This window comes from Gillisia lutea (genome assembly GCF_021568705.1).
Classification (GTDB): domain Bacteria; phylum Bacteroidota; class Bacteroidia; order Flavobacteriales; family Flavobacteriaceae; genus Gillisia; species Gillisia lutea.
Genome location: NZ_JAKGTH010000011.1, coordinates 230685 through 288355, shown reverse-complemented (window position 1 = coordinate 288355; position 57671 = coordinate 230685). Strand labels below are relative to the sequence as shown.

Below are 57671 nucleotides of genomic sequence, written 5' to 3'. Positions count from 1 at the left end.
GTATCAGCATTTCAAAATTTATAAACCCTATGGGTATCTCAGTCAATTTATAAATAATCAGACCACAAGGAAAAATAAGAAGCTACTTGGGGACTTATATAATTTCCCTGATGATACCATGGCAATTGGGAGATTAGATGAAGATTCTGAAGGTTTATTGCTTTTAACCACCAGTGGAATGATGAGTGAAGACGTAAGAAGCAAGGAGGTTGAAAAGGAATATTATGTACAGGTAGATGGCATCATAAATGAGCAAGCCATAGCACTCTTAAATAATGGTGTAGAAATAGGTATTAATGGTAAAAAATATCTTACCAAACCTTGTAAAGCCTTTAAATTAGATAAGGCTCCGGGATTTCCTCAGCGTTCAAAAAAGATTAGAGATGAAAGACATGGTCCTACGTGTTGGGTTTCCATTACTTTAACTGAGGGTAAATTCCGGCAGGTTAAAAAAATGACTGCTGCAGTTGGCTACCCTACGTTAAGATTGGTAAGAATTCGAATAGGAAACGAATTTTTAAATAACCTGCAATCGGGAGACGTATTAGAAGTAGGTTCTTTTAAGCTCATTTAAATCTCCCGGAAAACTTTTCCAAAGAAATTAAAAGTGTCCATAGCCTTTTGTATGGCTTCCTTTTCCTGAGCAGCTGTAAAATCTATTTTCTTTAGATCTTTACAGTATTTATTCCAACTCATTACCCCATCCCTGTCTCCATTAAAAAAGTTGTGCTTTGTCAAATCCTGCAAATTGGCACAATCCTTTAAATGCGTTGCGATCATTATTCCCCCTAATGAAGATCCTTCAATAACATATCTGGCTCCTATAGCCTGAGCCACCGAAGTACACTTAAATTTCAAGGTGTATTCCTCCAAATATGGATTCTCAAGTTCTAATAAATCAAGGTCTTTTTGAAGATGAACAGTTTTTTCCGAGGTATATTCGGGAATATATTTAGTGATTTCGGCTTCAACGATTCTATAAGCGGTATGATTTTGTAGCAACAGCTTTTTATACTGGTCTAAGGTTATTTCATGGGAAATAATTAAATCTGCCAAATTATCTTTTTCAATCTCCTTATGCAACTGATGTGTGGCCTCCCTTAATTTACTCAGCATCATCCTGTTCTTTATCTTTTTTAATCTTTTCCCGAATCTCTTTAATATTCACTTTCTGTTCAGAATTATCGGAATTAATACTATCTAAAAAATCATAGATCTCATTAACCGCTATTTTATTCTCTCTAATTTTTAATCGTACCTCTTCTCGCTCGCTCATATTAAAAACGATCTTCTTTAACAGGGGTCGAAGTTTTTCATCTAACGTATTCATATGTTTTTTCAATACAAATCCTGAAACTCCAGAAAGTATTGTATTTGCAGCAACCTCTTCATCGTTGATCGTCCCTGTAAGGAATATAAATTCCATGGTACTATCTTTAGACTTCACCAATTCTAGGACCTCTAGGCCGGAACAGGTAGGGAGATTATAGTCGGAGATCACCACATCTGGAACGAAAGACCGCAAAGCATCTGCACAGGCAGATAGATTATCAACCACCTTCACCTCTGCTTTCAAGGCAATTTTATTAATCATTCTTATGGTTAACTCGGCATCAGTGACTTTATCTTCTACCAGTAATATTCGTAAAGCTGTTGTTATCATGTACTATCTTTTACACTCCCTGAAGAGATCTTCTGAATTAATTGGTTTAGGTGATTATTCTATATTAGAATCTAGTGTGAAATAAAAAGTAGCTCCTTTCCCTTCTGCACTCTCAAACCAAATTTCTCCATTATGTTTTTCTACCACTTTCTTAGCAATAGCCAGGCCAATTCCTGAACCTCCAAATTCTTCATCTACTAACCGCGTAAAAACTTCAAAGATTTTAGAGCCCATTTTGGGGTTAAAACCTACCCCATTATCCTTTACAAAATATACGATTTTATTTTTATCAGATAAAAAACCAACCTCTATAATAGGTGTATCTACTTTATCAGAATATTTGAAAGCATTACTTATCAGGTTACTTAAAAGCTGATAAAGCATTCTTTTATCGGCATGCAGGTTAGGAATATTCTTGTCGATTTTAAATGTGCTCTTAGGATAATGCTTGTCAACGTTTAGAAAATCTACTATTTGTAAACTTAGTTCCTGAACACCGATACTTGATCTCTTAATTTTTCCCTGTCCTACACCTGAATAAGAAAGAATATCCTCTATAAGAATTTCCATTTCTTCAGCAGATTTTATAATTGTTTGGACAGCTTTCTTAGCCGTTTCATTTAGCTGGCCTAAATAATCCTCTTTCAAAATCCTTGCATACCCATGAATTCCTCTTAGCGGTACTCGTAAATCATGGGAAACACTGTAACTAAAGGTCTCCAACTCCTTATTTGCCTCTAGTAAATCTCTATTAAGTTGCTTGATCTCTTCTTGTTGTTGCTGTAGAATGAAATGAAGTAAATTTTCACGGAAGTAGTTGATCCCTTGTAGATCATATTTTTCCCAGGCCTTTGAAACTCCTGAAACTTCTTGCGACCATCTTTCAAATGATTTCCTCGGACTCAAATATTGAACTCCATCCTTAATTTCGGCTTTCTTTTCAGGGTTCCCCCCCCAATGTACAGTTTTTAAGATCTCAGGTCTAAACCACATGAGGTAGTCTTTATTGGTATTACCAAGTTTAATGCTCAGTAATCCGGAAGCAACATCTTTATAGGCAAATGCCTCAGACAACTCTTTAGATAGATGTTTGGTAGAAAAGAGGACGTCATCTTTTTTATTAAGTACCTCTTCAACGATTTGTTTTACCTCTGTTTTAGTAGGAGTTTCTCCGTAAAGGTAAACAACACCATCCCGCACCAAGGCTCCTCCGTCACATTCCAAAAGATCTGTAAACTTGGTTTCAGATTTTATAAGTGAAACACATAGATTTTTCTTTGTGTTCATTTGATGCACCAATCGTTTTCTAATCTTTGAACTCTCTTCCTTTTTTTCTAAAAAAGTATTGGCAGTCTTTAATGCCAATTGATTGGATACTACCTGTGTTAAAAATTTACAGGACTGCCGCTGGTGATAGCTTATAAATTTTGGAGTATTATGGTGACATGCCATTAACCCCCATAATTGACCGTTAAGAATAATAGCAGCAGTAAGGGATGCTCCTACCTCCATATTTTTTAAATACTCGATATGAATAGGAGAAACAGCTCTTAATTCCGATTTCGAAAGGTCGACGGGTAAATTTGTGAAAGGATTAATCTGCGGCACTAAAGGAGCTGCCTCATAATACACATCACTTATAATTCGTATTCCCTGTTTTAAAAAAGATTCTCTGGCAGGTTTTGGAATATCGGTAGCCGGATAATGTAATCCTAACCAACTATTCATATCCTTATTTTTAACCTCAGCAACTACTTCCCCATTCCAATCTTCATCGAACTGATATAACATTACCCTATCGTAATCATAAAGGTATTTTACAAGGGCTACTGCTTGTTGCCCTATATCTTTTACGGTTTGTGAAGCATTGATCTCATTGAGAATTTTTGACAGTTGCTGTTGATATAGAATGGGGTTGATATGGTCTCCTGCTGGTTCAATGTCTAGCAATAAACTGGAACCGGAAATATGCGGAATAACAATAAATTTCTTTCCATTAAATAAAACTTCATGAGATTGAAAAGCTGCTCCTTCAGCCTGTTCTGCCTCAATTGCCGCGACTATTTCTTTTGGCAACAGGCTGTTCAACTCATTATTTAAAAGCTGGTCTAAAGGAAAGCCTAGTAGTTGCTGAATATTATTCGTACACTGGACAATTTTTAACGAACTAGCTTCACAAACTACTATTACCCCGTGTGCGAGAGATTTTCCTATTATATGAATAGGTTCTCTGTCGCAATTGGTAACATCAATCTTTTGTGGGTATACTCGGGGTTGTAATCCCATTCTCTATCTGGTTTTTATTTTAAAGTAGAAGGTACTTCCTACTCCAACTTGAGAGTCTACCCAAATTGTACCGTTATGTAATTGCACTATTTTTTCAACATGTGCCAAGCCTACTCCCGTTCCTTCATATTTTTCCTGAGTTCTCACCCTATTAAATATAGTAAAGATATTCTTTTGATCCTCTTCCGAAATACCAATTCCGTTATCCATAATAGAAAACACCCAAAATTCCCCTTCCTTAAACGCCGAGATTCTAATTTCTGGCACTCTGTCTTTAGAAGTGTATTTTAAAGCATTGCTTAATAAGTTCTGGAATAATAATCTTAATTCTATTTCGTATGCTTTTATTTTAGGAAGTGCTCCAACATGCACCTTGGCCTTTGTATCACGTATCCTCTTACCAAGATCATATTTAACAACCTCAACAAGCTCTTTGGTATCTACCAGTGTTTTTTTGGTGTCACGTCCGATACGGGAATGTTCCAGCAATGCCTTAATTTGATTCGCTAAACGTGTTGAAGCCTCATCTATATATGAAATATATTCCTTCGCCTTATCATCTAACTGATTGGCATAGATCTTACCAAGAATATCACTACCAAATTTTATCGTGGCCAAAGGTTCCTGCAAGTCGTGGGAACAAATAGAAACAAATTGCTCCAGGTCTTTATTTACTCTTTCAAGATCAGCTTTTTGTCTTTTTAGTTTCTCCTGAGCTACTTTTAATTCTGAAATATCTACGCAGGTAAGTCGGTTGGAAACAATATTTCCATTTTCATCTAGCTCTACGGTAGAGTTCAAGATTATAGGAATTATTTTCCCTGTATTGGTAACCATTTCCTGCTCTACATTACTAAGCTCTCCTTTTTCCTGAAAAAGTTTATTTAACCGCAGTGCTTTAAGTTGTGCTTCATCTTCATAAAGATCGAAAATAGGTCTGCCTATAATCTCTTCTTTTGAAGTATATTCTAATTTCTCTACTGCCTTTTCATTACAATGCACTATTAGTGAGGTTTGTGGATCGACACTAAAATGCATTACAGGATCGTCTTCATAAAAAGATTTGAACCTACGCTCACTTTCCACCAATCTTTCTTTAGCTAAATGAAGAGATTCAATATCTATAAATGAAATTACAACTCCATCAATATCCCTAGCCGAGTTATTAAATGGAGATATACGTTGTAAATAATTTCGGCCTTCTTTTGACACGATATTACGCTCAATAGTTTTCCCGGTTTTTAAGGCTTTCTTACACCTTGCAACCAAACCGCGACCTCTATTAACTCCGAAATTGGTAGTAAAATTATCTATAGGTCGTCCCACATCAGAGCTTATAAGACTGAAGTGTTTCTTTATTGCAGGCGTAAATTTTCTAATTCGAAGATTATCATCCAGAAAGATGGTACCAATATCTGTACTTTCCAGTAGGTTATTCATATCGGCATTCAAGGCTGCAAGATCTTCCATCTTTTGGATATTCTCTGCATTCACTGTATTAATCTCCTCATTTACACTCTGCAATTCCTCATTGGTACTTTGCAGTTCCTCATTAGATGCCAGTAACTCCTCATTTGCTGCCTGCAACTCTTCATTACTGGTTTCTATATCTTCTAAAGAGGTTTGCAATTCCTCTTTGGTTTTTTTCAATTCTTCTTCCAGTTCCTGAATATATTCCTTGGTACGACTGGATAAGGTAACTGGCTCTATTGCTATTGAATTATTAACTTTGATATCCTTTTCAATAAAGGTGATTACAAAGGTTATTTCATTATCAAGATTATGCTGTCTGAATGGTTTTACAAGCAAATCTAAACTATGAGTGGTACCCTTATGGTTATAAATAGCATCTTTATAACTGGCAGGCTTATTTTCCTTTTGAGATTTTCTAACTGCCGACTGGACTATATGTTTTAAATCGGTATCCAGCATGTCTGTGAGATTCGTAGAAAAACCCTGATCAGGTAAATTGGCATACTTCTTAAAATCGCCAATAGCATCAAGAATATCAAATTCTGAATCTATAACAACGCTAGCTCCACCAAATTGCTCGAGAATAGCCATACTTAGCTCTCTGGCAAATTTTTGTTTTGTGTTGTTAATTTGTGGAGGTAAATCCCTTTTTAGAGTAGATGGGTTGCTAGCAGGCATTCTGTTAGTTGACGAGTGCAAAGTTTCTGATTTTAATCGTTTAGTGGGATGCACATTCTGGTAGATTTTCCACTTACGACTAATTTCTTCAAAATTCTCTCTATGCGAATTAACACTCTCACTGGTTCCTAAAACTAAAATTCCATTCAACTTCAATCCATAGTGAAGTACCGAAAGAGCTTTCTTTTGAATAGAAGGTTGAAAATAAATAAGTAGATTTCTACAGAAGATCATATCCATCCTACTAAAAGGTGGATTCTTAAGAACATTGTGTTGAGAGAAAATAACCATTCCTCGCAATTTGTCTACAATTTGATATCCCTCACTTTTCCTGACAAAATATTTATTTAATAATAAAGGTTCTATATCAGCAATAATACTTTCAGCGTAAACTCCCTCGCTTCCAATATTCAAATGCTTATCAGAAATATCGGTGGCAAAAATTTTAACACTTACTTTCTTATTCTGGCGTTCCATCTCTTCGTTCAAGAGCATTGCCAGAGAATATGCCTCCTCTCCAGAGCTACAGGCCACATCCCAAATCTTTAATGTCTCTTCAGGCTGTGCCTCGGTAATAAGTTTCGGAATAATGGTATCCTCTAATATCTCCCAAACACGAGTATCTCTAAAAAATTTAGTGACCCCTATCAGGAATTCTCTACAAAGTATTGGAATTTCGGTTCTATGTGATTTTAAAAAATTGAGATACTCCTCCAGAGATTTGCAGTTACAAACATTTATTCTTCTAGCAATTCGTCTAACTAAAGTAGAAAATTTATACTCTCTAAAATCATGTCCTGTGCTATCATCAACAAGATCTAATATTTTAATTAAGGTTTTCTCATTATATTCTAGATCTTCCTCTTTCAAAGGTAAAATAACCGGAGCATTGATGTATTTGGTAAGTTCTTTTCCCATTTCTTCAACAGGAATCACATAATCAACCAAGCCGGTATTAATGGCACTTTGTGGCATACCATCAAATTTTGCTTGCTCCGGTTCCTGCACCATTACCAATCCGTCGTGCTCCTTTATGGCTCTAATACCACGAGTACCATCACTTCCGGTCCCACTAAGTATTATAGCTATAGCCTTTTCACCTATATATTCCGCCAAAGATTCCATGAACATATCTATGGGCAGGTTTAGCTTTTGATTTTTAGGCTTCTCGAGTAAATGTAGTCTGCCATTTTCAATCACCAAATTATTTACCGGAGGGATCAAATAAATTCTCCCCGGCAGTATTTCCATTTCATCTACAATTTTCTCTATTGGAAGTGGTGTGGATTTTTCCAGTAATTCTCCCATCATGCTTCTATAATCCGGTGAAAGATGTTGTATAACAACGTAAGTGTTATTATCATCCTCAGGAATATTTTGAAAAAATGACTTTAAAGCTTCTAATCCACCGGCACTAGCTCCCACGGCAATTATTCTGGAAGAGTTAGTAAGCTTTTCAGAACCTGCGGCTAGTTCCTCTTGTTGGGAATCGATCATATCTAAATAATGTAACAAAAATGAAAAATGCTTAAACAAATTTCATATTCAAAATAACCGTAAAAATAATAATTTTATCGGTTGAAGTAAAGATTAGCAGGATGCATTTTAACATAATCCCTCTTTATTTTAACACAAAGAGCTCTAAAAATTTCACTTCGGAAGAAAGATACATTTTGTACCTTTCATTTTTTGATGTTTATCAAGTAAAATAAAACATAATTTAATAAATTCTCATAAATGAATTACAAAAAGCAAACATTAAGCTTCGCTGTAATACTCTCTCTTGGAGTCACACCATACAGCAATTTAAACGCCCAAAGTACCTCACAATCGCAAACCGCAATGACAGATATTAAGCAAACCGACAATTCTTTATTGTCTAAATGGACCGGTCCCTACGGAGGAGTTCCTGCTTTTGATAAAATGACTCTTGAAGAATTACAACCGGCAATAGAAAAAGGTATGTCTATGCATTTGATGGAGATAGATAAGATTGCCAATAATACGAAACCTGCAACATTCGAGAATACAATAGTAGCGATGGAAAAAGCTGGAAAGCCGCTGGATCGTGCATTTACTTATTATGGTATATGGAGTAGCAATATGTCTTCTCCCGAATTTAGAGATATTCAAAATGAACTCTCCCCTAAAATATCTGAATATTCTTCTAAAATTTCTCAAAATGAAAAGCTGTTCAAACGCATCAAAACAATTTATGATGCTTCCTTAAAAAAGCCATTGCCGGCAGATCAGCAAAGAGTAATTCAGCTTATCTATGAAAATTTTGCGATGGAAGGTGCTAATCTGGATGCGGAAGCAAAAAAGCGATATGCTGAAATAAACAAAGAACTGGCGCAACTTTATACTTCTTTCTCTAATAATGTTCTTGCCGATGAAGAGAACTATGTTACTTATTTAGAGAAAGGTCAACTTGGCGGACTACCGGAATCTTTTGTGAAAGCTGCGGCAAAAGCTGCTACCGATAGAGGGGAACCGGGAAAATATGCCATTACCAATACCAGATCTTCTATGGATCCTTTCCTTACCTACTCGAATGAACGTGAATTACGGGAGAAAGTTTGGAAAACCTATTATTCCAGAGGAGATAATAATGATGAATTCGATAATAACGAGAATATCACTAAGATTCTAAAACTCCGTGATGAGCGGGTAGAACTTCTAGGATATGAGAATTATGCGGAATGGAGACTGCAAAATAGAATGGCTAAAAATCCGGAGAATGCTATGGCTTTAATGAATGCGGTGTGGCCTGCAGCCCTTGCACGTGTTGAAGAAGAAGTAGAAGATATGCAGAACCTAGCAGATGCTGAAGGTGCAGATATTACTATTAAACCTTGGGATTATAGATATTATGCTGAAAAAGTTAGAAAAGAGAAATATGATCTTGACTCTGATGAAGTAAAACAATATTTGCAACTGGATAATCTTACTCAGGCATTATTTTTTACTGCCGGAGAATTATTCAATTATAACTTCAACCCGGTAAAAGAGGGAAGCGTTCCTGTTTTTCATGAAGATGTAAAAGTGTGGGAAGTTACCGATAAAACTTCGGGAGAACATATTGGTTTATGGTATCTTGATCCTTATGCCAGAAAAGGAAAACGTTCTGGTGCCTGGGCCACAACTTATAGAAGTCATACTACCTTCGATGGTAAAGAGACCGTATTAGCTTCCAATAATTCCAATTTTGTAAAGCCTGCTCCGGGAGAACCTGCGCTAATTTCCTGGGATGATGCTAATACCTTCTTCCATGAGTTTGGGCATGCTCTTCACTTCTTATCATCCAACGTTAAATATCCAACCTTGAATGGTGGGGTAAGAGATTATACCGAATTCCAATCACAACTATTAGAACGTTGGTTGTCTACAGATAAAGTGATTAACCAGTTCTTACTACACCATGAAACAGGAGCACCAATTCCGGCAGATCTAGTAGCCAAGATCAAAAAAGCTTCAACTTTCAATCAGGGTTTTGCTACTACCGAGTTCCTGGCTTCTGCATTAATGGATATGAAATATCATACTACAGATCCTAAGGATATTGAACCTAGAGAATTTGAAAAAGAATCTTTGAAGGAGTTAAATATGCCGGAAGAAATAGTAATGCGTCACCGCTCTCCACAATTTGGACATGTGTTCTCAGGAGAAGGTTATGCAACCGGATATTACGGATATTTATGGGCTGATGTGTTAACCTCTGATGCTGCGGAAGCCTTTGCAGAATCTCCGGGCGGGTTTTATGATAAAGAGGTAGCTGCCAAATTAGTGAAATATTTATTCGCACCAAGAAATTCTATGGATCCGGCAGAGGCATACAAAAAATTTAGAGGCCGCGATGCTACCATTGATGCTTTAATGCGTGACCGTGGATTTCCAGTTCCCGAAACTCAACAAACAGAAAAGACAGAAGAATAAAATCAAAATATAAATCTCATTTTAACGGTCTATTTAAAGTGCATTTCGCAATTTTAAATAGACCGTTTTCTTTTTAAATTGCCGATTTTGTTTCGCTTAAATTTAACATTATTAGAAAGCTAACATATTATCTTTGAAACTAAAAGTTAGCATTTGAAACACATCTTTAAAAAATCCTTAAAAATCATATTATGGATATTAGGAGGCCTAATAGCGCTCCTTTTGCTAATTATTCTTCTCCTTCAATTCCCCGCTGTTCAAAATGTGGTAAAGAAAAAGGCCATTTCTTTTATTGAAGGTAAAATCCAAACTCCTGTAAAAATTGAAAGCTTAGAAATTGGTCTTCCCAAGAAGATCGTTCTAAAAGGATTTTATTTTGAAGATCAGAATAAAGACACTCTAGTAGCCGGGGATCGTTTGGCAATAGATATCAGTCTTTTTAAACTTATACGCAGCAACGTAGAGATCAATTCTATTGAATTAGAAGGAGCGGTTGCAAATATTAGCAGAGATAAGGATTCAGTTTTCAATTTCGATTATATTGTAAAAGCCTTCGCTTCTCCCCCTCCTCAAGATACTACTGCTACTACAACTATTTCAATTAACACCATTGATCTTGACAAGATCAAATTCAGGTTCAAGGACGAGATCTCTAAAAACTATATCGACCTTAAACTACATCATTTCGATACACATATTAATAGATTCGATCTTGATAATATGTCCTTTGGAATTCCGGACATTAATATCGATGGATTGTATCTTGAAATGGAACAAAGAAAGTTAACTGAAATATTAAATAACTCAGTCAATACCAGTCAGACTTCATCCTCAGAAAAGCCATTAGAATTAGATCTTGGTGATATTACGCTGTCAAATATTGGCATTTATTTTAAAAGTGAACAGGCAAAAATGAATGCTGATCTGTTTCTTAATAAGTTAGATCTGAAATTTAACGAACTCGACTTAACCAAAGAATTCATCAATCTTGAAAAAGTAAACCTTAAGGGCTTTCGTGGAGATATAAGTATTCTAAAAGATGAAGTTAAAAGTGTTGGAAAAGATACCATAACTAATTCCTCCACTCCTAATTGGAAAGTGAACCTTGGAACTATCAATTCGAAGGATATGGCGTTTTCGTACGTTGATGAAAATAGCAAACCTATAGCGACAGGCTTAGATTATGGAAATCTGGATTTTAGTAATTTAAACATCGATGCAAAAAACATTTATTATAGTTTAGATTCCATTTCAGGAAATGTCAAAACCCTTAGCTTTCAGGAGAAAAGCGGTTTACAACTCAAGGAATTTAGAACCGACTTTTTATACTCGGATAAATCGGCTTATTTAAAGAATCTTTATCTGGAAACTCCACAAACTGTTATAAAGGATCGTATCCAAATTGAATATCCATCTTTAGCGAGTCTTCAGAAAAATCTAGAAGATCTGTATGTTGATGCAAACTTAGAAAATAGTAAGGTGGCCTTTAGCGATATATTATTGCTGTCACCAGATCTTTCCAAAATTCCGCCTTTTGTAAGCCATCCTCATGCTATTTTGCAAATAGACGGTAAAGTTGAGGGAAAACTCAGTGCACTAAATATTTCCAAGTTTGAAGCTTCAGGAATTGGGAATACCAAAATAGCATTAGCGGGAACGATACAAGGGCTCCCGGATGTTGAAAGTGCTGTTTATAATTTGCATATTAGAAACTTCAGTTCAGGCGCTCAAGACCTTAATAGCTTTGTTCCAAAAGGCAGTATTCCTTCAAATATCCAGCTTCCAAAAGCGCTATCGTTAACTGGTAATTTTAAAGGTACTACCAAAAATTTCGATACAAAACTTCAGTTAAAAAGCAGCTCTGGAAATGCTAATATTGATGCCGGTATAGACTTGAGAAAAGTTGATGCCGAAAAATATAGGGGAGGTGTAAGCATGCAAGAATTAGATCTTGGAAAATTTATCAGTAACGACTCGATAGGTAAAGTGAGTTTATCGGCTAAGTTCAATGGCATCGGTTTTAATCCTAAATCGGCTACAGCATCTGCATCAGGTACTCTCACAAAAGCGGTGTATAATAGTTATACCTATAAAGACCTGAATTTTAATGGGACAATTACTCAAGGTGATTTCGATCTCTCTGCCAAGATGCAGGATCCAAATATCGATTTCGATGTAAGCGCCGCAGGAAGTTTCAAAGAGAAATATCCTAAAGCCATAGTTACAGCCAGCTTGAATAATATAGCCCTTGATTCGCTAAAACTTTACAACCACCCCCTAAGGTTTAGTGGAGAATTAAAAGCTGATTTAACTACAGCAGATCCGGATTTTCTAAATGGAAAAGTTATCCTAAGTAAATTCATTGTGACCAACGGTTCAAAAATATATCCATTAGATTCTATTAATCTGACGGCAACTGCTACTGCTGATAGCAGCACTATTAATTTAAGATCTCAGTTCCTAAAAGCTCATTTAAAAGGAAAATATCAGTTAACCAAAGTGGGGGCTGCACTTACTTCATCTTTTTCTAAGTATTACAGTATAAATCCACCAGCTACTTCAATAGACACTATTTCTCCCCAAAGCTTTTCATTTGATCTTGTATTAACGAATGACCCCATTTTACAAAAACTTGTTCCCGAATTGATGGTTCAGGAGCCTCTTTCAATGAATGGTAGATTTAACAGTGTTGGAGATAGTATAGTGATAAATGCAGAACTGCCACGCTTCAAGTATCTCGATTATCAGGTAACAAACACTGCATTTAGCATGATCCCGAAAGATGAAGCTTTGACCTATGATCTAAATATTGCCGATGTAGATAGTCCGCAACTTAAAATATTCAATACAGCACTTTCAGGAGCTATTCAAAATAACACTATTTCTTATCATCTTGAAATAGATGATAGTAAAGATCAACCTCATTACCGCTTAGCAGGGAATATGCAGGCCACCAAAGAGAATTCAACTCAATTCTCATTAGATCCTGAAAGTTTATTGTTGAATTATAAGAGTTGGAATATCCCAGCCGATAATACAATTGCAATAGCTCCCACAGGAGTTTGGGCAAATAATTTTGAGCTAAGTAACAATCAGAACACCATTCGAATAAATTCTCCCGAAAAATCTGGGAGTGCTCCTTTAAATATCGATTTTGAGAATTTCGACATAGAGACCATAAGTGCAATGGTTTCAAAAGACACCTTGCTTGCAGGTGGAAAAATAAACGGACAGGTTGTAGTTCACGATCTTACCAGCGCTGTTAAATTCACTTCTAATCTGACTGTTAACGATTTTAATTTCAAAAAAGATACTATTGGAAATATAAGTCTAAAAGTGAATAATGAGGTTATTGATAGATTGAATGCCGATGTGAGTATTACCGGAAAAGGAAACCAGGTAAACCTATCGGGAGTTTATAATATCGCTGACACCGGACTGAATATGGATCTGGCTATAGAAAAATTAAATCTTAAAAGTATCCAGGGGTTTAGTTTTGGAGGGATTTCTGAAAGCAGTGGGTATCTCTCCGGCAGTCTAAAACTCCAGGGAACAACCTCTAAACCCGCCATTTTAGGAGAGCTGAAATTCAATGAAATAGGATTTAGGGTCAATCAGCTTAATGCCTATTTTCAGAATATAAATGACGCCTTGCTATTTGATGAAAAGGGAATTACACTTAATAATTTTAAAGTTTTTGATGAAGACACTAATAAGCTGAACATTAACGGTGCTGTGCTTACTTCCGATTATTTAAGTTATGGTTTCGATCTTAAGGTGAATTCAACCAATTTCAAGGCGATGAATTCTACAGCAAAGGATAATGAACTGTACTACGGGGACCTTTTTCTCGACACCGATCTTAAAATTACAGGAGCACTGGAAGCTCCCGTAATTACTGGAAATATCGCTGTAGATAAAGACACTAAGCTCACGGTGGTTCTTCCACAACAAGATCCTTCTATTGCTGATAGAGAAGGAATTGTTGAATTCATTGATGAGCAAAGTAAACTGGAAGCCGATATAAAGCGCCTGCAAGAAGACCTAAATTCTTCAGAACTGCAAGGAATGGATATATCGGTAAATATTAAAGTGAATAAAGAAGCAGAACTTACCCTTATTATAGATGAAGGAAACGGAGATTTTTTAAATGTAAAAGGAGATGCTGAACTAAATGCAGGAATCGACTTATCAGGAAAGACAAGTTTGACAGGAAGATACGAACTTGATGAAGGAGCCTATGAAATGTCATTTAACTTTATCCGTAGGAAATTCGAGATCGAAAAAGGAAGTTATTTACTGTTTCTTGGAGAACCGACTTCTGCAGAAGTGAATATTACTGCTTTTTATACTACGCAAACGGCCCCCATTGACCTCTTAGATAATCAACTAGGAAGTGTTTCTCCTCAGGTTAGAAATACCTATAAACAAAAATTACCATTTCAAACCCTTCTCAAAATGAAGGGTGAATTACTGCAACCTGAAATAAGTTTCGATATAAAATTACCTGATGGAAACTACAACGTTTCTACCGAGATCATAAATAATACAAATATCAAGCTGGCTCAACTCAGAGAGCAACCTTCTGAGCTGAACAAGCAGGTATTTGCACTTTTATTATTGAATCGATTTATAGGAGAAGATCCTTTTTCGAGTGAAGCAGGGGGAGGTGGTGCAGGTGCAATTGCAAGACAAAGTGTGAGTAAGATTTTATCCCAACAATTAAATGATCTGGCTTCTGATCTTATTAATGGGGTTGAATTGAACTTTGACCTGGAATCTACAGAAGATTACACGACAGGACAATTAGAAAATAAGACCGATCTTAATGTTGGACTTTCAAAACAATTACTCAATGATAGATTAAAAGTTACTATTGGTAGCAGTTTTGGCCTAGAAGGTCCGCAGCAAACGAATCAGCAGGCTAATAACATCGCAGGAGATATTGCTGTAGATTATCAACTTTCAAAAGATGGAAGATATATGCTTCGCGCATACCGCAAGAATCAATATGAAGTAGCATTACAAGGACAAATAATTGAAACCGGTGTAGCTTTTATAATTACTATGGATTATAACAAATTCAAAGAACTGTTCACTAAAAAGAAGAAATAAAAAAATCAATAAATGACGATATCACTTAGTAAATCTGGCATTTTTATGATAATGCTTGCATTCTTGATACAAGGATGCAGTAATCTAAAATACCTTCCAGAGGGGGAATTTCTTTATACTGGAGGAAAAGTGAATATTGAAAGTGATAGCATCTCAAAGAACAAAGAAAAAGCGCTTCGTATAAAATTAGAAACTTTGTTAAGACCAAGGCCAAATTCTACGTTTTTAGGTTTACGTCCCAAGCTTTATTTCTACAATATTGCTGGTACTCCGAAGAAAGAAAAAGGCTTCAAATATTGGCTGAAGAATAAAATGGGAGAACCGCCCGTATTATTTAGTCAGGTAGATTTAGAATATAATGCTTCATTACTTCAAAATTATTCAGAGAATAAAGGCTACTTTAATGCTAAAACTACAGCCGATTCTACAGAAAGAAACCGCAAGGTAACTGCTGAATATAACATAGATCTGGGAATACAATATTTGATAAAAGAAATTACTTTTCCGAAAGACTCCAGCAATCTCACTGCGGCTATCAACAATACCCGCACTGCAAGCTTTCTTAAACAGGGAGAAGCATATGATCTGGACATAATTAAAGCCGAAAGAGAACGTATTGATGCTAACTTAAAAGAAGAAGGTTATTACTATTTTAATCCTGATTATGTATTGATTCAGGTAGATAGTACGGTGGGGACACATCAAGTTAACCTGAATGTAAAACTGAAAGAAGAAACTCCTCAAAAAGCCCGGCAAACCTATACTATTAATAATATTTACATCTATGCCGATTATTCCATTACAGAAGACACGCTCTCTACTACTTCTGCTGCTGCAACTATATATAAAGATTTCACCATAGTAGATCCCGAAAATAAATATAAACCTCAGGTATTTGAACGCTCCCTTCGATTTAAGAAAGGGGATCTTTATAACAGAACCGATCATAATAAATCTCTGAACAGGCTTGTTAACTTAGGTACCTTCAAATTTGTAAAAAATCAGTTTCGGACTTCCGATTCCTTGGAAAACACCTTAGATGCTTATTACTATCTCACTCCTCTTCCTAAAAAATCCATCCGTTTAGAACTTCTTGGCAAAACAAATTCTGCTAATTATGCGGGATCTGAAATAAATTTAAGCTGGAGTAACAGGAATGCCCTACGAGGTGCAGAACTGCTAACTATAAAAGGTTTCGGAGGTTTCGAAATACAAGCATCAGGACAAAATCAAGGATATAATATCTTTAAAATTGGTGCTGAAGCGGCACTTACCTGGCCCAAACTCTTAACGCCCTTCAACATAAATTCTCCCAGTGCATTTGTACCAAGAACCAAGGCTACGCTTAGTTATGAATATCAGACAAGGTCTCAGTTATATGGATTAAATTCCTTTAAGTCTTCCTTTGGTTATCTATGGAAAGAGAATATTAGAAAAGAGCATCAACTTAATGTTTTTGATGTTACTTATGTGAGTCCGTTTAGCATTACCGATCTTTATAAAGAACAAATTGCTGAAAATCCTTCGTTAGGAGAGGTCACACAAAAACAACTCATCTTTGGCCCCACCTACTCTTACACGTATACCAATACAATGGAAACGGCTAAGAAATCAACTTTTTATTATCAAGGAAAGGCCGACTTGGCAGGAAATATCACAGGACTCGTTACGGGTGCAGACATTGAATCCGGAAACCCATCAGAAATATTAGGGGTAGCTTTTAGCCAATATGTAAAACTAGAAAGTGACTTCCGGCATTACTTCAAATTAAGTAATAAATCTCAGCTTGCCAGCAGAATTATGATTGGTGCGGGACTTCCTTATGGCAACTCTACCAAACTACCCTTCATAAAACAGTTTTCTTCAGGAGGAACTAACAGCATAAGAGCTTTTAGAGCAAGGTCTATTGGTCCCGGAAGTTATAATCCAGAGGTGGAATCAGCGACTTTTTTACCAGATCAAACAGGGGACCTCAAATTAGAATTGAATACTGAACTAAGGACAGATCTTTTTAGTATTGTTGAAGGAGCCCTATTTATTGATGCAGGAAATGTGTGGTTATTGAACGAAGACCCGGAAAAACCCGGCGCGAAACTGAGTAAAGATTTTTTAAAAGAACTGGCTGTAGGTACAGGTGCAGGGCTAAGGTTTGATCTTTCTTTTCTTATACTAAGAACAGACCTGGCATTTCCAATCAGGAAACCTTATTTACCTGATGGCAACAGATGGGTGTTAGATAAAATAGATTTTGGTAACCGTGCCTGGAGAAAGGAGAACCTGGTATTTAATCTAGCCATAGGATATCCCTTCTAACATTACTCAAACTTGTTAAAAAGAGAATGGGCCTGATCTTCAAGAACAGGCCCATTTAAATATTTAAGAAATTCTGTATTAGTTTACAGCAGTTTCATTCATATTTTCTTCTACTTTCAAAGTATCTTGGCTAGTAGAATCAACTTCTTCTACAACTGGAGTTTCAATAACTTCAGCAGGAGTTTCAGTTTCCATGATTTCCACTTCTTCAGTTTCTGAAGCGTTTTCTTTACAAGAAGTAAAGCTTAATACCAATGCGATTGCAGCAAAAGCGAAAAATGATTTTTTCATTTTAAATAAAGAATTATGTTATTTGAAGCAACAAATGTATGTGATTTTTTGACATAAAAAACAACTTTAAAAAATATTTTTTTGAATACAACGATTTCGTTGTTAATTATTTTTCAGTTTCTATGAAAACCCTGTAATTCCTCTCTTAAAAATTTGATTATAAGCAGGGTATATAAATTCAAAAACACCTAAATTTACTTATACCCCACCACTATTCTCTCTAAAACTGATGTACATCATTTTTTTAGGTCTGCATCTAAATTAATTTTAGTCACTTACTAAACTGTTTATATGCTAAAGTCATCTCGATTTACTAAAGGCATGATTTCTTTTTTCACAGAAGTGGGAGAAGTGACCAAATTTGCCGGAAGGTTTTTTAGAGAAGTTTTTTCGCTCCCATTTGAATTTAAAGAGTTATTAAGGCAATGTTATAATATGGGAAACAGGTCCCTACTACTTGTGGGAGTAACGGGATTTATTTTAGGACTGGTATTCACGCTGCAGTCCAGACCAACCCTACTGGAATTTGGTGCCGCAGCATGGATGCCTTCTATGGTAAGTATATCTATAGTGCGGGAAATTGGCCCCGTAATTATAGCTCTTATTTGTGCCGGCCGTATAGGTTCGGGAATTGGAGCTGAACTAGGATCTATGCGAGTGACCGAACAAATAGATGCCATGGAGGTTTCCGGCACCAATCCCTTTAAATTTTTAGTGGTTACCCGAATACTTGCCACTACTTTAATGTTACCCATATTGGTAATATTTGGTGATTTTATTGCTTTATTAGGTTCAGCCCTTGTAGAATATATAAAGGGAAGCGTTTCATTTCAGCTTTATTTTAATCAGGTTTTTGACTCACTTAATTTCAGTGATATTGTTCCCGCCACTATAAAAACATTCTTTTTTGGTTTTGCAATTGGTCTAATAGGCTGCTACAAAGGTTATAATAGTAAAAAAGGTACCGCCGGGGTTGGGCAGGCTTCCAATGCTGCAGTAGTTTATACTTCTATGCTTTTATTTGTTATTGATTTCATTGCTGTTTTTATATCTGACATTTTTTACGAGTAGTTATGAATAATACAAAGGAACATATTAGCCAAAACCCCGATCCCAGACCGGTGATTGAGATAAAAGATCTTTATAAGAGTTTTGGAAATCTCAAGGTGCTGAATGGCTTCAATTTAAAATTGATGGAAGGAGAAAATCTTGTACTTATGGGCAAATCCGGTTCAGGGAAATCGGTTATGATAAAATGCCTTATAGGATTGATGGAACCTGATAGCGGAAGTATAGAGGTGTTAGGAAATGATATTTTGAAGTTGAAACAACAAGAACTGGATGAATTGCGAACCGAGATAGGGTTTCTTTTTCAGGGCAGTGCCCTATACGATTCAATGACAGTAAGAGAAAATCTTGAGTTTCCTATGCGTAGGCATACCAATAAAGTTGATCTTAAAAATACAGATGAATTGGTTTTGGAAGCACTAGAAAGTGTAGGACTCGCAAGTGCCATTGACCTTATGCCGGCCGAACTTTCCGGAGGAATGCAACGCAGGGTTGCTCTGGCACGAGCGCTAATCTTGAAACCAAAAATAATATTGTACGATGAACCTACAACCGGCTTAGACCCAATTACCGCAAAGGAAATAATCTTGTTAATGATGAGTATACAGAAAAAATATAAAACCTCATCTCTCATAATTACTCACGATGTAGATTGTGCCAGGGTAATCTCTAACCGAATGATATTACTGCTCAACGGGATTAATTATGCTGAAGGCACCTTTAAAGAACTATCCAGTTCTAAGGATCCTAAAGTGCAGGCATTCTTTAAATAAAATAGACCATGAAAAAAAGATCTTCAAACAACCTTTGGTTAGGAATATTCGTAGTTGTTGGACTCATTATTTTTGTGCTGGCTATCTACTTTATTGGTAATAAACAGAATTTATTTGGCAACACCACAAAAATCAGTTCGGTGTTTAAGAATGTAAATGGCTTACAGCTGGGAAATAACGTTCGCTACTCCGGTGTAAATGTAGGAACGGTAAAAGCAATAACCATTGTAAGCGATACCAGTATTTGTGTAGACATGATTATCGATAATAAAGCTGTTCAACTAATAAAAAAGAATTCTCTTGTAACTATAAACACCGATGGTTTGGTAGGAAGTATGATCTTAAATATACTTCCCGAGGAAAACGGAGGTTCTGCGACCGTAGAAGAAGGTGACACTTTACGTTCTATAAGCAAGATCGCCACAGCAGATATGCTTACCACACTAAATACTACCAACGAGAACGCTGCTTTATTAACGGCCGATCTGCTTAAAATAACCAACTCCTTAAACAATGGGGAAGGTACGTTAGGCGCGCTGTTAAAAGACGAAACCATGGCAGGAGATATAAAACAAAGCATTTCTAATCTTCAGGTTATGAGTAGAAATGCCCTGTCGACCATTAATAAATTAAACGAAATTGTTTCCTCTTTAAACTATAAAGAAAGTGCCGTAAATGTATTGCTGAATGATTCTTTATCGGCTAGAAAAATAACCAATATCATTGAAAGCTTAGATCAGTCGGCTACAGAGATAAAAGATATCTCTGCTAATATCACTCAATTTTCTAATTCGCTAAACACCAGTGATGGCACTCTAAATCTCATTTTAAACGATACCTCCTTCTCTAATCATTTAAATAACACCGTTAGGAATATTGACGAATCAAGTATAAAGTTCAACGAGAATATGGAAGCCTTAAAACATAATTTTTTATTCAGAGGTTACTTTAGAAAACTGGAACGACAATAAAAAAAAGAACAAAAACAACAATAGCCAGCTTTTAAATTTTGCAGAAATCTAAGCTTAAGATGATGAATATCATTCTTTCTCCGCCTATGTGGTGGTACTTTTAAGAAGTCAATTATAAAAATTGAGAATTATGAAAAAGATAGTTCATACCACAGATTATTCAGAGAATTCCATAGCAGCACTAAAGTATGCTTATAAGGTTAGTAAGATCTTGGGCTACGATCTTATTGTGCTTCACATTCATAATCATAAAAATGAAACCGCATCTAATTTAAAGCTGGATGTGAAAGAGGTAATAATAAATGAAAACAAGCGACTTAAAAATTTTTGCAGTCTACATCTAAAAAAAGATTTTGACGAATTACAAATAACGGCAGCAGTGCGTAAAGGCACCAATGTTCCCAGTGCAATTATGAAATTTATTAGAGATATGAATATCCATATGCTAATTATGGGAGCCAGAGGTGCCGGAAATTTAAAAGAGCTTCTTCTTGGTAATAACACCACCGAAATGTTGGACCTCTCTCCGTTCCCTGTACTTACGGTTCCTGCCGACTTCGAGTTCAGTGGGATACAAAAAATACTTTATACTACCGATTTTGAAAAGAAAGATGCTTGCAATATTCTTGAATTAACCAAGATTCTTGCACCTATGGATATATCAATTCTTCTGGTACATATCTCTACAGAAGACGAGGCTGCTACCAAACAAAAATTAGAGAAGTTCCAGGAAGTATTAGAAGAAAAGATTCCCGGTAATAAAATCCAGTCAAAACTTATCTATTCTAATACAGTATTCGAGTCACTAGTAACTTTTATAAATGAATACCAACCGGAAATGCTGGTTATGTACAATCGTAAGAGAAAGAATAATTTAACCGGACTATTACATCGGGATTTCGTAAAACGCATGTATGCCAATATTAAAACTCCTTTATTGAGTTTCAAAGAAACCTGTTATTAACCTTATGATCCTTTTCAATATTAGAAGCTATGAAAATTGAATATTTAGAAGAAAGAATCAATGAGTACAAGGCTTCAATACAAATAGTAATTGAAAAGAGAATTCTTTGGAATTTAGAAAAGAAACCACTCATTCTTAAAGTATTAAAAGATGCCGAAGAAAGTTATAAAATTGGCTGGCGTGTGCAGGAACTGAAATGGGTACATATTAACGAAGCTGTTAATATTACCTTCGATACATTCCCACCAGACTTAATTGAAAAGACCAATCAAATACCTACCTATCAATTTATACAAGGAGGATCCCTTATTTTTACACAAATGCATAACGGAGATATTAATGTATTTGTAATATTTCCGTTTGTAGAGAATCTTGCTCATGAGGAAGACGACGTAGTAGATCTTGGTACCTACCCTCCACATTCAATTACCGAAAAATTAGTGGTCGAGATGATAGACGAATTCTTAAAGGAAATTATTAAATGGGAAGTCCCAATCATTAAAAGAAAATTAGGGTTTAACCCCCAGCAGTTCTAAGAGGTTTTTCGTTCGCCCAACCACCATTTTTCTCGAGCCCTTTTAGTTATCAATCCGAATTTTTCTATAGAAAATTTTTCTAAATAGGTGCTCATTTCCTCCACCGAATCGGTGACTAAAAGATTTTCAAGGTCTGATTCATGAATGGTCTTTCCAGCTTTCATTAACTCGATATACTCCAACAATTCTTTATGATATTCTTTTCCGAATAAAATTACAGGAAACTTTTCAATGATCTTGGTTTGAATAAGTACCAGGGATTCAAAAAGTTCGTCCAGTGTCCCGAAGCCACCGGGTAAGACTATGAAAGCATAGGAATACTTTACCAACAACACTTTTCGAATAAAGAAGTAAGGAATATTGATCCATTTGTGCAGATAAGGATTAGGACGTTGTTCGAACGGTAAAACAATATTACAGCCCACTGAATATCCCCCGGCCTCATAAGCCCCTTTATTAGCTGCTTCCATAATTCCCGGTCCGCCACCGGTCATTACCGTAAAACCGAGTTTGGCAAGCGCTGCTCCTATTTTTTCAGCATGTTGGTAATGGATGCTGGTTTCCTTAAATCTTGCAGATCCAAATACAGTAACACATGGCCCTAAAAAATGCATCTTTCTAAATGCCTTGATAAAATTCCATCCTACTTTTATAATAAATAAAAATTCTTTTAATCTCCCACATGGACCAGAGAAAAAACTATATTCTTCTGACAGAACGGGAAGCTTTTTACTATTTTTATTTCCTTTCAAGACTTGAGAAATTACTGAATTTGGTGTGTTTGCTTATGATGTATTATAAGCTCCTTTAAACTCTCCAGATAATCCTTCAGTAATTTTTTATTCAGGTATGGATGCTCAAAGGCAGGAATGGTAATGGGTTCTTCCTCCAAGAATTTATATATCTCTGGATAGTTTGTTTCCAAATCGGTAGTTAGCTCCGTAATTTGGGTAAGGATATTTGCTATACTAGTCATTTTGAAATAAGTTAAGGTTCATTATTGCAACCTAAATTTATTTCTTTAGTACCGGGTATGAAATGATATTTATCATACCCTTTCTTTATTTCAAGCCCTCTTGTTTCTCAATAACCATTTATAAACTTCAAACCAGGTCACACTTATAAATGCAATACAAAAAGCGAAGATTAGTTCAAAGCCACTTACTTTTTCAAGCTTAAAGAATTTTGAGAAATGAGGTTCATAAATCATTAATATTAATAATAATACACTAATGCCTATTATTCCCCATATCCAGGGATTTTTATATTTAAAGGTGCTTATAATTGATAAGTAAAATGATCTGTTTACTAAGGTTAATAGAACATTTGAAAAAATAAGAGTGCTAAACACCAGCGTTCTGGTCCCTTCTTCCGTATACCCCTTAGTTACGGTAAACTGATATATAAATAAACATCCTAAGGTAATTGCAAGGCCTTGAAAAATGCTTATTGAGAGTTCCTTCCATCTCAAAAACGTTTCTCCCATAGCTCTTGGCGCCCGCTGCATACTGTATTTTTCAAGCGGTTCGTTCTCGTATATTATAGAACAGGTTGGCCCCATAATTAGCTCTAAAAAAATAACATGAACGGGTGTAAAAATTACCGGATATACCCAGCCTAAAATTAAGGGAACTGCTACAGTAAGAATTATAGGAATATGAATAGAGATAATATACTGAATGGCTTTTTTTAAATTCAGATATATTTTGCGCCCCATGGCAATCGCATCTACCATTTTTCCAAAATCGTCATCGGTAAGAATTAAAGAAGATGCCTCTTTAGCGATATCAGAACCTCGTAAGCCCATAGCTATTCCAATATGTGCTGCTTTGAGTGCCGGTGCATCGTTCACACCATCTCCGGTCATTCCTACAATTTGATGTTGCTTTTTCAAACTATTTACGATCTTAACCTTTACCTCAGGAAACACCCTTGTGAAAATGGAGCCATTCAAAACACGTTCATCAAAATGTTGTTCATCTAACTCCATTAATTCTCTGCCAGTCACCGGGGGAGTATTATTTTTAAACTCTATCTGATTAGCAATTGATACCGCTGTTAAGGTATTATCCCCAGTAATCATCTTAATATCAATACCCGCCTCATATAACTGCTTTAACGTATGTACTATATTATCTTTTGGAGGATCATAAAAACCAAGCAATCCAAGAAACTCAAATTCAAATTCTTGCTGGTGTGCTGGAAATTCATCTTTTAACCAATCTACCTTTCCAACTGCCAATACTCTTAAACCTTCAGAGGCCAGTTTATCAACTTTGTCCAGTATCTCCTGCTTTTCTAAATCGCTAATTTTGGAATGTTTAACTATCCCTTCCGGAGCACCTTTCACAGCAATAACCCTATCCCCTTCCTTGTTTTTAAAGATATGCGTCATCATAGGAGGGTGTCCCCCCAACGGATATTCATGAATCATCTGGTATGCAGGGCGTTCATCTTTAATAATAAGTTTTTGATATACCTCATGCAATGCTATTTCCATGGGATTAAAGGGAACAATTTCACTGGCCCACATTGCAAAGCTTATAATTTCGAAGAGATCTTCTGTATTCCAGTTATCTTGGGTGGTAATACTTTTTTTCTTGTAAGAATATATCTTGTGCAATTCCATTTTATTCTGAGTGATGGTTCCGGTCTTATCGGTACATAAAGCGGTGGCAGCGCCCAGAGTTTCTACGGTTCCCATTTGCTTAACCACAATGCCCAGTTTCATTAACCTGTAGGCACCCAAAGCCATAAAAGTTGTAAATGCCACAGGAATCTCTTCTGGTAAGACTGACATAGCAATTGTTAGACCTTTTAAAAGACTCCCCATTAAGTTCTGCGAGTTGTAAAAACTTAATCCCCAAATAAGCAGGAAAATAGCAAAGCCAAGAATTGCCATTTTCTTAACAAATGATGTGATTTGGATTTGAAGAGGTGATTTCTGATTTTTTAAATTGCTAAGCGAGGTATCTATTTTTCCGAGTTTAGTAAAATTTCCTATATGCGTAACCCTGTATACACATTGGCCGGATACTACAGCAGAACCTTGATAGACCTTATTATTCGTCGGGTTTTCTATTTCTTTTGCAACACTAAAAGCTTCACCGGTTAAAATAGCTTCATTTACTGAAAAATCATTAAGCTGTAATATAACGCCATCGGCTGTTATTAACTCTCCTTCTTCAGAAACTACGATATCTCCTATTACTATTTCTTCCGATTTAATTTTTACAGTAGTATTATTTCTTATAACGCTAGTGAGCTTTTGAGTATATTCTTTTAAAGATTTCAAAGCTTTATTACTCCTGGCTGTTTGAAGAACCGAAATAGTAGAAATAATTACAATCGCTCCCAGAAGAAAGAAACCTTCAGAAGTTTCATTCAAGAAAAAATAAATGAGGGAGGTAGCAAGTAGTAGAAGAAACATAGGTTCCTGTACTATTTCCTTTAACATATGCCAAAAAAAATAGTTTTCAGTTGTATCCCGGCTGTTTGTACCATATTTTCGACGAGCTGCAAGTACCTCATCATCTGTAAGACCTGTAAAAGCGAATGGATTTTCCTTCATACTTTTCAGTATAAGTATAAAGAACTAAGGTTAAGAAAATAAATAGGAAGGCTTCGCATAGTTATTTTACTCAGGTTATAAATTACTCATTTGCCAACGTTTTAAGGTAGGTAAGATTTTAATTACCTGGCGTGCTTCCTCGAGAGTGAGATCATTATGTACCTCAGCCATTTCCAGTATTTTCACTTCCAGCTTATGCATGGTTAAATGATGATCGGTAAATTCACCATTTTGAAAGCAATGCATGCAGTATTCGTTATTGGTTGACTTATCCCTATTCGTACCCTTAATAGCATCTACTAAAGGCATTCCGCAACTTTGACATAAAGCATATTTCATAACATGATTTTTTAAAGAATAGACTTTAATTTTGACAGTACAATTAATTCCGATTTATTTTTCCCCGAAAATGCTGACGCAATACTATCGGCCGTTTTCCATATCAATTTTTTAATTGGTGGCTCAAAAAAGCTTTCGTGATTCTTTTTGTATTCCTGGAATTCCAAAAAAGCCTCATTGGCATTTTGCTCATCATCTTCCAGCCAATCGAAAATGATCTCTATTTGATAGGCAGTATCGGTACCAAATTCATCAAGAGTATCATGCACAGGCACCCACTCCTTTTTAATAATTTCCTTGAGTTTCCCTACCTCATCTTTTCTAACCTTTTTATCGATTGCTGCAACAGCATAAAAAAGTTTTCCTATACTTTGATAGAATTCTTTAGAGGCCCAGGTATTTAATGGCTTATTCATTTCTATATAATTAAAAATTACCTCTCCAAAGTAGTAGAAAGATACAAGTTTTAAAATGATTTTTATCAGCTTTTATTTTATAAACTTAGATAAAGCAGCCACTTTAAAACTACATTAAAATAATTTTAAGTAACTGACATTTATCATTTTAGACAACAGGGTTATAACATAATTTAGGGACACAATAAAAGGAAACTATTAACCTTTAAAACTTAAAATTATGTCATTAATTAAATTTAGGGGACCAACAGTTCCTGCGCGTTTTGATTCTTTTTTTCCTGAAGATGATTTCTTTTCAGACATTTTAGATACCAGAAGAGGTATTTTTAATTTGAATCGTATTTTTAATGGTGATCCATTGAAAAGTTATGCATTTAGCCCTGCTGTAAACATAAAGGATAGTGATGCAAATTTTGAAATTGAACTTGCTGCACCAGGATTGGCGAAAGATGATTTTAAAGTGACCATTGAAAATGGAATGCTAAATATTTCAGCCGAAAAAGAAACAAAGAAAGAAGAAGAAAAAGAAGGCTTTCTTCGAAAAGAATTCAGCTATAATTCTTTTTCCAGATCTATGAGCTTACCAGAAAGTGTAGACGAATCTAAGGATGTAAAAGCAAATTATAAAGATGGTATTCTACACCTGGATCTTCCTAAAAAGAAAGAGTTAAAAGCAAAAGCTAAACAAATTAAAATAGCTTAGAGAATTTAAAATTAAATCTAAAGAAATTAGAGAGCTAGGTATCTAAAAATACTTAGCTCTCTAACTGTTTTTGTGCTATTTTAAAGTATGTATATCCCACTTACCATTTGGATTTTTAACTGAAATGGTATTAGAAGATATTCGTTTTGCCACTATTTTGGGAGCATCCCTTAATTTCTCTCTTGAAATTGTAACCGGGAATGGGCCGGCCAGGTATTTTTTAACTTTGCCTTCTTTATCTAATAACACAACATCGTACTGATATGACACTATTTTTTTATCTAAAATATCATTTCGGCCTAATTCCTCTTCATCTATTTTTAATGCCAGTGCCAGTTCGTTATTGAAGTTTGAAACATTCAAATAAATAGGCTCGATAACGGTTTCCCCTTTTCCATTAATAAACCCGTAGTAATTAACACCATTTTTCATCTGTTTAATTATACATCTGTTATCCTGAAAAGAAGGATATCTGTGAGTGGCTACCCCAAGATCTAAAGCTTTTGATGTTTTCTTGTTTACAATAAGGTCGTCCCTAAAATCTATAACCAGGGTTCCTTCAGCATTCATGAAGCCCCATTTACCATCCTTCATAACCGCTGTGTAACCCTCGTTTGACGGCCCTACTTTATCTAAGTCTTTAATTACCTGCGCATATTCGAACATGGGTATAAGCAGGAATGCTAGTGTTATAACTATCTGTTTCATTTTAGTGCATTTTTACGTTAAAACTGAAAGGTAACTGAGAAAACGGGGATAAAAAATGACTACAATCATATTTAAAAAAGATGTGCCAAAAAATATAGAGAATACTAGCCGCTTGTTATAAAACCTGATATCTGTCATAGTTTTTAGAAACTTGATCCTATAATTTTATGAGATAAAATTTAAAGTGATGAGAAAAATTATAATTCCTACAGACTTTTCAGAGAATGCATTTAATGCATTGAAATACGCCGTGGATCTCTTTAAATATGAGATAAGTGAAATTATAATTTTACATGCTTTTGCAGATGAGGTTTATAACACCCAGAGATTACCAGATAAAGATGCCTTGGAAATCTTAAAACAAGAAGTTCTAAAAAAATCGAACGCATCCCTTTCCCATATAGAAAAACAATTAAAAGACTATTCACCAAATCCTAGACATCGCGTTAAAAGTTTATCGGCCTTTGGGATCCTGGTAGATGAGGTTAATGACCTTATAAATAGTGAGAATGCCGATATTGTGGTAATGGGAACTCAGGGTGAGACAGATGATAAGAATATCACCTTTGGAACCAATACCCTGCAGGTAATTAAGCATGTGCAGTGCCCTGTATTATGCATCCCGGCAGATTGCAAATACAAAACCCCGAAGAATATCCTGTTCCCCACTAATTATATGATTCCTTATCAAAGAAGGGAACTAAAATTAATTGTGGACATGGCCCGCTCCTTTCGAACTACCATTCATATGCTCTACGTTTCTAATTTTCCTGTGGAATCTTTTCGACAAAAGGACAATCAATTATTTTTAAAAGAGCAATTCTATGAAATAAGATTCAAATTTCACCTGGTAGAAGAAACAGATCGTGTAGAAGCCATTAAGACCGCTATAGATGAAATGGACATTGATATGCTTATCATGGTAAACTCTCACCATACATTTTTGGAGGAAATGTTGCATAAACATACCATCGATAAAATTGGCTTGCATCCAAAAATCCCTTTTATGATCCTGCAAAACTATCATAGAGATGTTGTAACGGGACTTGCAAACAATCAATAAAATAACAATTAAAATTATCTGGCCATGAAAAGGATCTTACTTCCAACCGATTTTTCAGAAAATGCTTATAACGCTATTAAATATGCGGTACAACTTTTAAAAAATGAAGAATGTCTCTTCTATCTTTTAAATACTTATACTCCTGTTCTTTACGATACCGAGTATATTTTATACGCCCCATCACATTTAAGCTTGAACGAGGTTTATAAAAACAACTCTCAAGTAGGATTGGCAAGAGTGCAAGAAAAGATCACGAAAGCATTCCCTAATCCAAAACATACATTCCATCATATTTCCTCCTTCAGCTTATTAAATGAGGAAATAAGAGCACAGGTAGATGAAAAAAAGATTGACCTTATTATAATGGGAACACAGGGTGCTACAGGAGCCGATGAGATTTTATTTGGTACACAAACCGTGCATGCAATTAAAAGAGCCAAATGCCCGCTATTGGCCATCCCTTCAAATTTTGAATATGTAAACCCTGATGACGTTCTATTTCCTACCGATTATGATATAGATTATACTCAACTTCAGTTAACCTTCCTAAAATGGTTCATAGAGATGCATGCTTCCGAATTACATATTATGAATGTTTTCTTCGGAAAACCTTTAGCACCTGAACAAGAAAAATCTAAGAAGGTTCTCGCTACGTATTTTAAAGAGAATAAGCATGTTTTCTATAGCATAGAGAACAAAAGCGTACCACTGGCTATTTACGATTTTCAAACCGATAAACCTATAGACCTTTTAGTAATGATTAACAACAAACATTCCTTCTTCGAGAATTTACTTTTCCGTCCGGTTATTAACGAGCTTGGATTTCATGTGAAAATTCCTTTTTTAGTGATTCCTCCAGCAAAGTAATCCAGTTGTAATGAAAACCGTACTACTGCCTACAGACTTTTCGCAAAATGCATGGAATGCGCTCCTGTACGCTGTTAATTTGTATAAAAAAGAAGACTGTAGATTTATAGTGTTAAACGCTTACACACAGATATCAAGATTTAGCGTAGATAAAAATTTTAATGACCCCACTAAGCTAAAACTCAAATCTGAACATGACCTGGAAAAACTAATTGAAGTTATAACTTCCAGCTATGCCTTTCCCGGCCATCGTTTTATTCCTGTCTCTAATGAAAATACTTTGCTAGAAGCACTACAATTACAGTTGCAGGGAAATGAGATTGAAACTATTATTATTGGCGCAAAAGGGACGACAGGAGCTAAAGAGGTGCTTTATGGAAGTAATGCACTAAAGATTGTAGATACAGTCCAGCATGCGCCCATACTTATAGTTCCCTCTGACATAGCTTTTACCGGGATTAAGGAAATTGTACTGGCTAACGATTATAACAGTGCACATACCAAAAAGAACTTCGAATTTCTTATAAACCTTAGTTTAAAATATAATGCTCCCGTACGGATAATACATATAGATAAATCTTTATCACTAAGTATCGAGCATAAAAAGAATAAACACCAAATAGCCAATTTATTAGCTTTTATCCCTCATTCCTTTCACTCCCTTAAGATTCCCGATGTAGCTTTAGGTATCTATTGTTTTACTGCCAGTAGGGAAAGTGATCTTATTGCCTTTGTAAACAAAAAACATTCGGTCTTAGAAAAAATGCTTAACAAACCATTACAGGAAAATCTTGGAATTTATTCGGAAGTTCCGGTGCTTATCTTACCACTTTCCTAAAAATTTCAACTTAAAATACAGATATGAAGCTTGATGACGGTCGTCATATTTTCAGCTTGGTAAAGAAATTAATTTTACCCTGTAAATAATTAAAGAAATGAAAAAGAAGATACTAATACCTACCGACTTCTCCAAGAATGCTTGGAACGCACTGACCTATGCATTGAACTTATACAAGAACGAAACCTGTACGTTTTACTTATTAAATGCATTCCAGCTTTATCACTTTACAACAGATACACTTATTGTCCCTCAACCGGGGGAACCGGCATACGAAAAGGCTAAAGAATATTCTGAAATGGGATTAGAAAAACTGATTGACGGTATTGCCTTCAGGTCTGATAACCCCCATCATAAATTTGAAATGATCTCTACCTATAGCCCGGTTCTGGAAGCGGTAAAACAAACGGTAAAAGAAAAAGATATCGATTTGATAATTATGGGTACAAAAGGGGAAACTAACCCTGTAAACATCTTGTACGGTAGTAATGCTGTTAACGTGATGGAAAAGGTTAAGCAATGTCCTGTTATAGTGGTGCCCGAAGAAGCTGTTTTTTTAGAGGAAACAAAAAAAGAGATCGTGTTTGCCACTAATTTCAAGACTTACTATAGGCATAATGAACTTGCACCACTTATTGAGCTTGCTAAACATTACGGAGCAGCGATACGTGTGCTCTATATACAGCAAAGCGATAAACTCACTCCTGAACAAGAAAGTAATAAAGAGGTGCTGGAAGATTATTTAAGTAATGTAGTTCATACCTTTCACACACTTACAAATATCAAGGTTGCGGCAGGAATTCATTCATTTATTGAAAGTAGAGGTAGTAATTTACTGGGCATCATTCACAAAAAGCACGGATTCTTTGCAAGTATTTTTGCGAAATCTCTTATTGAAGAGATAGGCTACAAGCCTCAGGTTCCAATACTGGTAATGCACAGTATTAAAGCGTAAATTGGTTTAAGTTATTCCTTATTAACCCTTTTAACCAAGCTTTTATGCAATTCAAGAATTTACATATAATAAAAGCTTCCGGGGAAAAGGTACTTTTCTCTATGGATAAGGTAGCTTCTTCCTTAAGAAGAGCGGGAGCTAATGAAGCGGTAATACAGGAGATCATTCAAATTCTGGGAGATGAACTATATGAAGGTATCTCCACAAAACAAATCTATAACCGTGCTTTTAATCTTTTAAAGAAAAAGCACGGTTTGGTAGCATCGAAATACAAATTGAAAAAAGCCATTTACGAATTAGGCCCTACCGGATTTCCTTTTGAACGGTTTATAGCAGCCTTGCTAAAATATAGTGGATATCATACTAAAGTAGGAAAGATTCTTCAAGGGAAATGTGTTAAACATGAAGTAGATGTAGTAGTATTAAAAGATACTGAACAATTTCTAGTAGAATGTAAATTTCATGGCGAACAAGGTAGGAATTGCGATGTAAAGATACCTCTGTATATAGATGCACGCTTTAAGGATATTGCAAATTTCAATCAGACCAAAATTCAATTTAAAAAAGGATGGGTGGTTACTAACACAAGGTTTACGGCAGATGCTATTGCCTATGGAAAATGCGTAAACCTATACTTATTAAGTTGGGATTACCCGGCAAACAATAGTTTAAAACAACGTATCGATACTGCAGGTCTTTACCCAATAACGGTTTCAACCCTTCTTACTAATAGAGAAAAACAGTTTTTATTAAGCAGGGATGTAGTTCTATGCAAGGAACTTATAAACGATAATTTTTATCTGGACCACCTTGGGGTTTCTGCAGTAAGGAAAGAGAAAATTTTAAAGGAAATGAATATGCTTTGCATAGGATCACATCATTAAAATGAGTACAACTGTTAAAATACATTTTTTAGGAGCTGCAGGAACCGTTACAGGTTCAAAATTTCTGATTGAAACCCCCAACTATAACATCCTTATAGATTGTGGGATGTTTCAGGGACTTAAAAAGTTGCGCAAGTTAAACTGGGAACCTTTTCCTTTTCCACCAGAAAATATTGATCTGGTACTTCTCACTCATGGGCATTTAGACCATACCGCCTACCTGCCAAAACTCGTTCTTCAAGGTTATAACAACCCGGTTCGTGCTACCGCTCCTACCCTGGCAATTGCTACAATAATTATAATGGATAGTGCCAAGATCCAGGAAGAGTATGCCGAAAATGCAAATGAAGAAGGTTATACTATTCATGATCCGGCATTGCCAATTTACAATGTTGAAGATGCTAAAAGAACTATAGGTTATTTCGAATCTGCTGAAATAGACACCTGGTATACCGCTACTAAAGACATTCGATATAGGTTTATAATGAATGGCCATATAATAGGTTCTACCTTTATTGAACTGGATATCTTCGGAAAGCGGTTTGTTTTCTCTGGAGATATAGGCAGGAAAAACGATGCTTTACTGGAAGCCCCTAAAAAACCTGAAAGCGCCGATTTTATTTTTATGGAAAGTACGTATGGTAATAAGTTACATGCTGAAGATGATGCCGATAATATTTTAATTGATGCTATTAAGAATACTATTCAAAAAAGGGGAAATTTAATAATCCCAAGTTTTGCCGTAGAAAGGCTTCAAACCTTGATGTATAAACTGTGGCAACTTTATAAGAAAAACCTGATACCCAATATTCCAATTTTTGTAGATAGCCCTATGGGAAACGAGGTGCTTGAAGTATTTGAGGCCTTCAGCTCCTGGCACAAACTAAGTCTTTCCGAATACAAAGCCATGAAACATCATTTCAACATAATTACCTCCTATAGAGACACCTGGAACACTATAGATGATCCCCGCCCAAAAGTTGTGATTGCAGGAAGTGGGATGGTAACTGGCGGTAGAGTGTTAACCTATTTACGCTACGCATTAGAAGAACCTGAAAATACCGTACTTCTGGTGGGTTACCAGGCAGAGGGTACTAGAGGAAGGCAGCTGCAGGAAGGCCAGCATGAAATTAAAATTGCCGGGAAATATTATAAGGTAAAAGCTATAGTTCGCCAGATAGAAAGTTTATCGGCACATGCCGATCAGCAGGAACTGCTTTCCTGGTTAAGCAACATACAAAATACACCTCAAAAGATATTTTTAATACATGGAGAAGAAATGGCAAGGGATACGCTTCGAGTAAAAATAAAGGATACCTACAATTGGCCCGTTTATCTCCCACATCTTAATGAGGTTGTTAACCTGAAGTTCTAAACCGGGTTGCGATTTCATTTTAACAAGCTGATAATTGTCATTTTAATTGCTGTATCGAATCTTTAATTTAGAAAAATTAAAGTAGGACTATTATGGGAACTTCAGCTTCAAACAGCACTTCCTCCAATAATGGTGTAAGTACTAAATATTTAAATGATGTAGCTAAATGGAAAAGTGAACTCCATTTGGCCACAGAAGAAATAGACTTTCTTGAAAGTTTCTTGTCATCAGATATCTTTGAGCCAAGCCTTCCCAATCTATTCGAAAAATTACAGCTCTTTCTTAATAAGCTGGAGAGTTTCAGAAATTCAAAAGAAAAACTAGATGTGGCAATAGAAGAACTTGCCCAGTTTAATAATAAAGATTCTATCTCCCTTTATAGGGCACATCATATTAAACTTAGAAAACAGCAGCGGTATTTTGTGGAAAGGTTCTCCGATTTTAAAATAGACATTTATAACAGTACCATAGATCTTCTCAAGAAATCTTAAAACAGGCTATTCAAAATAAGTATCAATTATATTAAAACTTTGATCATGAAAAAGAACACCAGTAAATTTCGTTATGTGGAATGGAAAAGTGCAGATGAAATGGACCACACCACCAATCAATGGATCTCAGAAATGAAATTCATTAAGGATGAGCATCTTTTTTTTAAAGACATGCTGAAAGAATATACACTTCCAATTATAGAATCTAATTTATTCCCACAGGTTAAAGTACTCATCGACCAGCTTACCACTTCAGAAAAGAAAGTAGACACGCTTTTAAAGGATGTTCAGAACCATAAAAATGGTATTGAAGTGCTGGTAGATTTAAAAGATGAACCGGCAAAGGAGAGGGCTTATAAGGAAGAACATCGTAACTTACTACAGGAAGTAAATAGTTTCACCGAAGTTTATAATAAAATGAAGAAAGAGATCTTTGCCACGGTATCCCAGGCACTTAAACATTTAAAACAAAAAAGGTTATTAAAATAGTATGCTAAAGCACTTAAATAAAATACTGATCATTATAATTTTAGGGGTACTGGGTGTTGTTGTGTGGTATTATTTTTCCCATACCAAGACGCAAAGTGTTCCTTATTATGTTAATAGCCCGAAACTGGAAACTAAACTTCTTATTGCTACACAAGGCAGTGAGCTAAAAACGGCTGTGGTAAATGGCGTGGTAGACCATTATAAAGATGAGGATATTTATATAAAGGTGATCGATGTGTATAGTTTGTTTTCTGTTAATCTGGAAAAATGGGATGCAGTAGTTATTTTAAATTCCTGGCAATACTGGACTCCCTCTAAAAATGTTATGGAATTTTTGAAAGAATCTAAAGGAAAACAAGACAAATTAGTAGTGTTATCAACTTCTGGCGATCCCGATGTTGAAGGAATAGACGCAATTTCCGGAGAATCCATTAAAGAAAAGATACCTGAATATACAGAAGAGATCATTTTAAGGGTTGATAAGATTTTAAATAGAACCAAATGAAATATGCATTGCTCCTAGTTTTATTCATCGCTGCAGGATGTAGTTCCTCTCGCATGATAGATTCTTATAAACCCACACTAAATGAAACACCCGAGTTAAAAAAAATACTTGTAATTGGTATTACCTCCAATCATGAAGCCAGAAAATCTTTTGAAGATAAATTACAGCAGGCATTTAAGAAAAAGAATATAATGGCCGTGCAAAGTTATGAGTTCTTCGATCCGCTATTTACCATTTATCAGAAATCGGAATGGGAACTGGAACAACTAAAACTTATACTCAAGGAAAATAACTATGATGCGGTACTTATAAGTAAGATCAATCGCGTAGAAAACAGGATTACGGCGAAACATGCCTATAAAAATTTTAACAGGGAATTTCATAGTTTCAAAGATGACTATTTGAGTAACCAGGATATCTTTTATGGTGATAACAGTGAACAGTCATACAAGGTATTTCATACCGAAACCGGCCTGTATCATCTTACTACTAAAGGGAACGGGGAATTAGTATGGAGAGGTGCCATTAATTTACACAACCCTAAAAATTTACAGAGCACCGTACATAGCTATGTAAAACTTTTGCTTTCTCAATTAAAAAAAGAAGATCTTATACCTTAATTTCCACCGCGTATTTTATGAAATTGACTGAAAAAATAGTATCTTAAACATAGTCAATTCTTCAAGCAAACTGATGTATAATTAAACAATTAATTGCCATGTCAGATTCTAAACTTCTTAACAAATCTTACAATGAGCAAAGCATTGAAGATCTTCAAAAAGATGTTCTTCTTTGGGATGAAGTATTGCAGGCCAGTTTGGAAGAACTTCTATTTTACAAGAACTTATTAAGTGCTAATATTTTTGAACAGGATATTCCAAATATGTTCGAAAAACTACAAATGTTTCAAAGTAAGCTTGAAGAGCTTCATACCGATAAGATAGATCTCACTTTAGCGGTTCGCCATCATAAAAATGACCTAAGTGGAATGATGGAATGTGAAGACATAGGTTGTGATACCTTTTACAGGAGTTGGCATAAAAAATTGTCAAATTGGATGATAGAAGACTCCGAGAAATTTGAAGAATTAAAATTTAGAATTATTCGGTACAGCACTCCCCTACTAAAACAACTTAATTAATGAAATTATAGTAGACTGGTTGACAGAATCCACACTAAAACTGCCATAATTGCAGAATTCCGCCATATAGACAATTTGCGATGTTAAAATAATTAAAAATAAAAATCATTACAATTCGGGCGGCTTGTAGCATTTTATATCTTAACTATTCTTACCTATAAACCTAACATTACCTATCTCTCGTAGCTCCTATGAGTCCTACTCTAAGGGAACATCATGTTTTTCGATATACTTACAGTATAGAGCACCCATCCTTTTCTATATGAAGACAAAGAAATAAATTAGAAATACTCTGCATTTTTAAATCTTTTGGAATAAAACCTGGCCTCGCATAGTCTTTGCGCCTATATAGACAAATAATGATCAGAACAGCTGATCGACGTTTATATTAATTTTAAAAGAATAGAATGAGAGTATTAGTAATTGGAGCAGGAAATATGGGATTAACCTATGCAGAAGGCATGGCGAAATCTGACCTCTTGAGCAGACACAAATTAATGATCTATGATAAATCTCCAGATTTAGTAGTGTCTTTGAGCAAACTTTCCCACTTCGATGTATACGATAATATTGAAGATTGTCTACCCAATGCCGATATAGTATTTATAGGTGTAAAACCTTATCACTGCGATTCCTTATTTGAAGAGATCAAACCTTTGGTTCATCAGGATCAAATTTTCGTTTCAATAATGGCGGGAGTTACCATTAACAAGATCCAAAATTCTCTTGGGGTTAAAAAAGTAGTACGATCTATGCCTAACCTCCCTGCACAGGTAGGAAAAGGAGTTACTTCATATACCGAATCTAAAGAGGTATCCCGTATAGAATTGCTCACAGTGCGTAATTTACTAGATACCACTGGAGAATCTATTAGAGTGGAAAATGAGAATTATATAGATGCCTCTACAGGAATATCTGGAAGCGGACCGGCGTATGTGTTCTATTTCATGCAGTCTATGTTAGAAGCGGCGCTTAAAATGGGATTTTCAGCAAACGATTCAAAAGTCCTGGTTTCACAAACTTTTGAAGGTGCGGTTGAGCTCTTTAATCAGTCTGATCTTTCTCCAAACACCTGGATGGACAGAGTGGCTTCAAAAGGTGGAACGACCAGAGCTGCCTTAGATTCAATGGAAGATAACAATGTAAAGGAACTTATTAAAGAAGCCGCCTATGCAGCATTCGACAGAGCTGTAGAATTAGGAAAGGAAAACAAATAAAATGATACCTGAAAATATCAATAAAATGGAAAAGAAAAGAATAGTTGTTAAAGTTGGAACGAATGTAATGACCAACAAAGACAACCGTATTTTAGGCCCAGTATTGAAAAATCTGGTAGAGCAAATATCGATTCTGTATGAGCAGGATATTTTAGTAGTACTGGTTTCTTCAGGTTCGGCTATTGCAGGAAAAGAAATATTAGGTGACATCAGTATTAAAGACGAATCTATGCGAAGACAGGTGTTCTCCTCTGTTGGTCAGCCTAGAATGATGAGACATTACTATAGCATATTCCATGATTTTGGAATGCGTTGCGCACAGGTGCTTGCCACTAAACGTGATTTTGCTCCTGGCGTACATCGGGAAAATATGATTAATTGCTACGAATCATTATTATCGGAAGGAATTATTCCAATTGCCAATGAAGATGACGCAGTTTCGGTAACCATGTCTATGTTCTCTGATAATGATGAGCTGGCAAGTTTAGTTGCTGAACTAATAAATGCCGATTCTCTAATCATTCTTAGTGATACAGATGGCCTGTACACAGGTCACCCCGATGATGACGATTCAGAAAAACTGAATAAAGTTCAGATAGATCAAAATGTAGAGAAATATGTTCAGGAATCTACTAAAGGTGAAGGTCAAGGCCGCGGAGGAATGGAATCCAAAATTAAAATTGCCAAGAGTACGGCACGTAAAAATATTCCTACCTATATAGCTAATGGTAAAAAACCTAATATCATTCTTGATATTATGGAAGGAAAACCTGTAGGAACAAAATTTACCTCGTAGCCAAAAAATTAAGTAAGGGAAATAAGAAAAACTAAAAATCTTAAAATGAAGTTGATAAAAACAGATATAAAAAATAACGTGTTACAATCTATGATCAATATCTTAGATGAAAAACGTGCACAAATAATTGAAGCTAATAAGCAGGACTTAGAAGCCTTTGGAGAAAATGAAGGCGCCATGTACGATAGATTGATCGTAAACGATAAGAAAGTAGATGACATGATACAATCGGTAAAGGAAGTTATGCAGCAGGAAGATCCTGTGGGACAAACCATTTCTCATAGAGTTCTGGACAGCGGATTGGATATTACCAATAAAACCGCTCCTTTTGGAACTATCATGATTATCTATGAATCCAGACCGGATGTAACTATTGAAGCAGCGGTTCTTGCCTTTAAAGCAAATAATAAGATTCTTCTGAAAGGTGGAAAAGAAGCCTTTAATAGTAATAAGATATTAGAAGCTTGCTGGCATGAGGCCTTGAAAGATAATGGTTTGGAGACCGATTGGATTCGACTTATGAATATGAACAGAGCCGACACCAGAGAATTTTTAAAGAATCCGCCTGAAAAACTGGATCTTATTGTACCTCGTGGTGGTGAAAAACTGATTGGCTTTGTGAAAGAGAATGCTACCTGTGCAGTATTAATAAGTGGAAGAGGAAACAATTTCTTATATGTATCTAAGGATGCAGATTTTGACACGGCCAAAAAAGTGATATTAAATGCTAAGACCGATAAGATCTCCGGCTGTAATGCGTTAGACAAAGTATTGATTGATACTCAACTTCCGGATTATGAAAATAAGCTGAAGGAATTACAAGAAATGCTGAAGAAGCATAAGGTTGATATTTTGGTAAATGATGAAGCTCAAAAGGTATTAAAAGAGGAAACATTAATCCCTAATGAAGATACATGGTACGAAGAATTTCTGGCGATGAAGATCGTTCTGGGAACTACTTCCGGTCTTGAAAAAGCTATAGATAAGATCAATAAATATTCTGGAGGGCACTCTGCCGTAATTATCACAAAAGATAAAGAGGAAGCCGCCGAATTTATGCAACAAGTAGACAGTGCAGCTGTATATCATAACGCCTCTACTCGCTTTACCGATGGCGGACAAATGGGCGTTGGTGCAGAACTTGCAATTAGTACCGATAAACTCCACCACCGTGGTCCACTTGGATTAAAACAATTGGTAACCAATAAATATTATGTGCTTGGTGATGGGCATATTAGGGAATAATAAACTCTAGATATTATAGAATAAAAAAAGGGTGTCTCATGTAAGACACCCTTTTTAGTTTATTAGAATGGTTTTTTAATATTTCAATACTTTCAATACTTCACTTTCAAAGTTATCACCTTTAACCTTTACAAAGTAAAGACCGGTACGGTATCTTCCTAGATTTATACGAGCATCAGTAACACCATTTTTAAGGTGTACTCTTTGATGCAGCACCACATTTCCTCTGAAATCGTATACTAAAAGATTGGCTTGCGTATTCACACTTCCTGTTATTCTAACTGTGGTATGCCCTCTGGTTGGATTAGGAAATGCCACTACTCTTTCTATTACAACATCAGCACCACTATCATCGCATGAACCCAATTTACCTCCATGTCTTAAAAGTGCTGGTACGGCATATTTAGAAACACAAAGTGATTTTCCTTTGTAACAAACTTGTACTTTTTGGTTCCATCGCCCTTCTCCACAAGAAACATCTTCTACATTTACTATTACAACACCTTCAATACTACATCCATTTGTATCGGTTACTATAATAGTATATTCTGTAGTCTCTGTTGGACAAACATTGATATTCTGAGTTGTTTCACCTGTGCTCCATTCATAAGTGTACTCTCCACTTCCACCACTAACCTCAAGAATACTTAAGTCGGTGCAATTAGAATCGTAACCCTGATACACTGTTTGATCTTCAGATACACTTAACTGTAAGGCCTCTGTTTCAGAAATCACAACCTCAGCGGCAATAGTGTTTTCTACAGCATCGGTTACTACTACGCTATAAGTTCCTCCACTAAGGTTGGAAGCAGTTTGAGTATCCTGTCCATCACTCCATACATAGGTATAAGGAGCAATTCCTCCTTCTACATTCACAGTTGCACTTCCGTTACCCGCTTCACTACAGCTAACATCTGTACCTACTATAGAAATCAACTCTATTCCTTTCATCTGCATTCTCACAGATACAGGGAAATGGTCTGATGCGGTTCTTATATATTCTGTACTATAAAATTCATAATGAACCCTTGCGGTACCGCTAATAAAATTAGGACTTAGCTCATTTGAAACGGTAATATGATCGATCATGTTCTCTCTTAGCACATAAGATCTATATCCTTGCTCACTTAAAATTGAAGTCAGAATATCATAATTCTCGGTATCGTCTACATATTTCTGAAAAGTTGAAATTGTAGTATTCACATTATCGGCAACTGTTTCATCTACATCGTCGTTATAATCACCTAAAATGATCAAATTCTTATTGGAGTAATACGTATCTAAAGAATCCTTAAGTACTTCTACATCATATTTTCTCATATCATAGCGCGACTGAGAATCGGTGCTACCATTTGCACGTGCGTGCAAGGCTACAAAATTCACTGCTTGAGATTCGCCATTAATAGTGACCTGAGCTTCCATCATAAACGGTAATCTACCGCTTGCAAAAAATCTATCTGGAGATTCAGGATAATCTGTTAATAAAGATCCGTCTCCTTCGTAGAAAGGGTGAACCGATTTAAACATGGCTCTAGTTGAAGTAACCGATACAGTTTCGGTTTTATAAACGAAACCTAATTTTTGACCTCCCGGAGAATCCGGATAAGAAGTAGCATCAGAAAGTACAAAATTATAACCTTCCATCTCTCCAACCATTTGTGCGAACAGTACCTCATCAGAGATCTCTTCCACCGCAATCACATCGGCATCCAATTCTAAAAGAATCTCTTTTACTTTCTCCTTCTGAATTTCATCAGAATTTGCATTTCCGGCAGCCGGTGAATTTGATTCATCTCCAAACCATTCAATATTCCATGCCACTACATCAAAAGTAGCATCTCTTGAAATTGAAGTATCTGCTCCCGTTTGTTCGTAATCTTCAGCACAAGGTAAATCACTGGCCATTCTTGGCAAAAGTTGATAGGTTTCCATGAATTTACCCACAACTCCTGTAACAGTCTCACATGATGCAGGCATAGCTTTTCCTACAAGTTCTGAAACATCTGCATCAATTCTAAGTGCAGCTTCTCCACTTGCATCAGTCAGAATATAGTTGGAATTCCCGAAAACAAGTTCTCCCTCATTAGAGAAAGACACATCTGTGATAGTCACTAACTCGGCAGGATGTTGTGATAATTCGGCAACACTTATTTCCTTAGGTGAAATTGGAGTAGTTGCTACACCATTATAATCAACTCTATCTACAGGGCTTATTTGAATTTGTTCGTTATATGCACTTCTAATTCCGGTTACTGTTAACGAATCTCCCACTTTATAAAGGTCATCTCCCTGTACCATATTATCAAAAATGGCAATGGCTCCAGTAGTATCCTGAATATAGGCTGAACCTCTAAACTGGTCGCTTACGGTTAATGTACCGGTAATAGTTATTCTAGTACCTTCAGCTGCATTTCTTGCTTCCAGAATACTAATAAGTTCTGTAGCATCTGGAATTGCTCCATTTTCTGTTCCCGGAGAAGGATCGGCAGCAACAAATCCTGCTGAATTTCGCACCCCACCTTCCCCATTTGGGATACGTTGTAGTGAATGATCTGCCTGGCTTCCGGCGGCATTTTCGTCTAACTGAAGTTGTCCTTCATTTAAAAGAACCATCAATTCTTCATCGGTAGGATCGTTGGTTCCATAAACTACTGCATCTACTAAATTTGTAGTAGTTACAGGCGTTCCATTAGGGAAACTTGAAATATTATCTTGATATAAAGCGACTGCATCTGGTCCATTTTGTAAAGCATTTCCACCTACAACAAAATCTACGTTTAGCACCGCAGCATTACCAAGTACAAAATATCCCTTTTCATTAGTAGTATACCCCGCAAGATCGTAGGCATTATAACTGGCATCACCGTTGCCATTGAACATCACTATAATAAAACCATCTAAAGGAGTGTTTCCTTTACCGCCATCATATAATTCAACAAATTCTTCGGTGTCTGATCCCGGAGTATCTGCATCTACTTCATTGATAACAAGATTTACAGGTTCTGTAATGTTGGTGTTTGCTTTACCTGGAGTTGGAAGTGCCTGAGTGTAAGTAAGAGTATTTCTTAATCCTCCATCCCCATTTGGATAGCGTTGAGAAGAATGTGCATCTTTATCACCATTTCCATCTTCATTTATTTGAGATTGTCCATCGTTCAATAACACCAATAAGTCGGCATCGTCACCATCATTGGTATCATAAACAAATGCATCAATTAAATTTTCCAGTGTAACCTCAGTTCCATTCGGGAAAGTTGCTGCAGCTCCTTCATATAATGCAACTGCATCGGCGCCGTTCTGTATTCCAGATCCGTTAAGAGTAATATCCTCATTCTCTAAAGCTTCCTGCCCTAATACAAAATATCCGTTGCTATTGGTTGAATATCCAGTAAGATCGTAGCTGGCATAACTTAAATTATTTGAACCGTTATATAAAACAACTACTTTACCATCTAAGGAGGTATTCCCAACACCCCCATCATATAATTCGATAAAATCCATGGTATCGGTACCATCGGTATCTGCATCAACTTCATTGATTAAAACCGTTACAGGTGCTACTTCTCCGCCAAAATCTTGATTATTATTTATAGCATCAAAAGTGCTTTCTGCCTCCGGCTGCCATGCAAAATCGGTATATACATTTCCGGTTCCACTTAGTTGAAGTGAGAAATTTGAAGGAGTTGCCGCTCCTTCTTCAACAAGGATATCGATACTGGTTAAACCTGCAGCAGGCCCATCGGCGGCAGTAATCACGCCTTCATAACTTAAAAACTGTATCACCTCAGTAGAATTATTAACTAAAGCCACCGCATCTGGAGATCCATTTTGAATTCCTGAAACAGGGAAAAATACCGCTCCAAAACCTCCCTGAAGTTCCGGGATACTTCCGCTTAAGGAAGTTGTATTATATACAGTTGAATTAGACCCATTATAAAAAATAAGGCTATAAGTTGAAAGATCGGTTCCGGCAGGTCCGGCAATTTCAACCCCTTCATTAACATCGGAACTTGCATTATCGTAATGCAGCTCATTTATAAAGACTTCTTGAGCCATTAAGATGTTAGTTATTAAAAATGAGGCTATTAAAAAACCTACTAAACGTAATTGTTGTTTCATGCTTTTCTTTTTTTGCATGCCCAAGAAACGACATTTTTTTGGCTAAAGCTTTAAGGTTTTATTAACAAAGGGTTAATAGAACGCTGCTTTTAAGTGAATTTTATTGACGAAGGCATTGGTCTTTCTGACACTTCTAACATTTTCTTTATCAGCCGCTTTGTTCAAAAAAAGTTTTAAAAAGAGCTGTTAATCATTCCTCAAGGGTTGAAAATATTGGATTACATTCATCAAATTGTAACTAATCTTTCAAAACTTAGTCTAATCTATAAACTGAGATAAATTCTATTTTATGAAAAAAATAATCTATTCCGTAGCACTTTTGGCTGCTGTGGTTAGTTGTAAACCTACTCAAGACCTAACTTCTAAAGGGCCATCTCCTGTAGTGGTAAATATGGATCTTGTAAATGTTTCAAATGATAAGGTGATGGTAAGTGTAGACCCGGGAAAATTTACGTCTTCCTCTACAACTTTTCATATTCCCAAGACCGTTCCTGGTACTTATTCCGTAGATAATTATGGGGAATTTATAGAAGGTATTAAGGCCTTAGATTATTCCGGAAATGAATTAGCCATTACAAGTTTGGATGAAAATTCTTGGACTATACAGGATGCTGTAAACCTAGATAAAATTACCTATTGGGTTAACGACTCTTTTGATATGAAAGGTGAAAAAGGAGTCTTTTCTCCTTCAGGAAGTAATATCGATAAAGACACTAATTTCCTTTTAAATCTGCATAGCTTTGTAGGTTATTTTGACGGCTTGAAAGAAAACACCTATCAGCTTGAAATTAATCATCCTGCAGGATTAATCGCTGGAACAGCAGCTCCTTTCATTCAGGTTAAATCAAAAGACGGTAAAAGCGTAAATGATATTTACACCGCGCCTCGATACTTTGAAGTAGTAGATCAGCCCATAATGTATGCTAAACCCGATACTGTACAAATTAAAGCTGAGGGTATAAATGTGTTATTAAGTGTTTATTCCCCAAATAAAGTATATTCCGCACAAGATATAAAGGATGGTGTGGAGAAGATGATTACGGCTCAGAAGAAATTCTTAGGTCCCATCACTACTACTTCTAATTATGCTATCCTTCTATATTTAGCAGATCCTGCAGCAATGGATGCTAAAGGTTATGGAGCTCTGGAACATCACACCTCTACAGTAGTGGTCCTTCCTGAATCTATGCCCTTAGAGCGATTGAATACCTCTATGACCGATGTGGTCTCTCATGAATTCTTTCATATTTTAACTCCGCTAAATGTTCATTCTGAAGAGATCCATTATTTCGATTATAACGATCCTAAAATGTCTAAACATCTTTGGATGTATGAAGGAGTTACTGAGTATTTTGCGAATCTATTCCAGGTAAACCAAGGTCTTATAGATAATAACGAATTCTATAAGAGAATGGTTGAAAAAATTGAATCTTCAAAAAATTTCAGCGAAACTGTACCTTTTACAGTAATGAGCGAAAATATACTTGATGAGCCATATAAAGACGATTACTACAATGTTTATCTAAAAGGTGCCCTTATTGGGATGGCTCTGGATATAAAGTTGAGAGAATTAAGCAATGGTAAATCTGGAATTTTGGATCTTATGCAACAATTAAGTGAGAAATATGGAAAGGATAAACCTTTTAAAGATGACGAACTTATTCCAGCAATCGTTTCTTTAACTTCACCTGAAATTCAGGAATTTTTTGATACCTATGTAACAGGAGAAAACCCAATTCCATATGGCGATTTTTTTGAAAAAGTAGGAGTGAAAATGGCCGATACCAAGGTAACTACCTCTTTCTTCATTAACGGTCAGGTGCCATATATAGACGGAGATCCTTCTACAAATGCACTTTTCTTTAGAAAGAATATTAAATTAAATTCATTTTTAAATGAATTTGGAGTGAAGAACGGAGATATTATTAAATCTGTAAACGGTACCTCTTATAACATTCAAAATGTGTATGATCTAATCATGAAGTCACAAGAATGGAAAGAAGGAGATGATATTGCCATGGTACTAGAACGAGATGGCGAAGAAATGACTCTAACTGGAAAAATTTCAACTCCTACCGATGATAAAATGACCTTAACGGAAATGGAGCTTCCGGAAAATGATAGCAAAGTACAACTGCGTAAAGCATGGTTGCTGGATTAAGATTTTATTAAAATTTTAGATAAAAAAGCGGTGATATAGTGTCACCGCTTTTTTTATACAATTCTATTTTTTATTCTCTAAAAGGAAGACGCAAACATTGCATTTATTTTACCGGAATTTAAAGTTCCAATTTGTAAATTGTTTTTTTAAATAAAAAACTACTTTCGAAAAATTAAATTATGGAAATACCTATTCTTAAGGACATTGTAGTAATTTTAGGTTTATCTATTTTCATTATTCTGTTGTTCCAGAAGCTGAAAGTACCTTCTTTATTGGGGTTTTTACTTGCAGGAATTATAGCGGGACCCTATGCATTTAACTTAATTAGTTCGCAACATGAGGTAGAATTGCTTTCAGAAATAGGAATAATTTTCCTGCTTTTTGTTATTGGAATAGAACTCTCCTTAAAAGGTTTGGCGTCTATTAAAAATACCATTCTTATTGGAGGAGGAATGCAGGTGGGTGGAACCATTTTATTTACTGCTTTATTGGGATATCTTACGGGACTGCCCGTAAATACTGCTGTTTTCCTTGGTTTTCTGTTCTCTTTAAGCAGTACAGCTATTGTACTAAAACTGTTTCAGGAAAAAGGTGAAGTATCTTCCCCTCATGGGAGAATTGCTGTGGCAATTTTGATCTTTCAAGATATTGTAGTTGTGCCAATGATGCTCTTAACCCCATTACTTGCGGGGCAATCTGATAATATCTGGGAAACATTAGGAATTCTTTTAATCAAGATAATTGGAGTTTGTATCGTTATTTATCTATTGGCTATTTACGTAGTGCCACGGGTATTTAAAATGGTGGTTAAAACAAAGAATCGCGAACTTTTTATTCTTACAACCATCGTGTTCTGTTTTTCTGTGGCTTGGCTAACATCTTCGGTAGGGCTTTCCCTGGCGCTTGGTGCTTTCTTTGCAGGTTTGATCATTTCCGAATCAGATTACAGCCACCAGGCAACGGCTAATGTGCTTCCCTTCCGGGAAATATTTATTAGTTTCTTTTTCATCTCGGTAGGTTCATTACTTAATTTAAGTTTCTTTTTTCATCATATTTTCTGGATACTTTTACTGGTAATAGGAGTAATACTTCTTAAAATGCTCATTCTTGCTATAACTGTTCTTACGCTAAAGTATCCGGCCAGAACGGTATTAATGACGGTATTCTCAATTTTCCAGGTGGGAGAATTTTCTTTATTGCTATCAACTGTCGGATTGGATAACGGTCTTTTACCAGAGAATGTTTATCAGTACTTTCTTGCCATATCAATCATTACAATGGCACTAACACCTTTCTTGATGAATTATTCTTCACAAATAAGTTATTATTTAGTGAAAATCCCTATTCCGGCGGCGGTAAGAAAACGTTTAAACAATGTTCATAGAACCCAGCAACTAAAAGAAGCCCCACTTGAAGATCTAAAAGATCACCTCGTAATTATTGGATATGGTATTAATGGTGAAAACATATCAAAAGCCGCTAAAAGTGCTCAAATTCCTTATGTGGTTGTAGACCTGGAACCCGAAGCCTTTAAAAAAGCAAAAGAGGCAAAAGAACCAATTGTATTTGGAGATGCCACCAATCCGGAAATTCTAAAGCACTTACATGTGCAGGAAGCACGTGTGGTTGTAATTGCTATTTCGGATGCTACCGCAACTAAAAAGATCATCAACGGAGTAAGAAATTTTACCCAAATCGCTCATATTATTGTTAGAACAAGATACGTTCGTGAAATCGAAGAAAATATACGCCTGGGAGCCGATGAAGTTATTCCTGAAGAATTTGAAACATCAATAGAAATATTTAGCAGAGTTTTAAGGAAATATCTTATTCCGCATGATGAGATACAGGAATTCATTAATCATGTTAGGTCTTCAGATTATGAAATGCTAACAACGATTAAAAAAGGACCTCACACCCCTTCTTATCAACATTTACACATTCCTAATAAGGAAATTGTTACTTTGAGTGTACAACAAGGTGCTAACTCGGTAGTAGAAAAAACCATTCAGGATTCCGGTATTGGTAAAAACTACGGGGTAACCATTTTAGCAATTAAAAGAGACACCAATTATTTAACAGATATCTCTCAGGACACAGTAATAAAGCAGGGAGATTTACTTTATTTATTTGGAGCTCCTTCAAACATTAATAGCCTTAATAGAATTCTATCCCTTTAATTTTTCAAAAAGTTTATATTTAAAGTACCATTCAACTCAAAAACATATGTCTATAGTTCCAGATCATTTATTGCGTTATCAGAAATTCATAGGTTTTATGCTTAAATATTGGAACAGCGATCTTTTCAATCAAACCGCTGCTACAGCCTTAGATGAAAAGGATCACTCCAAAAAAGATGATGATAATTTCGAGCAGTCTCCCGAGGAACTGGTAGAAGATCTTCAAAATATGGGGCCTACCTATATTAAACTGGGGCAGCTGCTTTCTACTCGTCCAGATTTATTACCAGATGCCTATTTAAAGGCATTAACCTCGCTTCAGGATAATGTGCCTCCTATCGCGTATGATGAAGTTCATAAAATTGTGGAAGAAGAAATTGGGACCAGAATTTCTAAGGCTTTTAATGATTTCCAGGAAGAGCCTCTAGCCAGTGCATCTATAGGGCAGGTGCATAAAGCCACTTTGCGCTCCGGAAAAGTAGTGGCGGTTAAAATTCAACGTCCTGGTATTAAAAAGCGTTTTTTAGAAGATCTGGATACCTTGAAGGAATTAGCCGAATTTGCGGTTAAACATACCGATGTTGCTCGAAAATATGCTTTTGATGATGTGCTAGCTGAACTACGACGAATCCTCTTACAAGAGTTAGACTATAATAGGGAGGCTCAAAACCTCATTATTTTAGGTAAGAATCTTAAATCATTCAGTCATTTAAGCGTACCACAACCCATACTCGATTATTCCTCCTCCAAAGTGCTTACTATGGAATATGTGGAAGGAAGAAAGATCACCGAGATATCTCCTTTTAAACAATTGGAAAATGATCTCAGTCCACTTGTTGATCAGCTTGTAGAAGCCTATTTACAGCAAATTGTAACAGATGGTTTTGTGCATGCCGATCCGCACCCGGGAAATATCCATCTAACTACCAATAACCAGGTCGCCCTGATGGATCTTGGAATGGTTGCTAAATTCACTCCCCAGCTTCAGGAAAAATTATTACAATTACTCATTGCGCTTAGTCAGGATGATGGAGAAGCCACTGCCGATGTATTATTGGATATGAGTGAATTGGGAGAAGATGCAGATGTCAAAAATTTTAGAAAGACCATCAATTATATAGTAATGGATAGTCAGAACCAAACCGCTAAGGACCTTGAAACGGGGAGACTTCTTATTCAAATGAACCGGATTGCGGCAGAGAATAACATTCATATTTGTGTAGAAGTAAATATACTGGGGAAAATCCTTTTGAATCTTGATCAGATTATAGCCAAATTAGAGCCAGAATTTGACCTTAGAAAGGCCATTAGAACTCATGTACATAAGATGATGCAATCTAAAATGTATAAGGAATTAAAACCGGAAAACCTGTTTTCTGTAGCTTTGGAATCAAAGAAATTAGCTGAAAATCTGCCAGAACGGCTCAATAAGATCTCTGAGAATCTTGCCAATAATGAATTTAAAATGAAGATAGATGCTATTGACGAAAAGCGTTTTACCGATGGCTTTCAGAAAGTAGCAAATAGAATAACCCTAGGTCTTATTATCGCATCTATGATCGTAGGTGCCTCCATGCTTATGAGGATACCGTCTAACTTCAGAATCCTTGGCTACCCGGGCTTGGCAATTATTTTCTTCTTTTTAGCAGCTATTGGAGGAATTTTACTTAGCTATACTATCGTTTTTAAAGATGAAGGCTTCAATAAAAAGAAATAACAGTTCAAAATTTTCTAACAAATTAACTATACTACATGAAATATATATCTTTAGTTGCAGGCTGCCTCTTAATTACAGCTTCTGCATTGGCTCAAAAAGTATCACTTCCTATAGATACTATGGTGGTAAGCAATCATTCTGTATCGATCAATGGAAAAAATATAAATTATACCGCTCAAACGGGAACTCAACCCGTGTGGGATAAAGATGGGAATCCTACAGCAAGTTTATTCTACACCTATTATAAACGAAATGATATTAAAAATACTGAAAACAGGCCTTTGGTCATTTCATTTAACGGCGGTCCTGGCTCAGCTTCAGTATGGATGCATTTGGCATATACAGGACCGAGAATTCTGAAAATTGATAATGAAGGTTTTCCCGTACAGCCCTATGGTGTGAAAGAAAACCCTTATTCTATATTGGATATTGCTGATATTGTTTACGTAAATCCTGTGAATACTGGGTATTCCCGAATTATCGACGAGGAAAAATCAGATAAGAAAGATTTCTTTGGTGTGCAGGCAGATATCAAATATTTAGCAGAATGGATAAATACGTTTGTCACCAGAAAGAACCGATGGCTGTCTCCAAAATATCTCATTGGTGAGAGTTATGGAACTACAAGAGTATCAGGATTAGCTTTAGAACTACAAAACAGCCAATGGATGTATTTGAACGGAGTAATTCTTGTATCTCCTACCGAACTTGGTATTGAACGTAACGGGCCTGTAGAAATAGCAAATAGGCTTCCCTATTTCACAGCTGCTGCGTGGTACCATCATAAATTACCGTCCGAATTACAAAGTAAAGATCTTGAACGTTTACTTGAAGAAGTGGAGAATTATACCATAAACTCTGTACTTCCTGTTTTAATAAAAGGCGGTTTTACTTCAACAGAGAAAAAAAATGAGATTGCTCAAAAAATGGCCTATTATTCGGGTATCTCTCAACAGGTTATTCAGCAAAATAATCTGGCCGTGCCATTTCGCTATTTCTGGAAAGAGCTTATGAGAGATAAGGCATATACAGTAGGAAGATTAGATTCTAGATATCTTGGAATAGACTCTAAAGAAGCGGGAGATTCACCTGATTATAATGCAGAACTTACTTCATGGCTACATTCATTCACTCCGGCTATTAATTATTATTTGCAACAGGAATTGAATTTCAAAACTGATATTAAATATAATATGTTTGGCCCTGTACATCCATGGGATAGAAGCGGTGATAATACAGGAGAGAATTTAAGACAGGCTATGGCGCAAAACCCTAATCTCGACGTAATGATACAGTCTGGATATTTTGATGGAGCCACCACCTATTTTAACGCGAAATATTCTATGTGGCAATTGGACCCAAGCGGAAAGATGCAAGATAGACTAAGTTTTAAAGGCTACCGAAGCGGGCATATGATGTATTTGAGAAATGAAGATCTTAAGAATGCAAATAATGATATAAGAGACTTCATTTTAAAATCACTTCCTAAAGAGGGAGAATCGGCAAAATATACTGCTCAATAATTGGAGTTGTACCTAATTAAAAATCCTTTCAAAGTACATTGAAAGGATTTTTTTATTTTAACTAAGTAAGTAAGCCTTTAGGTCGGTATAATCTTTTATCCCGATAGATTTCTTTTGCTTGTTTAAAATAGCGTTTATGGTTGGAGGAATTTCCAATTTGCTTCCAATAACACTCTCTACGGTTTCTAAAAACTTTACAGGGTGTGCTGTTTCTAAAAAAGTCCCGTAATAATCTAGGTGCTTCTTTAGAAATTCCTGTAGTCCTAAATATCCAACAGCTCCATGAGGATCCATAACATAGCCTGTTTCCTCAAACACGTCTTTCATTGCCTTTTTGGTAAGATCATCAGAAAAACTATAAGAGGACAAATGATCTTTAAGAACTTTAAAATCTTTATCAAAAAGCTCCATTATCCTAATAAAATTACTGGGGTTTCCAACATCCATTGCATTAGAAATAGTGGCCACACTAGGTTTAGGCTCATATATTTCAGAATTGAGATATCTTCCCACCACATCATTAGCGTTGCTGGATGCCACGAAATGATCTATAGGCAATCCCATTTTAGATGCCAGCATTCCAGCACATATATTTCCAAAGTTTCCGCTGGGAACTGAAAACACCAATTTTTTATCGATTTCAGCTAATTGCTGATAGGCGATAAAATAATAGAACATTTGCGGTAACCATCGTGCCACATTAATTGAATTAGCTGAAGTTAATTGACGCTGCATTTGAATTTCCTCATCTAAAAAGGCTTGTTTTACCATATCTTGGCATTCGTCAAAAGCGCCATCTACTTCTAGAGCGATCACATTTTGCCCGAGTGTGGTTAGTTGCTTTTCTTGGATCTCACTTACCTTACCTTTAGGATATAGAATTACCACATCTATCCCCTCTACCCCAAGAAAACCGTTGGCTACTGCTCCTCCTGTATCCCCAGATGTCGCTACCAGAACGGTTACTTTTCCAACATTTCCTTTATTAATGAAGTACCCCAGACTTCCGGCCATAAACCTTGCACCCACATCTTTGAAAGCCATGGTTGGACCATGAAAAAGCTCCAGAACGCCAACGTTCTCTTTTAAGGGCACCACCGGAAATTCAAAGTCCAAGGTATGTGCTATTATTTTTGTTAACTCTGAAGCAGGAATTTCATCACCTACATAATTTTTTATTACCTGAAAGGCCAGATCAGTTTTAGAAAATCCATTGATATCCTTGAAAAAGGACTTAGGTAAACTGACGATCTTTTCCGGAAAATACAAACCCTTATCGGGAGCCAGTCCTTTTAGTACAGCATTTTCAAAAGTGGAGGTATGTTCTCTATTATTTAAACTGAAATATCGCATTATATGATTTTTATTCCTTGAGTATTAATTTCTGAATGGTGAAGATCGAAATCTATTCCTTTTTCCTGATAAAATAGTTGCATTGCTTCCCTTACACTTACCGCAACCTCATCTCCCTTGCACATAGCAAAAACTGAAGGTCCCGACCCTGAAATTCCAAAGCCTAAAGCCCCACTTTCCATTGCAATTTGTTTAAGTTCATCAAAATATGGAATTAAAATTGAGCGTACCGGTTCGATGATCTTATCGTGTAAGCTACGTCCAAACAATTCGTAATCTTCTACATATAGCGCACTTACCAAAGCTCCTAAGTTTCCCCATTGAGTTATTGCATCTTGCAAATTCACATTTTGTTTTATTATTGCCCTAGAATCTTTGGTTTTCACTTCAATTAAAGGATGTAAAATAACCACTCGTAGTTTAGGAGGCGATGGTAATGCAAGTACTTCTAAAGGGTCATAACTTCTTACTAGGCTAAAACCTCCCATGAGGGCGGGAGCAACATTATCGGCATGAGCATTCCCACTGGCCAGTCGTTCACCCTCCATTGCAAAGGGTATAAGCTCTTTTACTGTAAATGGCTCTCCTAAAAGCTTATTAATCCCATATACCGCACCGGCTGAGCTCGCTGCACTACTGCCTATTCCACTACCCGCTTTAATATGTTTGTCTATCTCAATATCGAATCCTTGAGTAAAATCTAGTTGTTTCAGCAATGCCTGTACTGCTACCCCTGCAACATTCTTATGAGTTTCCATGGGAAGATCCTGGCCGCTAATTCTTGTAATTCTAAGCTCATTGAGATCGTTCTTGCGAAGAAGCATTTCGTCTCCCACATTGTCCAGACAACATCCCAATACATCAAACCCACAGGAGAGATTTGCGACTGTTGCCGGGGCAAAAATTTTAATATCTTCCATGAGCTATTTTTTACCTATTCGAATTACATCTGCAAATATCCCGGAAGCAGTAACATCGGCCCCGGCACCAGCCCCTTTCACAATTAAAGGTTGCTGACTGTACCTGTTTGTAAAGAATAAAACAATATTATCGCTACCGCTTAAATTATAGAAAGGATGTTCTGCTCCCACCTGTTGTAATCCTACTTTAGCCTTTCCATTATCCAGTTGGGCGACATACTTTAGCTGCTTATTATTAGCTTCAGCATCTTTATACATGTTTTTGAACTTTTCTTCATCCTTTTGCAGGAGATCAAAAAATGCCTCGTTAGTTGCCGCGTCTAAGCTTTCTTGAGACAGGAAACTATCATTCTCAATATCGCTAAGTTCCATTTCCAGACCACTTTCTCTGGCTAAAATCAGGATTTTACGGGATACATCAATTCCACTTAAATCAATTTTCGGATCCGGTTCAGTATAACCTTCAACCATTGCCTGCTCCACGGTTTTATAAAATGGCTCTTCTGCGTTATAATTATTGAAAACAAAATTCAGACTTCCTGAAAGTACTGCCTGTATCTTATGCACCCTATCTCCGGATGCCATTAAGTTCTTTAAGGTATCAATAATCGGTAACCCCGCTCCCACATTGGTTTCATATAAGAAAGAAGCTCCATATTCTCGTGACAGGTCCTGTAATTTCTGATAATTCACAAGATCATCGGCACAAGCTATCTTATTACAAGTCACTACCGAAATAGAATTTGCCAGATATTTTTTATACCATGCCGCTATTTCAGGACTGGCCGTATTATCCACAAATATGCTATTCCTTAAGTTAAGTTCCTTTACTTTTTCAAAAAATCCTTCTTTAGTAGCATTTTCACCGTTTTCAAGTATTTCCTTCCAGGAATTTAGGTCTATACCCTCCTCATTAAATACCATCTTTCTAGAGTTTGAAAGACCAAGAACTCGCACTTTAAGTCGGAGTTTTTCCAGCAAATAAGTTTCCTGCTGTTTCAACTGATCAATAAGCTTACTACCTACATTTCCAACACCGGTAATAAATAAGTTAAGTTCTTTTGAAGGTACTTCGAAAAATTGCTCGTGTAAGGTATTCAATGCTTTTTTCACATCCTTTTTCGCAATTACTGTCGAGATATTTCTTTCTGAAGACCCCTGTGCTATAGCCCTAATATTGATGTTATTATTTCCTAAGGCACTAAACATCTTCCCGCTAAGACCATGATGACTTCGCATTCTGTCACCAACCAGTGCCACAATAGCTACATTTTCTTCAATTTCTACCGGTTTAATCTTATTGTTCTGAATCTCAGTTAGAAAAGCTTCATCTAAAGCATCCTTAGCCTGCGTGGCTTCATCATCCTTCACAGCAATACAAATACTATGTTCGGAGGAAGCTTGAGTAATTAAAACTACATTTATCTTCTCCTGATACAAAACTTCAAAAAGACGTTTTGAAAAACCGGGGATTCCTACCATGCCACTGCCTTCTATATTCAATAACTTGATAGAATCTATATGAGTGATCCCTGTAACCCATCTAAAGTTCTCCTTACTGGACTTAGAGATCACCGTCCCCCGTTCTTCTGGTTTAAAGGTGTTTTTTATATGAATTTCTATTTGCTTGCTTAGTACAGGGTGAAGGGTTGGAGGATAAAGTACTTTTGCTCCAAAATGAGATAATTCCATCGCTTCTTCATAAGAGATATTTTTTAAAGGATATGCCTGAGAAACAAGACTTGGATTGGCTGTATACATTCCATCCACATCGGTATATATCAAAACTTTCTCGGCATCTAAAGCACCCGCAAATATAGCCGCCGTAAAATCTGATCCCCCTCGTCCTAAAGTACTTGGCACTCCTTGATCATTCTTAGCTACAAACCCAGGTGCCACGAAAAGTTTTGCTTTGTGCTCGTCAAAGTAAGTCGTGATGTTGGAGTTAGTTTTACTATAATTTACCTGCACTTTTTCATTGTTATTTTTGCAAACAATTAGTTCTCTCGAATCTACAAATTCAACCTGAAGGCCAATGCTTTTAAAATATTCAGTAATTATAAGTGAGGACAATAGCTCACCAAAGCTGGCAACTACATGTTTTGTCTTATTGGAAAGTTCATTTAACAAGTAAACTCCTTCATATAAGGTTTCCAGTCTATTAAACTCACCTTTAACCCTACTTAAAATTCCACTTTGTGTATTAATTGGTACCAACTCCTTTACCGCGTCCAAATGCCTTTTTTCATTTCTCTGAAGGATTTCCTTATAACTGAGATCCTCTTTTGAGGCAAGATCAGCCATATAAAGGAAGTCATTAGTTACACCGCCAAAAGCCGAAAACACAACAATCGTAGTGCCTTCATTCATTTGTGCTTTTACGGTTTCTGCAACTAATTTAATTCTACTTGGAGATGCTAACGAAGAGCCTCCGAACTTCAAAATATTCATGGCTGTAATAATTTATGATTTAAAAAAAGATGAATTTATTCTAGGAAAATATAGGTGCGGACGAAGTTTTACATATAATACCCCAAAGGGGTAATAGAAAACATAGTAATAGCAATTGTGCCTGAAGTAATGGCTCCAACTACTAATATATTACGGAATGAATACGAATTTTTCATGTTTTCCCTTAAAACTGATGTTAAAAGTATATATTTTCATCAGTAAAAAAAACAAAACATAGAATTTAAATCAACTTTTATGAAATTCTCTTTTTAGGGAATTTAAATTATAGAATTCATAAAATAGAACTTTTATATTTTCAATTTCACATTATTATTAATCTGAAAAACTTTAGCCAGGTTTAAAAATTTACGTTTGAAAAGGTTTTTTGCAGAATTAATTTAAAACAACCCGTCATAAATTAAAAAGGCAGTGAAAAAATTTTAATTCTTTCACTGCCTTTTTTACACAACATACATTAAGCTATCAAATTACCTGAACGCCTAATTGCTTTAAAATGCCTAATTCATCACTACTCCCCCAACGTTCTATTAATTTACCATCTTCAAAACGCCCTATTTGCATCCCTCTCACGCTAAATTGTTTTCCCGTTGGCGATACTCCCATAAATTCTCCTTTATGAGTTCCGGACACCGTATAAGCAAAACTAACATTCTCTTTATCGGTTACCATATGCTCTACCTCAGCCTTCAAATCGGGAAAAGCAGTGCGCATCATACTAAAAAAATCTATAAAACCTTGCGGCCCCGGACCTTGCATAGGTGCAGGATCATGGTCTTTTACCTTGTCGTCTACTACTTCTCTTATCCATTCAAGATTACCGGTATTAATTGCCTCTGCAAATTTCTCTTGGGCCTTTATATTCTTTTCCTGACTCATACCTATTTTATATAATTATATAGCCCCAAGTTATTACTAGTCTTTCAATCCTTGTACTAAGGCAATGTTAAGTTTACAAACCACTTATATAGCTCCCATAAAGGTCTTTGAACTGAACACCTTCAGCCGACCGATATTTATTTAGTTTCTTATACTCTACTAATCCCCAAAGTAAAAATTCTTTCAAGAAATATTTATCTTCTTCTGGAGACTCATTTTGATACTTCTCAATCAATTTATTCAGGGGTGGAATAGAATCTAACTTTTCATGGTATTCCTTCTCGGTTATTTCATCTAATAATTCGAAACCACTTTCAGCAAAGAACCATTCCACAAGATCGTTATATGGATTTTCAGCATCCTCCTTTTCCAATTTTTCGATTTTCGGAAAGTATCTATTGAATAACGTCTTAACCGCATCTCCAATGAGCTGTTCAGCAACAAAAGCACTTCCTTCCTGTTCACCTTCATAAACTAACTCCACTTTCCCGGTAATGGCCGGAATAACTCCCATAAAATCCCCAAAACGAATGGAGGTCTTTTCTTCTCCGGCAATAACAGTACGACGCTCGGCCGCGCTCAAAAGATTTTCAAAAGCGGAAATACTCAACCTAGCACTAATCCCACTTCTGGAATCTATAAATTCGTTATCTCGTGCTTCAAAACTAATTTGCTCTAAA

The 57671-nt window shown here is 36.0% G+C and carries 45 protein-coding genes (2 of these 45 cut by a window edge); 28 read left to right on the top strand and 17 right to left on the bottom strand.

Going from position 1 to position 57671, the window contains the following annotated elements; genetic code table 11:
* On the top strand, positions 1 to 574 hold the 3' portion of the coding sequence (locus L1I30_RS13755; RefSeq protein WP_236134880.1) for a pseudouridine synthase. It extends 8 nt beyond the left edge of the window; only the last 574 of its 582 coding nucleotides appear in the window; its start codon lies off the left edge, out of view; its stop codon occupies positions 572 to 574.
* Here L1I30_RS13755 and L1I30_RS13750 read toward each other — a convergent pair.
* From L1I30_RS13750 to L1I30_RS13735, 4 genes are read right to left on the bottom strand one after another with little or no spacing between them, the layout of a single operon-like run.
* On the bottom strand, positions 571 to 1116 hold the full coding sequence (locus L1I30_RS13750; protein ID WP_236134879.1) for a biliverdin-producing heme oxygenase: 546 nt from the start codon (positions 1114 to 1116) through the stop codon (positions 571 to 573). The two genes, L1I30_RS13755 and L1I30_RS13750, sit on opposite strands and share 4 nt — an antisense overlap.
* Positions 1106 to 1663 carry a response regulator gene (locus L1I30_RS13745; RefSeq protein ID WP_236134878.1) on the bottom strand — a complete coding sequence of 186 codons (558 nt, stop codon included), beginning with the start codon at positions 1661 to 1663 and terminating at the stop codon, positions 1106 to 1108. The genes L1I30_RS13750 and L1I30_RS13745 overlap by 11 nt, the downstream gene beginning before the upstream one ends.
* A 54-nt stretch (positions 1664 to 1717) precedes the next feature.
* Positions 1718 to 3949, bottom strand: a complete 2232-nt coding sequence (locus tag L1I30_RS13740; protein ID WP_236134877.1) for an ATP-binding protein — start codon at positions 3947 to 3949, stop codon at positions 1718 to 1720.
* Between the two features lie 3 nt (positions 3950 to 3952).
* The gene (locus L1I30_RS13735; RefSeq protein WP_236134876.1) at positions 3953 to 7597 is read right to left on the bottom strand and encodes a CheR family methyltransferase; all 3645 of its coding nucleotides are present in this window, start codon (positions 7595 to 7597) and stop codon (positions 3953 to 3955) included.
* A 240-nt stretch (positions 7598 to 7837) separates the two neighbouring features.
* Between L1I30_RS13735 and L1I30_RS13730 the strand changes: the two genes are divergently transcribed.
* The 3 genes from L1I30_RS13730 to tamL all read left to right on the top strand — a co-directional run bounded on the left by L1I30_RS13730 (position 7838) and on the right by tamL (position 17464).
* Positions 7838 to 10036, top strand: a complete 2199-nt coding sequence (locus tag L1I30_RS13730) for a M3 family metallopeptidase (protein ID WP_236134875.1) — start codon at positions 7838 to 7840, stop codon at positions 10034 to 10036.
* A gap of 153 nt (positions 10037 to 10189) precedes the next feature.
* Entirely contained in the window at positions 10190 to 15151 is a 4962-nt protein-coding gene (locus tag L1I30_RS13725; RefSeq protein ID WP_236134874.1) for a translocation/assembly module TamB domain-containing protein, read from the top strand.
* Positions 15152 to 15163: 12 nt separating this feature from the next.
* Positions 15164 to 17464: a translocation and assembly module lipoprotein TamL gene (gene tamL, locus L1I30_RS13720; RefSeq protein ID WP_236134873.1), complete on the top strand. Its 2301-nt coding sequence runs from the start codon at positions 15164 to 15166 to the stop codon at positions 17462 to 17464.
* Positions 17465 to 17542: 78 nt separating this feature from the next.
* Here the strand turns inward: tamL and L1I30_RS13715 are convergent, their stop codons facing one another.
* A complete protein-coding gene (locus tag L1I30_RS13715) occupies positions 17543 to 17755 on the bottom strand; it encodes a hypothetical protein (RefSeq protein WP_236134872.1) in 213 nt (70 codons plus the stop codon).
* A 291-nt stretch (positions 17756 to 18046) separates the two neighbouring features.
* Between L1I30_RS13715 and L1I30_RS13710 the strand changes: the two genes are divergently transcribed.
* From L1I30_RS13710 to L1I30_RS13690, 5 genes are all read left to right on the top strand, one after another.
* Positions 18047 to 18826, top strand: a complete 780-nt coding sequence (locus L1I30_RS13710) for an MlaE family ABC transporter permease (RefSeq protein WP_236134871.1) — start codon at positions 18047 to 18049, stop codon at positions 18824 to 18826.
* Positions 18827 to 18828: 2 nt separating this feature from the next.
* Positions 18829 to 19596 carry an ABC transporter ATP-binding protein gene (locus L1I30_RS13705; RefSeq protein ID WP_236134870.1) on the top strand — a complete coding sequence of 256 codons (768 nt, stop codon included), beginning with the start codon at positions 18829 to 18831 and terminating at the stop codon, positions 19594 to 19596.
* Between the two features lie 8 nt (positions 19597 to 19604).
* On the top strand, positions 19605 to 20567 hold the full coding sequence (locus L1I30_RS13700) for an MlaD family protein (RefSeq protein WP_236134869.1): 963 nt from the start codon (positions 19605 to 19607) through the stop codon (positions 20565 to 20567).
* Positions 20568 to 20697: 130 nt separating this feature from the next.
* Positions 20698 to 21531 (top strand): universal stress protein, encoded by an 834-nt coding sequence (locus L1I30_RS13695; RefSeq protein ID WP_236134868.1) that lies wholly within the window; start codon positions 20698 to 20700, stop codon positions 21529 to 21531.
* A gap of 29 nt (positions 21532 to 21560) precedes the next feature.
* Complete coding sequence (locus L1I30_RS13690; RefSeq protein WP_236134867.1) at positions 21561 to 22067, top strand: hypothetical protein; 507 nt, start codon at positions 21561 to 21563, stop codon at positions 22065 to 22067.
* Here L1I30_RS13690 and L1I30_RS13685 read toward each other — a convergent pair.
* The 5 genes from L1I30_RS13685 to L1I30_RS13665 all read right to left on the bottom strand — a co-directional run bounded on the left by L1I30_RS13685 (position 22064) and on the right by L1I30_RS13665 (position 26393).
* Positions 22064 to 22819 (bottom strand): LOG family protein, encoded by a 756-nt coding sequence (locus tag L1I30_RS13685; RefSeq protein WP_236134866.1) that lies wholly within the window; start codon positions 22817 to 22819, stop codon positions 22064 to 22066. The genes L1I30_RS13690 and L1I30_RS13685 overlap by 4 nt on opposite strands.
* An 11-nt stretch (positions 22820 to 22830) precedes the next feature.
* Complete coding sequence (locus L1I30_RS13680; protein WP_236134865.1) at positions 22831 to 23043, bottom strand: hypothetical protein; 213 nt, start codon at positions 23041 to 23043, stop codon at positions 22831 to 22833.
* 90 nt (positions 23044 to 23133) lie between these two features.
* On the bottom strand, positions 23134 to 25638 hold the full coding sequence (locus L1I30_RS13675) for a cation-translocating P-type ATPase (protein ID WP_236134864.1): 2505 nt from the start codon (positions 25636 to 25638) through the stop codon (positions 23134 to 23136).
* A 75-nt stretch (positions 25639 to 25713) separates the two neighbouring features.
* Complete coding sequence (locus L1I30_RS13670) at positions 25714 to 25977, bottom strand: zinc ribbon domain-containing protein (RefSeq protein WP_236134863.1); 264 nt, start codon at positions 25975 to 25977, stop codon at positions 25714 to 25716.
* A gap of 11 nt (positions 25978 to 25988) precedes the next feature.
* Positions 25989 to 26393 (bottom strand): hypothetical protein, encoded by a 405-nt coding sequence (locus tag L1I30_RS13665; protein WP_236134862.1) that lies wholly within the window; start codon positions 26391 to 26393, stop codon positions 25989 to 25991.
* A 220-nt stretch (positions 26394 to 26613) separates the two neighbouring features.
* On the opposite strand from L1I30_RS13665, the gene L1I30_RS13660 reads away from it, so the two are divergent.
* Complete coding sequence (locus tag L1I30_RS13660; protein ID WP_236134861.1) at positions 26614 to 27096, top strand: Hsp20/alpha crystallin family protein; 483 nt, start codon at positions 26614 to 26616, stop codon at positions 27094 to 27096.
* Between the two features lie 75 nt (positions 27097 to 27171).
* Here the strand turns inward: L1I30_RS13660 and L1I30_RS13655 are convergent, their stop codons facing one another.
* The gene (locus tag L1I30_RS13655; RefSeq protein WP_236134860.1) at positions 27172 to 27804 is read right to left on the bottom strand and encodes a WG repeat-containing protein; all 633 of its coding nucleotides are present in this window, start codon (positions 27802 to 27804) and stop codon (positions 27172 to 27174) included.
* A 187-nt stretch (positions 27805 to 27991) separates the two neighbouring features.
* On the opposite strand from L1I30_RS13655, the gene L1I30_RS13650 reads away from it, so the two are divergent.
* The 14 genes from L1I30_RS13650 (at position 27992) to L1I30_RS13585 (ending at position 39670) form a co-directional block, all read left to right on the top strand.
* The gene (locus L1I30_RS13650; protein ID WP_236134859.1) at positions 27992 to 28867 is read left to right on the top strand and encodes a universal stress protein; all 876 of its coding nucleotides are present in this window, start codon (positions 27992 to 27994) and stop codon (positions 28865 to 28867) included.
* 24 nt (positions 28868 to 28891) lie between these two features.
* Positions 28892 to 29734 carry a universal stress protein gene (locus L1I30_RS13645; protein WP_236134858.1) on the top strand — a complete coding sequence of 281 codons (843 nt, stop codon included), beginning with the start codon at positions 28892 to 28894 and terminating at the stop codon, positions 29732 to 29734.
* 10 nt (positions 29735 to 29744) lie between these two features.
* Complete coding sequence (locus L1I30_RS13640) at positions 29745 to 30572, top strand: universal stress protein (RefSeq protein ID WP_236134857.1); 828 nt, start codon at positions 29745 to 29747, stop codon at positions 30570 to 30572.
* Positions 30573 to 30669: 97 nt separating this feature from the next.
* Positions 30670 to 31527: a universal stress protein gene (locus L1I30_RS13635; protein ID WP_236134856.1), complete on the top strand. Its 858-nt coding sequence runs from the start codon at positions 30670 to 30672 to the stop codon at positions 31525 to 31527.
* 44 nt (positions 31528 to 31571) lie between these two features.
* Positions 31572 to 32411: a restriction endonuclease gene (locus tag L1I30_RS13630; protein ID WP_236134855.1), complete on the top strand. Its 840-nt coding sequence runs from the start codon at positions 31572 to 31574 to the stop codon at positions 32409 to 32411.
* A gap of 1 nt (position 32412) precedes the next feature.
* Positions 32413 to 33786, top strand: coding sequence for an MBL fold metallo-hydrolase RNA specificity domain-containing protein (locus tag L1I30_RS13625; RefSeq protein WP_236134854.1), 1374 nt, complete (start codon positions 32413 to 32415; stop codon positions 33784 to 33786).
* A gap of 92 nt (positions 33787 to 33878) precedes the next feature.
* Positions 33879 to 34277, top strand: coding sequence for a hypothetical protein (locus L1I30_RS13620; RefSeq protein ID WP_236134853.1), 399 nt, complete (start codon positions 33879 to 33881; stop codon positions 34275 to 34277).
* Between the two features lie 45 nt (positions 34278 to 34322).
* Entirely contained in the window at positions 34323 to 34766 is a 444-nt protein-coding gene (locus L1I30_RS13615) for a hypothetical protein (RefSeq protein ID WP_236134852.1), read from the top strand.
* Position 34767: 1 nt separating this feature from the next.
* Positions 34768 to 35271, top strand: coding sequence for a hypothetical protein (locus tag L1I30_RS13610; protein ID WP_236134851.1), 504 nt, complete (start codon positions 34768 to 34770; stop codon positions 35269 to 35271).
* Positions 35268 to 35891, top strand: coding sequence for a hypothetical protein (locus tag L1I30_RS13605; protein WP_236134850.1), 624 nt, complete (start codon positions 35268 to 35270; stop codon positions 35889 to 35891). The genes L1I30_RS13610 and L1I30_RS13605 overlap by 4 nt, the downstream gene beginning before the upstream one ends.
* 98 nt (positions 35892 to 35989) lie before the next feature.
* Positions 35990 to 36412, top strand: coding sequence for a hypothetical protein (locus L1I30_RS13600; protein ID WP_236134849.1), 423 nt, complete (start codon positions 35990 to 35992; stop codon positions 36410 to 36412).
* 407 nt (positions 36413 to 36819) lie between these two features.
* Positions 36820 to 37629, top strand: coding sequence for a pyrroline-5-carboxylate reductase (gene proC, locus L1I30_RS13595; protein ID WP_236134848.1), 810 nt, complete (start codon positions 36820 to 36822; stop codon positions 37627 to 37629).
* A gap of 25 nt (positions 37630 to 37654) precedes the next feature.
* On the top strand, positions 37655 to 38425 hold the full coding sequence (gene proB / locus L1I30_RS13590; RefSeq protein ID WP_236134847.1) for a glutamate 5-kinase: 771 nt from the start codon (positions 37655 to 37657) through the stop codon (positions 38423 to 38425).
* Between the two features lie 21 nt (positions 38426 to 38446).
* Positions 38447 to 39670, top strand: a complete 1224-nt coding sequence (locus L1I30_RS13585) for a glutamate-5-semialdehyde dehydrogenase (protein ID WP_308444072.1) — start codon at positions 38447 to 38449, stop codon at positions 39668 to 39670.
* 75 nt (positions 39671 to 39745) lie between these two features.
* Here the strand turns inward: L1I30_RS13585 and L1I30_RS13580 are convergent, their stop codons facing one another.
* Positions 39746 to 43789, bottom strand: coding sequence for a DUF5689 domain-containing protein (locus L1I30_RS13580; protein WP_236134845.1), 4044 nt, complete (start codon positions 43787 to 43789; stop codon positions 39746 to 39748).
* Between the two features lie 289 nt (positions 43790 to 44078).
* Here L1I30_RS13580 and L1I30_RS13575 point away from each other — a divergent pair, with 289 nt between their 5' ends.
* The 4 genes from L1I30_RS13575 to L1I30_RS13560 all read left to right on the top strand — a co-directional run bounded on the left by L1I30_RS13575 (position 44079) and on the right by L1I30_RS13560 (position 51370).
* Positions 44079 to 45950: a M61 family metallopeptidase gene (locus tag L1I30_RS13575; protein WP_236134844.1), complete on the top strand. Its 1872-nt coding sequence runs from the start codon at positions 44079 to 44081 to the stop codon at positions 45948 to 45950.
* 179 nt (positions 45951 to 46129) lie between these two features.
* Positions 46130 to 48130: a cation:proton antiporter gene (locus L1I30_RS13570; RefSeq protein ID WP_236134843.1), complete on the top strand. Its 2001-nt coding sequence runs from the start codon at positions 46130 to 46132 to the stop codon at positions 48128 to 48130.
* Positions 48131 to 48176: 46 nt separating this feature from the next.
* On the top strand, positions 48177 to 49847 hold the full coding sequence (locus L1I30_RS13565; RefSeq protein ID WP_236134842.1) for an ABC1 kinase family protein: 1671 nt from the start codon (positions 48177 to 48179) through the stop codon (positions 49845 to 49847).
* Between the two features lie 35 nt (positions 49848 to 49882).
* Entirely contained in the window at positions 49883 to 51370 is a 1488-nt protein-coding gene (locus L1I30_RS13560; protein WP_236134841.1) for a S10 family peptidase, read from the top strand.
* 57 nt (positions 51371 to 51427) lie between these two features.
* Here the strand turns inward: L1I30_RS13560 and thrC are convergent, their stop codons facing one another.
* From thrC to L1I30_RS13535, 5 genes are all read right to left on the bottom strand, one after another.
* Positions 51428 to 52723 carry a threonine synthase gene (gene thrC, locus L1I30_RS13555; protein ID WP_236134840.1) on the bottom strand — a complete coding sequence of 432 codons (1296 nt, stop codon included), beginning with the start codon at positions 52721 to 52723 and terminating at the stop codon, positions 51428 to 51430.
* Positions 52723 to 53643, bottom strand: coding sequence for a homoserine kinase (locus L1I30_RS13550; protein WP_236134839.1), 921 nt, complete (start codon positions 53641 to 53643; stop codon positions 52723 to 52725). The genes thrC and L1I30_RS13550 overlap by 1 nt, the downstream gene beginning before the upstream one ends.
* Positions 53644 to 53646: 3 nt before the next feature.
* Positions 53647 to 56094, bottom strand: coding sequence for a bifunctional aspartate kinase/homoserine dehydrogenase I (thrA, locus tag L1I30_RS13545; RefSeq protein ID WP_236134838.1), 2448 nt, complete (start codon positions 56092 to 56094; stop codon positions 53647 to 53649).
* A gap of 483 nt (positions 56095 to 56577) precedes the next feature.
* On the bottom strand, positions 56578 to 56991 hold the full coding sequence (locus tag L1I30_RS13540; RefSeq protein ID WP_236134837.1) for an ester cyclase: 414 nt from the start codon (positions 56989 to 56991) through the stop codon (positions 56578 to 56580).
* Between the two features lie 73 nt (positions 56992 to 57064).
* A protein-coding gene (locus L1I30_RS13535) for a MoxR family ATPase (RefSeq protein ID WP_236134836.1) crosses the window boundary here: on the bottom strand, positions 57065 to 57671 show its end. Its footprint extends 857 nt past the window's final position; 607 of the gene's 1464 nt are visible here — the last part of the coding sequence; the start codon falls outside the window, past its right edge; the stop codon is at positions 57065 to 57067.

Bases quoted from the DNA above. Each gene is read 5' to 3' on its own strand.
- L1I30_RS13750 (WP_236134879.1), bottom strand. From the start codon at position 1,116: ATGCTGAGTAAATTAAGGGAGGCCACACATCAGTTGCATAAGGAGATT.
- L1I30_RS13745 (WP_236134878.1), bottom strand. From the start codon at position 1,663: ATGATAACAACAGCTTTACGAATATTACTGGTAGAAGATAAAGTCACT.
- L1I30_RS13740 (WP_236134877.1), bottom strand. From the start codon at position 3,949: ATGGGATTACAACCCCGAGTATACCCACAAAAGATTGATGTTACCAAT.
- L1I30_RS13735 (WP_236134876.1), bottom strand. From the start codon at position 7,597: ATGATCGATTCCCAACAAGAGGAACTAGCCGCAGGTTCTGAAAAGCTT.
- L1I30_RS13730 (WP_236134875.1), top strand. From the start codon at position 7,838: ATGAATTACAAAAAGCAAACATTAAGCTTCGCTGTAATACTCTCTCTT.
- tamL (WP_236134873.1), top strand. From the start codon at position 15,164: ATGACGATATCACTTAGTAAATCTGGCATTTTTATGATAATGCTTGCA.
- L1I30_RS13715 (WP_236134872.1), bottom strand. From the start codon at position 17,755: ATGAAAAAATCATTTTTCGCTTTTGCTGCAATCGCATTGGTATTAAGC.
- L1I30_RS13710 (WP_236134871.1), top strand. From the start codon at position 18,047: ATGCTAAAGTCATCTCGATTTACTAAAGGCATGATTTCTTTTTTCACA.
- L1I30_RS13705 (WP_236134870.1), top strand. From the start codon at position 18,829: ATGAATAATACAAAGGAACATATTAGCCAAAACCCCGATCCCAGACCG.
- L1I30_RS13700 (WP_236134869.1), top strand. From the start codon at position 19,605: ATGAAAAAAAGATCTTCAAACAACCTTTGGTTAGGAATATTCGTAGTT.
- L1I30_RS13695 (WP_236134868.1), top strand. From the start codon at position 20,698: ATGAAAAAGATAGTTCATACCACAGATTATTCAGAGAATTCCATAGCA.
- L1I30_RS13690 (WP_236134867.1), top strand. From the start codon at position 21,561: ATGAAAATTGAATATTTAGAAGAAAGAATCAATGAGTACAAGGCTTCA.
- L1I30_RS13680 (WP_236134865.1), bottom strand. From the start codon at position 23,043: ATGACTAGTATAGCAAATATCCTTACCCAAATTACGGAGCTAACTACC.
- L1I30_RS13675 (WP_236134864.1), bottom strand. From the start codon at position 25,638: ATGAAGGAAAATCCATTCGCTTTTACAGGTCTTACAGATGATGAGGTA.
- L1I30_RS13670 (WP_236134863.1), bottom strand. From the start codon at position 25,977: ATGAAATATGCTTTATGTCAAAGTTGCGGAATGCCTTTAGTAGATGCT.
- L1I30_RS13665 (WP_236134862.1), bottom strand. From the start codon at position 26,393: ATGAATAAGCCATTAAATACCTGGGCCTCTAAAGAATTCTATCAAAGT.
- L1I30_RS13660 (WP_236134861.1), top strand. From the start codon at position 26,614: ATGTCATTAATTAAATTTAGGGGACCAACAGTTCCTGCGCGTTTTGAT.
- L1I30_RS13655 (WP_236134860.1), bottom strand. From the start codon at position 27,804: ATGAAACAGATAGTTATAACACTAGCATTCCTGCTTATACCCATGTTC.
- L1I30_RS13650 (WP_236134859.1), top strand. From the start codon at position 27,992: ATGAGAAAAATTATAATTCCTACAGACTTTTCAGAGAATGCATTTAAT.
- L1I30_RS13645 (WP_236134858.1), top strand. From the start codon at position 28,892: ATGAAAAGGATCTTACTTCCAACCGATTTTTCAGAAAATGCTTATAAC.
- L1I30_RS13640 (WP_236134857.1), top strand. From the start codon at position 29,745: ATGAAAACCGTACTACTGCCTACAGACTTTTCGCAAAATGCATGGAAT.
- L1I30_RS13635 (WP_236134856.1), top strand. From the start codon at position 30,670: ATGAAAAAGAAGATACTAATACCTACCGACTTCTCCAAGAATGCTTGG.
- L1I30_RS13630 (WP_236134855.1), top strand. From the start codon at position 31,572: ATGCAATTCAAGAATTTACATATAATAAAAGCTTCCGGGGAAAAGGTA.
- L1I30_RS13625 (WP_236134854.1), top strand. From the start codon at position 32,413: ATGAGTACAACTGTTAAAATACATTTTTTAGGAGCTGCAGGAACCGTT.
- L1I30_RS13620 (WP_236134853.1), top strand. From the start codon at position 33,879: ATGGGAACTTCAGCTTCAAACAGCACTTCCTCCAATAATGGTGTAAGT.
- L1I30_RS13615 (WP_236134852.1), top strand. From the start codon at position 34,323: ATGAAAAAGAACACCAGTAAATTTCGTTATGTGGAATGGAAAAGTGCA.
- L1I30_RS13610 (WP_236134851.1), top strand. From the start codon at position 34,768: ATGCTAAAGCACTTAAATAAAATACTGATCATTATAATTTTAGGGGTA.
- L1I30_RS13605 (WP_236134850.1), top strand. From the start codon at position 35,268: ATGAAATATGCATTGCTCCTAGTTTTATTCATCGCTGCAGGATGTAGT.
- L1I30_RS13600 (WP_236134849.1), top strand. From the start codon at position 35,990: ATGTCAGATTCTAAACTTCTTAACAAATCTTACAATGAGCAAAGCATT.
- proC (WP_236134848.1), top strand. From the start codon at position 36,820: ATGAGAGTATTAGTAATTGGAGCAGGAAATATGGGATTAACCTATGCA.
- proB (WP_236134847.1), top strand. From the start codon at position 37,655: ATGGAAAAGAAAAGAATAGTTGTTAAAGTTGGAACGAATGTAATGACC.
- L1I30_RS13580 (WP_236134845.1), bottom strand. From the start codon at position 43,789: ATGAAACAACAATTACGTTTAGTAGGTTTTTTAATAGCCTCATTTTTA.
- L1I30_RS13575 (WP_236134844.1), top strand. From the start codon at position 44,079: ATGAAAAAAATAATCTATTCCGTAGCACTTTTGGCTGCTGTGGTTAGT.
- L1I30_RS13570 (WP_236134843.1), top strand. From the start codon at position 46,130: ATGGAAATACCTATTCTTAAGGACATTGTAGTAATTTTAGGTTTATCT.
- L1I30_RS13565 (WP_236134842.1), top strand. From the start codon at position 48,177: ATGTCTATAGTTCCAGATCATTTATTGCGTTATCAGAAATTCATAGGT.
- L1I30_RS13560 (WP_236134841.1), top strand. From the start codon at position 49,883: ATGAAATATATATCTTTAGTTGCAGGCTGCCTCTTAATTACAGCTTCT.
- thrC (WP_236134840.1), bottom strand. From the start codon at position 52,723: ATGCGATATTTCAGTTTAAATAATAGAGAACATACCTCCACTTTTGAA.
- L1I30_RS13550 (WP_236134839.1), bottom strand. From the start codon at position 53,643: ATGGAAGATATTAAAATTTTTGCCCCGGCAACAGTCGCAAATCTCTCC.
- thrA (WP_236134838.1), bottom strand. From the start codon at position 56,094: ATGAATATTTTGAAGTTCGGAGGCTCTTCGTTAGCATCTCCAAGTAGA.
- L1I30_RS13540 (WP_236134837.1), bottom strand. From the start codon at position 56,991: ATGAGTCAGGAAAAGAATATAAAGGCCCAAGAGAAATTTGCAGAGGCA.